Origin of the sequence: Pseudomonas sp. SB113 (assembly GCF_040754745.1) — a bacterium.
Taxonomy (GTDB): Bacteria; Pseudomonadota; Gammaproteobacteria; order Pseudomonadales; family Pseudomonadaceae; genus Aquipseudomonas; species Aquipseudomonas grimontii.
In genome coordinates, this window is record NZ_JBFMHW010000010.1 from 113,166 (window position 1) to 169,698 (window position 56,533).

50 protein-coding genes, 1 tRNA gene and 6 pseudogenes (2 of these 57 only partly in view) are annotated in these 56,533 nt (G+C 57.6%); 38 read left to right on the forward strand and 19 right to left on the reverse strand.

The genetic code is table 11. From position 1 onward, the window contains the following. The 3 genes from AB1462_RS15430 to AB1462_RS15440 form a co-directional block, all read right to left on the reverse strand. Nucleotides 1-343: the beginning of a hypothetical protein gene (locus AB1462_RS15430; RefSeq protein ID WP_259194301.1), read on the reverse strand. The gene continues 827 nt to the left of window position 1, outside the view; 343 of the gene's 1,170 nt are visible here — the first part of the coding sequence; its start codon is at nt 341-343; its stop codon lies beyond the left edge, outside the window. 14 nt (nt 344-357) lie between these two features. Further along, entirely contained in the window at nt 358-1,245 is an 888-nt protein-coding gene (locus tag AB1462_RS15435) for a nitrilase family protein (RefSeq protein ID WP_090402204.1), read from the reverse strand. A gap of 120 nt (nt 1,246-1,365) precedes the next feature. After that, nucleotides 1,366-3,315: an NAD(P)/FAD-dependent oxidoreductase gene (locus AB1462_RS15440; RefSeq protein WP_259194299.1), complete on the reverse strand. Its 1,950-nt coding sequence runs from the start codon at nt 3,313-3,315 to the stop codon at nt 1,366-1,368. Between the two features lie 209 nt (nt 3,316-3,524). On the opposite strand from AB1462_RS15440, the gene AB1462_RS15445 reads away from it, so the two are divergent. The 6 genes from AB1462_RS15445 to AB1462_RS15470 all read left to right on the forward strand — a co-directional run bounded on the left by AB1462_RS15445 (nt 3,525) and on the right by AB1462_RS15470 (nt 12,999). After that, nucleotides 3,525-3,869, forward strand: coding sequence for an FKBP-type peptidyl-prolyl cis-trans isomerase (locus tag AB1462_RS15445; RefSeq protein WP_090402208.1), 345 nt, complete (start codon nt 3,525-3,527; stop codon nt 3,867-3,869). 604 nt (nt 3,870-4,473) lie between these two features. Beyond that, on the forward strand, nt 4,474-7,179 hold the full coding sequence (mgtA, locus tag AB1462_RS15450; RefSeq protein WP_367247167.1) for a magnesium-translocating P-type ATPase: 2,706 nt from the start codon (nt 4,474-4,476) through the stop codon (nt 7,177-7,179). A gap of 16 nt (nt 7,180-7,195) precedes the next feature. Beyond that, the gene (locus tag AB1462_RS15455) at nt 7,196-7,912 is read left to right on the forward strand and encodes an MgtC/SapB family protein (protein WP_090402212.1); all 717 of its coding nucleotides are present in this window, start codon (nt 7,196-7,198) and stop codon (nt 7,910-7,912) included. Nucleotides 7,913-8,193: 281 nt separating this feature from the next. Then, the gene (locus AB1462_RS15460) at nt 8,194-8,823 is read left to right on the forward strand and encodes a response regulator transcription factor (RefSeq protein WP_090402214.1); all 630 of its coding nucleotides are present in this window, start codon (nt 8,194-8,196) and stop codon (nt 8,821-8,823) included. A gap of 1 nt (nt 8,824) precedes the next feature. Then, complete coding sequence (locus AB1462_RS15465; RefSeq protein ID WP_367247168.1) at nt 8,825-12,442, forward strand: transporter substrate-binding domain-containing protein; 3,618 nt, start codon at nt 8,825-8,827, stop codon at nt 12,440-12,442. Nucleotides 12,443-12,576: 134 nt separating this feature from the next. Further along, nucleotides 12,577-12,999 carry a chemotaxis protein CheY gene (locus AB1462_RS15470; RefSeq protein WP_259194296.1) on the forward strand — a complete coding sequence of 141 codons (423 nt, stop codon included), beginning with the start codon at nt 12,577-12,579 and terminating at the stop codon, nt 12,997-12,999. On the opposite strand, the gene dkgB is transcribed toward AB1462_RS15470, so the two are convergent. From dkgB to AB1462_RS15485, 3 genes are all read right to left on the reverse strand, one after another. Next, complete coding sequence (dkgB, locus tag AB1462_RS15475; protein ID WP_090402219.1) at nt 12,996-13,814, reverse strand: 2,5-didehydrogluconate reductase DkgB; 819 nt, start codon at nt 13,812-13,814, stop codon at nt 12,996-12,998. The genes AB1462_RS15470 and dkgB overlap by 4 nt on opposite strands. Nucleotides 13,815-13,985: 171 nt before the next feature. Continuing rightward, on the reverse strand, nt 13,986-15,062 hold the full coding sequence (locus AB1462_RS15480; RefSeq protein WP_367247170.1) for a 3-deoxy-7-phosphoheptulonate synthase: 1,077 nt from the start codon (nt 15,060-15,062) through the stop codon (nt 13,986-13,988). A 342-nt stretch (nt 15,063-15,404) separates the two neighbouring features. Next, complete coding sequence (locus tag AB1462_RS15485; RefSeq protein WP_315336567.1) at nt 15,405-15,539, reverse strand: hypothetical protein; 135 nt, start codon at nt 15,537-15,539, stop codon at nt 15,405-15,407. A gap of 147 nt (nt 15,540-15,686) precedes the next feature. On the opposite strand from AB1462_RS15485, the gene AB1462_RS15490 reads away from it, so the two are divergent. Then, nucleotides 15,687-16,436, forward strand: coding sequence for a carbon-nitrogen hydrolase family protein (locus AB1462_RS15490; protein ID WP_367247171.1), 750 nt, complete (start codon nt 15,687-15,689; stop codon nt 16,434-16,436). Beyond that, nucleotides 16,437-16,868, forward strand: a complete 432-nt coding sequence (locus tag AB1462_RS15495) for a GNAT family N-acetyltransferase (protein WP_090402223.1) — start codon at nt 16,437-16,439, stop codon at nt 16,866-16,868. It begins immediately after the preceding gene. Between the two features lie 35 nt (nt 16,869-16,903). Here the strand turns inward: AB1462_RS15495 and AB1462_RS15500 are convergent, their stop codons facing one another. Next, nucleotides 16,904-17,143 (reverse strand): DNA-binding protein, encoded by a 240-nt coding sequence (locus AB1462_RS15500; RefSeq protein WP_259194293.1) that lies wholly within the window; start codon nt 17,141-17,143, stop codon nt 16,904-16,906. A gap of 82 nt (nt 17,144-17,225) precedes the next feature. On the opposite strand from AB1462_RS15500, the gene AB1462_RS15505 reads away from it, so the two are divergent. The 7 genes and pseudogenes from AB1462_RS15505 to AB1462_RS15535 all read left to right on the forward strand — a co-directional run. Continuing rightward, nucleotides 17,226-17,591 (forward strand): helix-turn-helix domain-containing protein, encoded by a 366-nt coding sequence (locus AB1462_RS15505; protein WP_090402228.1) that lies wholly within the window; start codon nt 17,226-17,228, stop codon nt 17,589-17,591. A 151-nt stretch (nt 17,592-17,742) separates the two neighbouring features. Further along, nucleotides 17,743-18,384 (forward strand): UvrY/SirA/GacA family response regulator transcription factor, encoded by a 642-nt coding sequence (gene uvrY / locus AB1462_RS15510; protein ID WP_010566015.1) that lies wholly within the window; start codon nt 17,743-17,745, stop codon nt 18,382-18,384. A gap of 1 nt (nt 18,385) precedes the next feature. Continuing rightward, entirely contained in the window at nt 18,386-20,209 is a 1,824-nt protein-coding gene (gene uvrC / locus AB1462_RS15515) for an excinuclease ABC subunit UvrC (protein ID WP_090402231.1), read from the forward strand. A gap of 32 nt (nt 20,210-20,241) precedes the next feature. Beyond that, entirely contained in the window at nt 20,242-20,802 is a 561-nt protein-coding gene (gene pgsA, locus AB1462_RS15520) for a CDP-diacylglycerol--glycerol-3-phosphate 3-phosphatidyltransferase (protein WP_027603207.1), read from the forward strand. A 60-nt stretch (nt 20,803-20,862) separates the two neighbouring features. Continuing rightward, nucleotides 20,863-20,938, forward strand: a tRNA-Gly gene (locus AB1462_RS15525). A gap of 234 nt (nt 20,939-21,172) precedes the next feature. Further along, nucleotides 21,173-21,885, forward strand: a pseudogene (locus AB1462_RS15530) (tyrosine-type recombinase/integrase); the annotation flags it as partial. Then, nucleotides 21,878-22,331: pseudogene (locus AB1462_RS15535) on the forward strand (OmpP1/FadL family transporter); the annotation flags it as partial. The pseudogenes AB1462_RS15530 and AB1462_RS15535, both read left to right, overlap by 8 nt. A 67-nt stretch (nt 22,332-22,398) precedes the next feature. Here the strand turns inward: AB1462_RS15535 and AB1462_RS15540 are convergent. Together AB1462_RS15540 and AB1462_RS15545 are read right to left on the reverse strand one after the other, a co-directional pair. Further along, nucleotides 22,399-23,184, reverse strand: a complete 786-nt coding sequence (locus tag AB1462_RS15540; RefSeq protein ID WP_090402232.1) for an SDR family oxidoreductase — start codon at nt 23,182-23,184, stop codon at nt 22,399-22,401. A 65-nt stretch (nt 23,185-23,249) separates the two neighbouring features. Next, nucleotides 23,250-24,710, reverse strand: a complete 1,461-nt coding sequence (locus AB1462_RS15545; protein WP_367247172.1) for an efflux transporter outer membrane subunit — start codon at nt 24,708-24,710, stop codon at nt 23,250-23,252. Nucleotides 24,711-24,796: 86 nt separating this feature from the next. Here AB1462_RS15545 and AB1462_RS15550 point away from each other — a divergent pair, with 86 nt between their 5' ends. The 4 genes from AB1462_RS15550 (at nt 24,797) to fabF (ending at nt 31,022) form a co-directional block, all read left to right on the forward strand. Next, nucleotides 24,797-25,411 carry a TetR/AcrR family transcriptional regulator gene (locus AB1462_RS15550; protein ID WP_090402236.1) on the forward strand — a complete coding sequence of 205 codons (615 nt, stop codon included), beginning with the start codon at nt 24,797-24,799 and terminating at the stop codon, nt 25,409-25,411. A gap of 72 nt (nt 25,412-25,483) precedes the next feature. Then, nucleotides 25,484-26,596, forward strand: coding sequence for an efflux RND transporter periplasmic adaptor subunit (locus tag AB1462_RS15555; protein WP_367247174.1), 1,113 nt, complete (start codon nt 25,484-25,486; stop codon nt 26,594-26,596). After that, nucleotides 26,593-29,649, forward strand: a complete 3,057-nt coding sequence (locus AB1462_RS15560; RefSeq protein WP_090402240.1) for an efflux RND transporter permease subunit — start codon at nt 26,593-26,595, stop codon at nt 29,647-29,649. Before AB1462_RS15555 ends, AB1462_RS15560 begins: the two co-directional genes overlap by 4 nt. Nucleotides 29,650-29,729: 80 nt before the next feature. Beyond that, the gene (fabF, locus tag AB1462_RS15565) at nt 29,730-31,022 is read left to right on the forward strand and encodes a beta-ketoacyl-ACP synthase II (RefSeq protein ID WP_090402243.1); all 1,293 of its coding nucleotides are present in this window, start codon (nt 29,730-29,732) and stop codon (nt 31,020-31,022) included. A gap of 103 nt (nt 31,023-31,125) precedes the next feature. Here the strand turns inward: fabF and AB1462_RS15570 are convergent, their stop codons facing one another. Continuing rightward, nucleotides 31,126-32,148: an AraC family transcriptional regulator gene (locus AB1462_RS15570; RefSeq protein WP_367247176.1), complete on the reverse strand. Its 1,023-nt coding sequence runs from the start codon at nt 32,146-32,148 to the stop codon at nt 31,126-31,128. Nucleotides 32,149-32,291: 143 nt separating this feature from the next. Between AB1462_RS15570 and AB1462_RS15575 the strand changes: the two genes are divergently transcribed. Further along, entirely contained in the window at nt 32,292-33,191 is a 900-nt protein-coding gene (locus tag AB1462_RS15575) for a fatty acid desaturase (RefSeq protein ID WP_315336579.1), read from the forward strand. 50 nt (nt 33,192-33,241) lie between these two features. Here AB1462_RS15575 and AB1462_RS15580 read toward each other — a convergent pair whose 3' ends face one another. Both AB1462_RS15580 and AB1462_RS15585 read right to left on the reverse strand, forming a co-directional pair. Next, nucleotides 33,242-33,772, reverse strand: a complete 531-nt coding sequence (locus AB1462_RS15580) for a hypothetical protein (RefSeq protein WP_367247178.1) — start codon at nt 33,770-33,772, stop codon at nt 33,242-33,244. A 272-nt stretch (nt 33,773-34,044) separates the two neighbouring features. Then, nucleotides 34,045-35,153, reverse strand: a pseudogene (locus AB1462_RS15585) (aldo/keto reductase). Between the two features lie 189 nt (nt 35,154-35,342). Here AB1462_RS15585 and AB1462_RS15590 point away from each other — a divergent pair. Together AB1462_RS15590 and AB1462_RS15595 are read left to right on the forward strand one after the other, a co-directional pair. Further along, nucleotides 35,343-36,323 carry an AraC family transcriptional regulator gene (locus AB1462_RS15590; protein WP_259194231.1) on the forward strand — a complete coding sequence of 327 codons (981 nt, stop codon included), beginning with the start codon at nt 35,343-35,345 and terminating at the stop codon, nt 36,321-36,323. 310 nt (nt 36,324-36,633) lie between these two features. After that, nucleotides 36,634-37,287, forward strand: a pseudogene (locus tag AB1462_RS15595) (IS4 family transposase); the annotation flags it as partial. 74 nt (nt 37,288-37,361) lie between these two features. Here AB1462_RS15595 and AB1462_RS15600 read toward each other — a convergent pair. Further along, a pseudogene (locus AB1462_RS15600) lies at nt 37,362-37,711 on the reverse strand (type II toxin-antitoxin system RelE/ParE family toxin). Next, nucleotides 37,708-37,997 (reverse strand): annotated as a pseudogene (locus AB1462_RS15605) (type II toxin-antitoxin system ParD family antitoxin). The pseudogenes AB1462_RS15600 and AB1462_RS15605 overlap by 4 nt, the downstream one beginning before the upstream one ends. Before the next feature lie 592 nt (nt 37,998-38,589). Here AB1462_RS15605 and AB1462_RS15610 point away from each other — a divergent pair. The 5 genes from AB1462_RS15610 (at nt 38,590) to AB1462_RS15630 (ending at nt 42,871) form a co-directional block, all read left to right on the forward strand. Further along, nucleotides 38,590-40,290: a methyl-accepting chemotaxis protein gene (locus tag AB1462_RS15610; protein ID WP_367247180.1), complete on the forward strand. Its 1,701-nt coding sequence runs from the start codon at nt 38,590-38,592 to the stop codon at nt 40,288-40,290. A gap of 11 nt (nt 40,291-40,301) precedes the next feature. Beyond that, the gene (locus AB1462_RS15615; protein WP_367247182.1) at nt 40,302-40,613 is read left to right on the forward strand and encodes a hypothetical protein; all 312 of its coding nucleotides are present in this window, start codon (nt 40,302-40,304) and stop codon (nt 40,611-40,613) included. A 31-nt stretch (nt 40,614-40,644) separates the two neighbouring features. Then, nucleotides 40,645-41,088, forward strand: a complete 444-nt coding sequence (locus AB1462_RS15620; RefSeq protein ID WP_367247184.1) for a MarR family winged helix-turn-helix transcriptional regulator — start codon at nt 40,645-40,647, stop codon at nt 41,086-41,088. A gap of 20 nt (nt 41,089-41,108) precedes the next feature. Continuing rightward, complete coding sequence (locus AB1462_RS15625; RefSeq protein WP_367247270.1) at nt 41,109-41,873, forward strand: NADPH-dependent F420 reductase; 765 nt, start codon at nt 41,109-41,111, stop codon at nt 41,871-41,873. Between the two features lie 467 nt (nt 41,874-42,340). Then, nucleotides 42,341-42,871 carry a MarR family winged helix-turn-helix transcriptional regulator gene (locus AB1462_RS15630; protein ID WP_367247185.1) on the forward strand — a complete coding sequence of 177 codons (531 nt, stop codon included), beginning with the start codon at nt 42,341-42,343 and terminating at the stop codon, nt 42,869-42,871. 86 nt (nt 42,872-42,957) lie between these two features. Here the strand turns inward: AB1462_RS15630 and AB1462_RS15635 are convergent, their stop codons facing one another. After that, a complete protein-coding gene (locus AB1462_RS15635) occupies nt 42,958-43,707 on the reverse strand; it encodes an SDR family NAD(P)-dependent oxidoreductase (RefSeq protein ID WP_367247187.1) in 750 nt (249 codons plus the stop codon). A 108-nt stretch (nt 43,708-43,815) separates the two neighbouring features. Next, nucleotides 43,816-45,249 carry a short-chain fatty acyl-CoA regulator family protein gene (locus tag AB1462_RS15640; RefSeq protein WP_367247189.1) on the reverse strand — a complete coding sequence of 478 codons (1,434 nt, stop codon included), beginning with the start codon at nt 45,247-45,249 and terminating at the stop codon, nt 43,816-43,818. 133 nt (nt 45,250-45,382) lie between these two features. Between AB1462_RS15640 and AB1462_RS15645 the strand changes: the two genes are divergently transcribed. The 5 genes from AB1462_RS15645 to AB1462_RS15665 all read left to right on the forward strand — a co-directional run bounded on the left by AB1462_RS15645 (nt 45,383) and on the right by AB1462_RS15665 (nt 50,019). Next, on the forward strand, nt 45,383-46,489 hold the full coding sequence (locus tag AB1462_RS15645) for an LLM class flavin-dependent oxidoreductase (protein ID WP_367247190.1): 1,107 nt from the start codon (nt 45,383-45,385) through the stop codon (nt 46,487-46,489). Then, nucleotides 46,486-47,250: an acetoacetate decarboxylase family protein gene (locus AB1462_RS15650; RefSeq protein ID WP_367247191.1), complete on the forward strand. Its 765-nt coding sequence runs from the start codon at nt 46,486-46,488 to the stop codon at nt 47,248-47,250. The genes AB1462_RS15645 and AB1462_RS15650 overlap by 4 nt, the downstream gene beginning before the upstream one ends. Next, nucleotides 47,247-47,849, forward strand: coding sequence for an NADPH-dependent FMN reductase (locus AB1462_RS15655; protein ID WP_096480529.1), 603 nt, complete (start codon nt 47,247-47,249; stop codon nt 47,847-47,849). Before AB1462_RS15650 ends, AB1462_RS15655 begins: the two co-directional genes overlap by 4 nt. Continuing rightward, a complete protein-coding gene (locus AB1462_RS15660; protein WP_367247192.1) occupies nt 47,846-48,631 on the forward strand; it encodes an SDR family NAD(P)-dependent oxidoreductase in 786 nt (261 codons plus the stop codon). Before AB1462_RS15655 ends, AB1462_RS15660 begins: the two co-directional genes overlap by 4 nt. A gap of 68 nt (nt 48,632-48,699) precedes the next feature. Next, complete coding sequence (locus tag AB1462_RS15665) at nt 48,700-50,019, forward strand: coenzyme F420-0:L-glutamate ligase (RefSeq protein ID WP_367247194.1); 1,320 nt, start codon at nt 48,700-48,702, stop codon at nt 50,017-50,019. Between the two features lie 31 nt (nt 50,020-50,050). Here the strand turns inward: AB1462_RS15665 and AB1462_RS15670 are convergent, their stop codons facing one another. Then, nucleotides 50,051-50,401 carry a Rieske (2Fe-2S) protein gene (locus tag AB1462_RS15670; protein WP_367247195.1) on the reverse strand — a complete coding sequence of 117 codons (351 nt, stop codon included), beginning with the start codon at nt 50,399-50,401 and terminating at the stop codon, nt 50,051-50,053. 422 nt (nt 50,402-50,823) lie between these two features. Here AB1462_RS15670 and AB1462_RS15675 point away from each other — a divergent pair, with 422 nt between their 5' ends. The 6 genes from AB1462_RS15675 to AB1462_RS15700 all read left to right on the forward strand — a co-directional run bounded on the left by AB1462_RS15675 (nt 50,824) and on the right by AB1462_RS15700 (nt 55,733). Then, nucleotides 50,824-52,215, forward strand: coding sequence for an SRPBCC family protein (locus AB1462_RS15675; RefSeq protein WP_367247196.1), 1,392 nt, complete (start codon nt 50,824-50,826; stop codon nt 52,213-52,215). An 85-nt stretch (nt 52,216-52,300) separates the two neighbouring features. Further along, a complete protein-coding gene (locus AB1462_RS15680; RefSeq protein WP_367247197.1) occupies nt 52,301-53,290 on the forward strand; it encodes a thiamine pyrophosphate-dependent dehydrogenase E1 component subunit alpha in 990 nt (329 codons plus the stop codon). Beyond that, nucleotides 53,287-54,273, forward strand: a complete 987-nt coding sequence (locus AB1462_RS15685; protein ID WP_367247199.1) for an alpha-ketoacid dehydrogenase subunit beta — start codon at nt 53,287-53,289, stop codon at nt 54,271-54,273. Before AB1462_RS15680 ends, AB1462_RS15685 begins: the two co-directional genes overlap by 4 nt. A 37-nt stretch (nt 54,274-54,310) precedes the next feature. Then, nucleotides 54,311-54,559: a biotin/lipoyl-containing protein gene (locus tag AB1462_RS15690; protein WP_367247201.1), complete on the forward strand. Its 249-nt coding sequence runs from the start codon at nt 54,311-54,313 to the stop codon at nt 54,557-54,559. Further along, nucleotides 54,556-55,308 (forward strand): 2-oxo acid dehydrogenase subunit E2, encoded by a 753-nt coding sequence (locus AB1462_RS15695; RefSeq protein WP_367247203.1) that lies wholly within the window; start codon nt 54,556-54,558, stop codon nt 55,306-55,308. Before AB1462_RS15690 ends, AB1462_RS15695 begins: the two co-directional genes overlap by 4 nt. A 53-nt stretch (nt 55,309-55,361) precedes the next feature. Further along, nucleotides 55,362-55,733, forward strand: a complete 372-nt coding sequence (locus AB1462_RS15700; protein WP_367247205.1) for a VOC family protein — start codon at nt 55,362-55,364, stop codon at nt 55,731-55,733. Between the two features lie 28 nt (nt 55,734-55,761). Here AB1462_RS15700 and AB1462_RS15705 read toward each other — a convergent pair whose 3' ends face one another. After that, nucleotides 55,762-55,983 carry a hypothetical protein gene (locus AB1462_RS15705; protein ID WP_367247206.1) on the reverse strand — a complete coding sequence of 74 codons (222 nt, stop codon included), beginning with the start codon at nt 55,981-55,983 and terminating at the stop codon, nt 55,762-55,764. Continuing rightward, nucleotides 55,980-56,533 carry the 3' portion of a glucose 1-dehydrogenase gene (locus tag AB1462_RS15710; protein ID WP_367247208.1) on the reverse strand. It continues 193 nt past the right edge of the window, so only the last 554 of its 747 coding nucleotides appear in the window; its start codon lies beyond the right edge, outside the window — the gene reads right to left on this strand; it ends in the stop codon at nt 55,980-55,982. Before AB1462_RS15710 ends, AB1462_RS15705 begins: the two co-directional genes overlap by 4 nt.

Below are 56,533 nucleotides of genomic sequence, written 5' to 3' on the forward strand. Positions count from 1 at the left end.
TGGTCACCACCCAAGGCCACAATCCGGTGCCATAGCAAATGGAAAAGCCCTGCCAGGCTTTGCCGCGCTTGCTCGCCCACCAAGCCAGATAGGCACCACTCAATAGGCCCAGTGACGCGAGTTCATGCTTGTAGAAGGCAACTTCGCTGATGTCTCCCACTACCCACCGCAACCAGGCGGCGGGGTGGGGTAGGGCCGTCACCATCTCACTGTATCCTGGCCACGAACCACGATGACTGGATACAACCCAGACCGCGAGCAAGGTTGCGACCAGTCCCAGTGCAACCACTGTGATATCCACCCGTGAGCAGATTGGTGTTTTCTTGGTAAATAACCTTTCCATAATTTGCCCTCCTCTCAGCGAGGCAGGGCAGGGTGTTGGGAATACCCGAGCATCTGATCATAAAGATCATTGCGACGGTCCCGCTGCAGATCATTGAGGCTGTTCCAGATCGGCGCACTGCGGGCGCTGGTGATGTCAATGTCGGCGAACAGGATCTCCTGGCGATTGGCCGAAGCCACGGCGCCGATTGGCCAGCCATTTGTCCCTGCAATTAGGGAGCATCCGAGATAGCGGGCGTCTCGCTCTTCACCAATGCGGCTTGCGGCCGCGATAAATACGTTGTTCACATGTGCAGCTGTCATCGTCAGGTAAGACGCCATGCACTTTCCTGCCTCATCGAACAACGGTGGGGGTGTCCACACCCAATTGTTCACGCTGCAAATGATATCGGCGCCTTGCTGGCTCAAAATGCGCGGCACCTCCGGGAACCAGATGTCCCAGCAGATCAGCATGCCGATACGACCGATCGGCGTTTCAAACACTGGAAAGCCAGTATCCCCCGGGGTAAACCAGAGCTTTTCCAGGTTCCATAAATGGGCTTTGCGGTATTTGCCTATGAACCCGTTGGGGCCCAGCAACACGGCTGTGTTGAACAGCTGCATACCGTCGATTTCGCTAAGGCCAGCCACCAGATACACCTGGTGCTTGCAGGCAAAATCAATCCATTCCCGCACACTCGGTCCGCTCGGCACCGCCTCTGCATGATCAAACGCATCCTGGCGGCTGCTGAAGAAATATCCGCAGTTGGAAAGCTCCGGCAGCACGATCAGATTGGCGCCACCCTTTGCTGCTTCAGTCGCCAGTACCAGGCTTTGATGCAGGTTGTCGCTTCGGTTGGCTATACCGACCTGTGGATTGAACTGAATGACGGCGACGCGGGCAGGGCTGGTTGGTTCGCTCATGGGGTGACCTCTTATTGTTATGCAACCAGAGTTGGTTGGATGTTTATAAGAGGCGATAGAGTGTTTAAATAAAAGTCAGATGATTCCTATTGTGCTGTAGCTGATTTCTCCAAAGCTAATTTAATCTTCCAATTTGTACTCTGGATAGTCCCGCAGGCTAAAGCCACCATTGAAGTTCGCGTGGGTTTTGTGGCAGATGTTAATCGCTGTGTCGATAGCCCCTCTGAAGCAAGGCTCCGTCCAGCCGGCGTCTACAGAGAACGACTCACCACAAAGATATAGTCCAGATTTGTGAGAGAAGTCCCTGTTGTACTTCATCAAACCGACAGATTCGTAGTACGTGCCTGGGCGATAAAGCTTTGCGCAGCCAAGGGAATGTTTGTCATTCATCCAGCGTTGAACGATTGCTTGCTCGCGCCCTATGTAAGGAGAAATACGCTTATTGATGTTCGTTGACTTTAAAAGGATTCTGTCTAACTCTGTTATGCATTTATCGACAAGCTCTTTGTCGCTGAATATGGAGAGCTTTGTTGCGTCGTCTTCCCATGTATAACTTAATAGTATGCAGTCGTAGGTGTGGTTGTTGTTGTAGCTATAGGTGTAAACGTCATGTATGAAGCTGTCGGTTACGATGGCTTGAGGTATTATTTTGTTCTGTGATAGGAAGGACTTCTTGAGCGGTGCATATACTTTGCAACTGGTTTCCCAATGGGCTGTTTTGTAGGCCGCAATCGTTTCATGTGGAAGTATTTCTTGACTAAAGTCCTCAAGTAGGACTTGTGTTTCTATCAACCAGGAGGGGAGCGTCATTACAACGGAGTCAGCGTCAATAAAATTCTTTTCTGTCATTTCTGGAGGTGCGGCGTTCCAATCGTAGAAAACTCTTATTTTTCCATTTTCAAGTTTTCTCAGTTTTGTGACTGAGCTGTTGGTCAGTAAACCTGAGGCGCGTTTGATTAAATGTTCGTATAACGACTCCTGGGTCTCGTCTGGCTTTATGAAAAGTAGGGACTCGGCAAGAGCACCAAGCCCGATGTAGTTTGGTTTATTGAAGCGTAGTCCTCTCGAATCAATAGGGTCTGTAGCATTCAAATAAGGTGATGCCAAGGGGACGCCCTCGGAATCTAAGCGTCCGTGGATTAATTGCAAATGGCTACTGAAACCAAATATCGCCGTGCGTATCGGGTAAATCGAGCAGATATCATAAAATGCTCCCCAGCTACCATCACCAATCCCGATGGAGTAGAAAATAGCGGACTCCTGTGAGGTCATTCCCATTCCACCGAAATTGCCAGGGTCATTTTGGTGCCATCGATCTATAGCAGGCATCTTCACCAAGTCTCGAAATGAAGTTCCTTCGTATTGTTTTACTATAGAAGCCCACATAGCCTCCCAGCTTTCCGAGCCGTAGTGCTCGGAGACGTGCAGTGTCATGCGTTCGGAGAATACTTTCCACTTCGCGAAGACGGAGGCTAATGTTTTACCGGGTGGCGCTGTTTTTTCATCGGCATTTTTCCAGATAAGCATGGTTGGTTCATTACCACTGTCTATGCTTCCTTCTCGTAGGTATATTCCAGTTGAATGAACAGCGGGGCTGCCGGGGTTGGGGAAGTCTGAGTAGGTCAGTGAAAATGTGCTCGCGTAATAAGCCATCAATGAGTGGCCATCTTTTGGTTGCTCGCCTGATAGGTTGAAGAAAGGCATTCTCATTGCACCCATTTCAAAAGGGGGGCGGCCGATAGTGCTGGTATTATTGCTCCCAAGAGCTGTCAGGTGCCTTCCACCAATGCGTTTTGATTTTTCAATTAATGTAATATTTGTGAAGCCGCATCTATGCAATTCACGTGCAGTGGTTAACCCTGTAATGCCGGCACCAATAATGCAGATTTTATGTTCAGTGTCAGTCGCTTGGGCGATACCACCGTCTTGTTCTACCAAAGCACGATAGTCAAAGCACAGATCTGGAGGATTAGGGAATCTAGCTCTCCATTTGTTACTCGTAGAGCGTTTTTCTCGGCGATGCTGCTGGCCGATGTCTGCGGGGTAGTTGAAGTTGGAGCCGATGGTCATTTTTATGTTTCCTGCTTGGGGTAGTTGTCCCTTAATAGATTCAACGTAGCCATTGAGTGCGAAAATAAGCAGGGTGTGAATTCGGGCTAGGGCATGTCGTGTTTTTTTGTAGGTGGAGGGGAAGTCACGGGCTCGGCTGTCGCGAAACTTGCCAATCCCACACAGTTCTGAGAAAACCCACCCTTTAGTAAGCCTTCCACGAGCGTCCCATGAACAACAACGAACTCCAAATCACCGACACCCGCCCAGGCACCGGCAAAGCCGTGGTCAAGGGCGCACTGATCACCACCCAATACACCGGCACCCTGGAAGACGGCACGGTCTTCGACTCATCATGGGCGCGCGGCAAGCCGTTCCAGTGTGTGATCGGCACCGGGCGGGTGATCAAGGGCTGGGACCAGGGTTTGATGGGCATGCAGGTCGGTGGGGTGCGCACGTTGTTTGTGCCGGCGCACCTGGCGTATGGCGAACGGTCGATGGGCGCGCATATCAAGCCCAACAGCAATCTGTGCTTTGAGATTGAGTTGCTGGAAGTGCTGACGCGGGATGATTAATTTCGCAAAAACCTGGCCCACCACCTCGTACGTAGCAGCTGCCGAGCGCAAGCGAGGCTGCGTTCGCGGTGTGTCAGACGAACCGCTGACGCAGCCTCGCTTGCGCTCGGCAGCTGCTACGGGATTTGGCGAACCTGCCACCTCACATTCGAGCTTCGGCGGCTTCAAGAATGGGGTTCCTGAACCCTCCCTGAAGAATCTTCTTATTCACCATGCGGAAACTTTCCTACGGTTTACTCTCCTTACACCGGGGCGTAAGCTTCGCGCGTTTTCATCAATAGCGGAGACCCTCAGTGGGTACTTGTTCGAGTGACAGTTGTCGGCCGGTCTCGGTAACCGGCACAGACTTGGCAAGATAACGCGCATTTTTTTCGATGCCGTTGTCTCGCCACCTAGCGAGAAGCGGCATCCCGGCAGCGGCCAGTCCTGGCGCCTGTCCGATCCCTCTCATCGACGCTGACCAGCACCCGGTTTAACTCGGGATGCTACGGACGCGCCTGCCTTTTACGGCGGGCGGGCCGAGCTGACTGTGCCTTTGAAACGGGCGCGGTGAGACAGGCAGTACCTGCACGACGGTTTTTTCCTCGCGCAGGAGTAACACACCATGAACTTCACTCTGTTGAAAGAGTTCTTCGCCGGCTTCTTGCGGACCCGGCATATCGCCCGGCATTTCCGCCGTCTGGCGATGCTCGAAACCGTCACCGACGCCAGCGTCAGCCGCGAAGTGCCGCCCACCCTGGCGCAGACCCTGGTGGCCGCGGCCAACAGCAGTGGCGTGCAATTGCTGGGTACGCTGGGCAGTCATGTCGAAGGCTTGAACACCCAGGAAGCCGATGCGCTGCGCGTGCAATACGGCCTCAATGAAGTCGAGCACGAGCAGCCGCTGCCGTGGTGGGTGCACTTATGGCACTGCTACAAAAACCCGTTCAACCTGCTGTTGACGTTGCTGGCGGTGATCTCCTGGCTGACCGAAGACATGAAGGCCGCCACGGTGATTTTCTCCATGGTGGTGCTCTCGACCTTGTTGCGTTTTTGGCAGGAGGCCAAGTCCAACAAGGCTGCCGATGCCTTGAAAGCCATGGTGAGCAACACCGCCACTGTGCTGCGTCGGGATGATGCCAAACGCATCGAGTTGCCGATCAAACAGTTGGTGCCCGGCGACCTGATCGTGTTGTCGGCCGGGGACATGATACCCGCCGACTGCCGCGTGCTCGGCGCCAAGGATCTGTTCGTCAGCCAGGCGGCGATGACCGGTGAATCGATGCCGGTGGAGAAGTTTGCGCTGCAGCAGGACGCCAACACCCGCAACCCGTTGGACCTGGAAAACATCCTGTTCATGGGCACCAACGTGGTGTCCGGTGCGGCGACGGCGGTGATTCTGGCCACCGGCAACAGCACCTATTTCGGTGCGCTGGCCCAACGCGTAACCGCCACCGACCGCGCGACCACGTCGTTCCAGCATGGCGTCAACAAGGTCAGCTGGTTGTTGATCCGCTTTATGTTCGTGATGGCGCCGCTGGTGCTGTTCATCAACGGGTTCACCAAGGGCGACTGGACCGAAGCACTGCTGTTCGCGCTGTCGATTGCCGTGGGCCTGACCCCGGAAATGCTGCCGATGATTGTCACGTCCACGCTGGCCAAGGGCGCGGTGTTCCTGTCGCGTAAAAAGGTCATCGTCAAGCGCCTGGATGCGATCCAGAACTTTGGCGCGATGGATGTGCTGTGCACCGACAAGACCGGCACCCTGACCCAGGACAAGATTTTCCTGGCGCGCCATGTGGATGTGTGGGGCGAGGAGTCCGACGATGTGCTGGAGATGGCTTACCTCAACAGCTACTACCAGACCGGCCTGAAAAACCTGCTGGACGTGGCGGTGTTGGAGCATGTGGAGGTGCATCGCGAGCTGAAGGTCGGCACAGCGTTCCAAAAGGTGGATGAAATTCCGTTCGACTTCAACCGCCGCCGCATGTCGGTGGTGGTGGCCGAGCAGGGCCAACCGCATCTGCTGATCTGCAAAGGCGCGGTGGAGGAGATCCTCTCGGTGTGCAACAGCGTGCGCCATGGCGATGTTAATGAAGCGCTGACCGAAGACCTGCTGGCGCGCATTCGCCAGGTCACTGCCGCGTTCAACGAAGAAGGCCTGCGGGTAGTGGCCGTGGCCGCGCAACCGATGGCGCCGGGGCGTGACACTTACAGCCTGGCGGATGAAAACAACCTCACGCTGATCGGCTACGTCGCGTTCCTCGACCCGCCCAAGGAAAGTACCGCGCCGGCCCTCAAGGCACTGAAAGCCCATGGTGTGGCGGTCAAAGTGCTGACCGGCGACAACGAACTGGTCACCGCCAAAATCTGCCGCGAAGTGGGCCTGGAGCAACAGGGCCTGTTGATGGGCAACGACATCGAGGACATGACCGACGCCGAGCTGGCCAAGGCCGTGGAAACCACCAATGTGTTCGCCCGCCTGACGCCAAGCCACAAGGAACGCATCGTGCGCCTGCTCAAGGCCAACGGACATGTGGTGGGCTTTATGGGCGACGGCATCAACGACGCGCCGGCGCTGCGTACGGCAGACATTGGTATCTCGGTGGACAGCGCGGTGGACATCGCCAAGGAAGCCGCCGACATCATCCTCTTGGAGAAGAGCCTGATGATCCTGGAAGAGGGCGTGCTGGAAGGCCGGCGCACCTTCGCCAACATGCTCAAGTACATCAAGATGACGGCCAGCTCCAACTTCGGCAACGTGTTCTCGGTGTTGGTGGCCAGTGCGTTTATCCCGTTCCTGCCGATGCTGCCGATGCACTTGCTGGTGCAAAACCTGCTGTATGACATTTCGCAGATCGCGATTCCGTTCGATCACGTCGACGAGGAAATGCTTGCCAAACCACAACGTTGGCAGCCAGGAGATGTGGGCCGTTTCATGCTGTTTTTCGGGCCGATCAGTTCGATCTTTGACATCACCACGTTCGCACTCATGTGGTATGTCTTCGACGCCAACACCCCTGACCACCAGACGCTGTTCCAGTCCGGCTGGTTCGTGGTGGGGCTGCTGACCCAGACGCTGATCGTGCACATGATCCGCACCCCGAAAATCCCGTTCCTGCAAAGCCGCGCGGCGATGCCGTTGATGGTGATGACCGGCGTGATCATGGCCGTGGGGATTTTCCTGCCGATGGGGCCGCTGGCGCATTACTTCAAATTGCAGGCGCTGCCGTCGCTGTACTTTGTGTTCCTGCCGCTGATTTTGCTGGCGTATATGGCACTGACCCAGGCGGTGAAGGGCTACTACATCCGTAAGTTTGGCTGGCAATGAACAGGGACGATGACCCATGCAAGCAATCAACAACATCAACCTCAACTCCCTGATCGACACCCTGGTCAGCCTGACCGCCGCGTTTATCCTCGGTGGCCTGATCGGCTTCGAGCGCCAGTACCGCCAACGCACGGCGGGCCTGCGCACCAACGTACTGGTGGCGGTGGGAGCGGCGATTTTCGTCGACATGGCCAACCGCCTCGGCGGTGCGGAAGGCGCCGTCCGGGTGGTGGCGTATGTGGTGTCGGGCATCGGCTTTCTGGGGGCCGGCGTGATCATGCGTGAAGAAGGCAACGTCCGCGGTCTCAACACCGCCGCCACGCTCTGGGCGTCGGCGGCGGTGGGGGCATGCGCCGGTGCCGACCTGGTCCTCGAAGCGTTGCTGGGCACGCTGTTTGTGCTGGCGGCCAATACCCTGCTGCGGCCAATCGTCAATAACATCAATCGCCAGCCGCTGGATGTGGTGTCGGCGGAGGTCACCAACGTCCTGTATGTGATTGCCCGGCGCACCCAGCAAACCGCGGTATTGGCGTTGCTGGAAGCCGAACTGGCGCGTTGTAACTATCCGGCCAGCGATGTCGATGTGCGACCGTTCGGCACCGAGGAAGTTGAAATCGAAGCCACACTGGCGGCGACCTCGGTAGACGGTGACGAGTTGGACGCCCTGGTGGCGCGAATTTCCAACTCGACCCTGATAGTGCAGGCCTTCTGGAGTCCCAGCACCACCGAATAGATCCTGGAGGCCTGGCCTTGCCGCTCCGAGGAAAAGTCCTACATTTAGTCGAGATTATCCCTTCATTGGAAAAAACACCCGGTTGCTAAGGTTGCGCGCTTGCGCCTGTCCAGGAATCAAGGCGTGGCTTCACATGTTTACTGTGTTTTTCAAAAGGAGGGGCCTGTGCTGCCTGAGGTGTCGTACGGAGTAATCAGTACCGCTTGTCGGAACTGTTACTTTTCACAGGTAGTGGGGTCTCGCGTGATATGTAAGCGTACTGATCTTCCCAGGGGAGTCTTATGAGCAACAAAGCTTTAATCGTGGATGATCACCCTTTTATACGCGCCACCGTCAGGTACCTGTTGAGGAAGGAAGGTTTCGATACCATCTACGAAGCGGGTAACGGCGCCGACGCCATGCAGATTGCTCGCGAAGAACGTCCGGACCTGGTCATTCTCGACCTGGCGATGCCCAAGCTCGGTGGGTTGGAGGTGATCAGCCGGATCAAGGCGCTGGAGCTGCCCTGCCGGATCCTGGTGCTGACCTCGTATCTGGCGGTGTTCTTTTCCACTCGCTGCATGCGCGCGGGAGCGATGGGGTTTGTCGCCAAGACAGGTGAACTCGATGAGCTGCAAAAGGCGATCAGGGCGATCAGGTCCGGCTACAGTTGCTTCCCCAGCCTACCCACCAGTTCGGTGCGTCGCGACGATCTGCAGTCCACCGAGCAGGAGTTGGTGGAGGCGCTGTCTGACCGCGAATTGACCGTGCTGCAAAAGCTGGCCCTGGGCCTGGGCAACAAGGATATTGCCGAGGATATGCTGTTAAGCCACAAGACCATCAGTACCTACAAGACGCGGCTCAAGGAGAAGTTGCGCATGTCGTCGGTGGTGCATCTGTCCAAGTTTGCCCAGCGCAATCATCTGATCTGAAATGATCACCTCCCGGCTGTTGAAACGCGCGGCCATCTTGCTGATGGGGCTGTTGCCCTGGGCGGCGATGGCCTTGGAGGAACCTCACGTTTTGAGACTGCTGGGCCACTCCACCCTTGCAAACCCTTCGGTGGTGCTGGACGAAGCCGACTGGCGTTGGCTGCGCGAGCGGCGCACGCTGTCGATGGGTGTGTCTGCCCCCGATTACGCGCCCTTTGACCTGAGCAGCAACAACGACGAGCTTGAAGGCATTACGGCCGATTATGCGGCGCTGGTCGCCCGGGCGCTGAATATCACGATTGACGTGAGGCGTTATGGCAGCCGCGATGAGGTGATCAATGCCCTCAAGGCCGGCGCAGTGGATTTCGTGGGGTCGGCCAATGGGTTTGAGGCAGCCGACCCGGAGTTGGTACTGTCCCGTTCCTACGCCAATGACCAGCCCGTGCTGGTAACACGCGCGGGTGAGAGCCAGGCGCTGAAGGCCGACCTTGCGGGCAAGCGTCTGGCGATGCTCTACCACTACATGCAGCCCGATGCTGTCCAGGCCTTTTACCCCGATGCGCAGTTGCTCTTGTTTGCCTCGACCTTCGAAGCCATTGGTGCCGTTGCGTTCGGCCAGGCGGATGTGTACCTGGGCGACACCATCAGCACCCGCTATCTGATCAACAAGAACCACCTGAATAACGTGCGTATGGCGAATTTTTCCGCCTTGGAGGTCAACCCTTTCGGGTTCGCATTCACTCAGGGCAATACGCGCCTGTTGGGCATCATCAACGCTGCGCTGGCCGCCATTCCGGCTAACCAGCAGCTGGAAATCCTGCGCCGCTGGAGTGCCGGCGGCAGCGGATTCCTCGAGGCGGATCAACTGCGCTTGAGTCAAAGTGAGCAGCGCTGGCTGGAGAAGCACCCACGGGTGAAGGTGGCGGTGCTCGACAAATTCGTGCCGTTGTCGTTTTTCAACGAACAGGAGCAATTCGAAGGCTTGAGTGCCGAGGTACTGTCGCGCATCAGCTTGCGCACAGGCTTGAAGTTTGATGTAGAGCGGGGCAGTTCGCTGCCTCTGCAAATTGAGCAGGCCAGTGCCGGTCGTGTGGACATGCTGGCGGTCGTCACCCCGAGTGTCGAGCGGTCCGAAAAGATCCGTTTTACCCGGCCTTACCTATCCAACCCCTATGTCTTGGTGGTACGCGCCAGCGACGAGCATCTGGTGACCCTGGAAGATATGCCCGGTAAACGCCTGGCGATTATTCGCGGCAGCAGCCTGGCCGCGCAAATCAGCCACGACTATCCAAACATCGGGTTTGTCGACGTGGAGAACCCCGAGCAGGCCATGGAATTGGTGGCCAACGGCATTGTCGATGCGACTGCGGTTTCGCTGATCAGCGCGCGCTACATGATCGCGCGCAATTACCGTAAGCGCCTGCACATCACCAGCACCGTCGGGAGTGAGCCCGCACGCATTACCTTTGGGGTCAACCGCAGCGAACTGGAGTTGTACTCGATCCTCGACAAGGCGCTGTTGAGCATAACCCCTGAAGAAATGGACGAGCTGACCAACCATTGGCGCAGCGAGATCATCATTGAAGACAGCTACTGGAAACGTCATCGCAATATGATCATCCAGGGCTTTGGCCTGGCTGCGCTGCTGCTGCTGGTCACCCTGGGCTGGGTGTTCTACCTGCGTAACCTGATTCGCAAACGCGCCCAGGCCGAGCGGGCCTTGAGCGACCAGATGCGTTTCATGAGCGTGCTGATCGATGGCACGCCACACCCGATCTATGTGCGCGATCGCCTGGGTCGCCTGATGGCCTGCAATAACGCCTATCTCGATGTGTTCGGCTTCAAGTTGGAAGACGTGATCGGCAAGACTGTGGTGGAAACCGACACGGGTAACCCGCCCCAGGCCAAGTCGTTTCATGCCGATTATTTGCGTTTGATGGAGATGGGTGATCCGCAGATCCATGACCGCGTGCTCAAGGTGCCCGGTGGCGATGCGTTGACCATCTACCAGTGGATGCTCCCGTACCGCGATAGCAATGGCAGCGTCGTCGGCATGATTGCCGGCTGGGTGGATGTCAGCGAGCGCCAGCGTTTGTTGGGCCAGTTGCAGGAAGCCAAGGAGGAGGCCGACGCCGCTAACCGTGCCAAGACCACGTTTCTGGCGACCATGAGCCATGAGATCCGCACCCCCATGAACGCGGTGATCGGCATGATCGAACTGGCCCTGGAAAACGCCGAACAGGGCGTGGCCGATCGCGATGCGCTGGAAGTCGCATCAGTGGCGTCCCGGGGCATGCTGGAGTTGATCGGCGATATTCTCGACATTGCGCGGATCGAATCCGGCCACCTGTCCCTGAGCCTGGAGCCGGCCAATCTGCACGAACTGCTGGCCTCGGTGGCACGTGTGTTCGAGGGGCTGGCGCGGGACAAGGGCTTGGTGTTGCAGGTGGAGCTCGACCCATTGATCGACCGGCCGGTGTTAGTCGACCCGTTGCGCTTCAAGCAGGTGGTGTCGAATGTGTTGGGTAACGCGATCAAGTTCACCGCCGCCGGCCAGGTGCTCCTGGGTGCCCAGGCTGCGCCGGCCTTGGTCAACGACCAACTGAACCTGCGGTTGTGGGTGGAGGACACGGGGATTGGCATCAGCGCCGAAGATCAGCAGCGCTTGTTCAACCCCTTTATCCAAGGCAGCAATAACGAGCAGCCAGCGCGAAGCGGATCGGGCCTGGGGTTGGTGATCAGCCGTAACCTGTGCGAGATGATGGGTGGGCAATTGCGTTTGAGCAGTGTGCTGGGCAAGGGCACGCGGGTGGATGTGACGTTGGCGCTGGCACTGACCACAGCCGTGCCGCTCAGTGTCCCGGTGCCGCACATTCCGCCAGTACGCGGGTTGAACATTCTGGTGGTGGATGACTACCCGGCCAACCGTTTGTTGCTGGCGCGACAACTGAGTTTTCTGGGACATCGCATCACCTCGGCCGAGGATGGCGCCCAAGGATTTGCATTGTGGCAGGCTGGAGATTTTGATGGCGTGATCACCGATTGCAACATGCCTTTCAAGGACGGTTACACGTTGGCGCGTGATATTCGCGCACAGGAGCGCCAGTTGGGGCTGACGCCGTGCCTGTTACTCGGGTTCACCGCCAATGCCTTGCCGCAAGAAGCCGAACGCTGCCGCCAAGCAGGCATGGACGGTTGCCTGTTCAAGCCTACCGGGCTTGAGGACTTGCGCCTGGCTTTGGCATCACGGACCGCCGGCGTGCTAGTGGATGAAGTGGAAGTGGGGTTTGATTTAAGTTCACTGATCACGCTGACGCAGGGAGATAACGATGCCCTCAACGGGCTGTTGACGCCGTTACTCAGTAGCCTCGAAGAAGACCGTGGGCTGTTGCCGTGCCTGAAATCGCAGGCTGATTTCGCCAAGCTTCACGACCTGGCTCATCGCGTCAAAGGGGGCGCGCGCATGGTCAAGGCTCAGGTGTTGATCACTTGCTGCGAGACATTGGAAAGCGTGTGTGAACAGCATGACGGCGTTGCATTGGGCGCTGCGGTAGAGGCGATAGACGTGGCCATCGAACAGTTGCATCACAGCATTAGGCGTTACGGCAATCAGGCTTGACGGCCGGAGATGGCCATTCGGTTGATTTGGGAGAACTCCTACATGAAGGGGGAACATGCCTGATTTTGTCTTCGGGATATGTCTGGAAAATGGGCCTCGCTCACTGACGAGCGCTGCCTGCCCAGGGGTTTGCCATGCCGAACAAAGCACTGACCATCCTGATTGCTGATGAACAACACCTGCAACGGTTGTACATCGAAAAAATGCTCAATCAGTTGGGGTACCACCGGATCGTGCCGGTACAAACCTTCGAGGAAGTCCAGATACTCACCGCCATCCCCGCGGAACCCTTCGACGTGCTGATCATCAATGCGGGGCTGACGGCCCACGTCTGTGGGCCCCAGCCCCAGGTGAACCATATTCTGGTCTACGATCACCTGGATCTGGGTGCACCCCCCGGCGTAACCCCGGCGGTGCTGGTGCGGCTGCCCGGTGTGCCGGACAACGTCAATCTCGAACACTTCATGGACATTATCGACCCACCCGCGGCCACTGCCGGCCTGCGGGTATTGCCGTGGCTGCGCGAGTTATCCCGCGCACCGGTGGGCGGGGCTTAGTCCCACTTCGGCGCAATGCCCTTGGGGCTGGTCAAGCGCTGGCCCCGTTCCAGCCCGGCAATTTGTGCCATGTCAGCAGCGCTCAAGGTCAGTTGCAGGGCCTTGAGGTTGCTTTGCAGGTTGGCACGCTTGGTTGAGGATGGGATGACCGCATAACCCAATTGCATGGCCCAGGCCAAGGTCACTTGCGCCGGGGTAGCCTGATGGCGCTCGGCGATCTGCTGGATCACCGGGTCCTTGAGCGCTTCACCGTAGGCCAGGGTCATGTACGAGGTGATCTGGATGCCGTTGGCGGTTGCAAAATCCACAACCTGCTGGTTTTGCAGATAAGGGTGCAATTCGATCTGGTTGGTGGCGATGTGCTCGGCACCCACGGCTGCGATGGCCTGCTTCATCAGGGCGATGGTGAAGTTGGAAATACCGATCTGGCGCGTCAGGCCCAGGCGTTTGGCTTCCAGCAACTGCCCCATGAATTCGGCGACGGGCACTTGGTCTTCAGGTGATGGCCAGTGGATCAGGGTCAGGTCCAGGTAATCGGTCTTGAGCTTGCGCAGGCTTTCCTTGAGGCTTGGGATCAGCTGGCCTTCAGCAAAGTTGGCGATCCAGATCTTGCTGGTGATAAACAGTTCATCCCGCGGGATGCCGCTGTCGGCGATGGCCCGGCCGACGTCCGCTTCATTCTCGTAGATCTGCGCGGTGTCGATGACACGGTAGCCCAGTTCCAGGCCGGTGCTGACGGAATCGATCACCACCTGGCCTTGCAGGCGAAAGGTGCCGAGGCCGAAGGCGGGGACTTTTGGCGTGAGGGTAGACATCAGTAACTCCAATAGGGCTGTAGGCAATGGAGTTGAGTATCCCCTCGTCGTTCCTTCGGAAACACCGTCGAACCCGAAAAGGACTCTTGCCTGCACGTCACGAATGGCCAGTGTGCTTGACGCTGTCATGAGGCGCTGTACCTGCGGTAGCAGCGCCTTGATCAATCAGTCTTAAGCGCGCAGGCGCTCGGCCGCCGCACGCAACAACTGCTCGGTGGCGGTCCAGCCCAGGCAGCCGTCGGTCACTGACACCCCGTATTTCATCGACGGGCTCAACGGCTGAGAGCCTTCGAACAGATGGCTTTCGAGCATCATGCCGATCAGCGAGGTGTCACCCTGCAAGCGTTGCTCCAGCACGTCGTTGAACACGGCCGGTTGGCGCAGCGGGTCCTTGCCGCTGTTGGCATGGCTGCAGTCGACCATGATCCGGGGGGTGACCTTGGACTTGGCCAGGTCGTGTTTTACCCGCGCCACGCTCTGCGCATCGTAGTTCGGCCCGCGGTGACCGCCACGCAGTACCAGATGGGTGTCGGGGTTGCCAGGGGTCTGGATGATTGCCGGGTGGCCTTGGCTGTCGACGCCGAAGTGGCGGTGCGGGTGGGACGCCGAGCGCATGGCGTCACAGGCAATCGCGACGCCGCCATCGGTGCCGTTCTTGAAGCCCACGGGCATGCCCAGGCCGCTGGCCATCTCACGGTGGATCTGCGACTCCGTGGTGCGCGCGCCAATCGCCACCCAACTGAGCAGGTCATCGAAGTAGCCGGCGGCCATGGGTTGCAGCAGCTCAGTGGCAACCGGGAGGCCCAGGCGCAGCATTTCGCGCATCAACTCGCGGGACAGAGTCAGGCCGGCGGCCATGTCATCGCTGCCATCCAGGCGTGGATCATAGGCCAGGCCTTTCCAGCCGACAGTCGTGCGTGGTTTTTCGACGTAGGCGCGGATGACCAGCAGCATCTGGTCGCTGACTTCGAGGGCCAGCTTCTTCAGGTTGCGGGCGTATTCCATGGCCGATTCCGGGTCATGGATCGAGCACGGCCCCACAATGACCAGCAAGCGTGAATCTTCGCCATTGAGGATGGCGCGCACGGCTTGGCGATGGGCGTGGATCTGTTCGTTGAGGAACGGGCTGAGGGGCAACTGGTGCTTGAGCTCAAGTGAGCTGGGCAGGCGCTGGGTCAGGGCTTCATTGGCGCTGGTCAGGGCACTGTTCAAGGCAGAGAGGGGCAGAGCGGCGACGGAGGAGTTCATATTCAAGGCTTCCTGGGCAAGCGGCGGGCTATTCCCGCGCGCTTGGCCTACTGGGGTGTTCGACAATTCGCCGTATCGGCTACGTGTGTTGGTTTGCCACCAATAGGTGACCGATCGGAGGCGGCAGGCTGTCCCGAGCGGAGCTTGCTAAATCGCCATGCAGTGCACGTGTCGTAGCGGTAATAGGTGGCATAGTTCATGTCGTGATTCCTTTAAGTGTTCTTGATCAAGCTGAAAAGTTTGTGGAGACCTGAAAAAACAAAACCCCCGGTCGGGGAGCCGACCGGGGGTTAGATTTCTCTGGTAGGCGACCCCTTGAGTAGTGGGCGCCGATTTCAGGTATCAGGCGCGCCAGTGGCTAAACCAATACCCAAAATAAAAGCTGACCAGTGCGCTCGAACCGTTCACACGGGTAGCCGATACCGAGCGCTGGGCGCTGGCAGCAGGGCAAGCCTGGGTGTGGGTGAGTTGCAACATGGTGTGTCTCCAAATTTATGAGGGGAGCTTACTCGAGGCACGCAGGGAGATTCAATCAGTAATTTCTATTGCGGTGGAGTACTTACGGCTATGGGGTGAGTGCCGATATGCTGTTTGCACTTTGATACTGATTGCTTGGACGCGACCATGACTGCCTTCACCCTTGCTGCTGCTCAATCCATTTCCATCGCGGGCGATGTCCCAGCCAATATTGAACGGCACCGCGCATTTATGCGCACCGCGGCGGAACAGGGTGTGCAATTACTGGTATTCCCCGAGTTGTCGTTGACGGGGTATGAGCCGTCGCTGGCCGCTGAATTGGCGATTGTGCCAGAGGACAAGGTGCTGGCACCCCTGCGTGAGATGGCGCGGGAACTGCGACTGACGGCGGTGGTGGGGATGCCGATCCGAGTGACGCCAGAGGCGGGTGTGTTGATCGGTGCGCTGGTGCTGGGAGCGGACGGCTCCCTGGCGGTCTACACCAAGCAGCATCTGCATGCTGGCGAAGAGGCTGTGTTTGTCGCAGGGCAGGGCGGTGCAGCCCTTGAGTGGGGGGATGAGCGGATTGCGCTGGCGGTGTGCGCAGACTTTTCCCATGCCAGTCATCCCCGTGCTGCGGCGCGAGCGGGCGCTACGGTTTATGCCGCAGGAGTATTGATCAGTGAGGGCGGCTACGCCACGGACAGTGCGCTGCTCCAAGACTATGCCGCTGAACATGGCCTGCTGGTGTTGATGGCCAATCATGGTGGTCCTTCAGGTGGCTGGGCCTGCGCCGGTCGCAGTGCGATCTGGGCCGCCGATGGCAGTTTGCTTGCTGCTGTCCCTGGCGTGGGCGATGCGCTGCTGATTGCCCGTCGCGCTGGCCGGGGTTGGGCTAGCCGAGTGATGGCTCTCTAAATGGCATTTCACCTGCGCGCTGCAACGGACCAGGACCTTCCGTTTGCACGGAAGCTGACCCACGAGGCAATGGCCCGCTACTACGTTGAGTATGGGTTGTGGTGGTCCAACGAAGGCTTCGATACCGCCTGGGCCGGTCGGGAAAACTGGCTGATCTGCCGGGACGACAGTGTCTTCGGGTTTATCAGTCTGAGTCGCGACAGCCGTGCCCTCTATATTCGCGAGTTGCATATGCTGGAGGCGTGTCGCGGGTTAGGCGCGGGTTGCTGGGTGTTGGAGCAGATGGCGCTCAAGGCGCAGGCACTGGGACTGTTGCGCTTGACCGTATTCAAGACTAATCCGGCCAGAAGGCTCTATCAGCGCATGGGGCTCAGCATCGTTGGTGAAGACGACTGCTTCTGGCGTATGGAGCGTGTTTGTCGCTCAAGCTAAAACGTGCACCGGCTTCTTATAAGCGCATACTGGCTTCAGGAACTCATCTCCTGATCGTTGTTCAGGCTTCCCGCCTCGGCAAGGATAACCCCTTCTTTCATGCCCAAAAGGACCGCTACCTTATGGGCCTCCCCACGCCGTCCCTTTTTGCGCCCAGCGAGCACTTGATAGGTGGTTGCCGGATCAACGCCATGTTCCCGGGCGAACGCTTGAACTGACTTTCCTTGATGTTCCAGCCAGGCCTTGGCTTGTGCAGCGGTACGGATTCCGGGCATAGTTCAAAACCGTTCAAGTTTGTTTAATAAAGAGATGAGCGTGTCACCTCTTGGGGTGTGCCAAATAGGATCATACATCCAAATGAGTGGAATCGGTTCGCGTTTAAGGCAAGAAAGGGAGCGACTTGGCTTGTCGCAAAAAGTGTTTGGTGAAATAGGGGGCGTTGAAGCCAACGCACAAGGTAAATATGAAAGTGGAGGGCGTGCGCCTAAAGCGGATTACTTGTCTCGTGTCGCCCAAAGAGGTGTAGATGTGCTGTATGTCTTGACCGGCGCAGCCACGCCAATTCAACTGGAAAATCTGAGCCAGATCGAGGAGAAGGTCCTCGGGGACTACCGCGCAATGTTCGAGGAAGACCAGGCTGCAATCCGTCGCCTGACCTCCACCCTGGCCGAGCACTCGGTTGCGATTAACGGAAAAGCCAAGCCACAGCCCCAGGATTCCTGACGCTTTGCCCAGCAAATTTAGCCATCCGCTGCACGGCGAGTGGCTGTCGCTTAATCAAACTCTACATATATGACGCTTGCAGCTAGGTCTGCGCCTTGGTTTTTTGCTAAGGTGTTCAGCAACCTATAAGACTATTTCGCGAGGTGTCTGCTTGATTAGGGTGCTAGTAGTCGATGACCATGATCTCGTTCGTACAGGCATTACACGAATGCTGGCTGACATCGATGGCCTGCAAGTAGTCGGTCAGGCCGAGTCAGGTGAGGAGTCCCTGATCAAGGCCCGGGAGTTGAAACCCGATGTGGTGTTGATGGACGTCAAGATGCCTGGGATCGGCGGTCTTGGTGCGACGACCAAATTGCTGCGCAGCCATCCGGACATCAAGGTCGTGGTGGTGACGGTGTGCGAGGAAGACCCGTTTCCGACACGGCTGCTGCAGGCTGGCGCTGCCGGTTACCTCACCAAAGGTGCAGGCTTGGCGGAAATGGTCCAGGCCATTCGCCTGGTGTTTGCCGGCCAGCGCTATATCAGCCCGCAGATCGCCCAGCAATTGGCTATCAAGTCCTTCCAGCCCACCAGTGACTCGCCGTTTGATGCGCTGTCGGAGCGGGAAATCCAGATTGCCCTGATGATCGTCGGTTGCCAGAAGGTACAGGCGATCTCCGACAAGTTGTGCCTGTCACCCAAGACCGTCAACACCTACCGCTATCGTATTTTCGAGAAGCTCGCCATCAGCAGTGATGTTGAATTGACCCTGCTCGCGGTGCGCCACGGCATGGTGGACGCCAGCGCCTGACATGACCACACCGTTTGATCCGAGTGCCTTTCTCTCAACCTGCAGTGGCCGCCCAGGCGTGTACCGCATGTTCGACAGTGAGGCGCGCCTGCTTTACGTCGGCAAGGCCAAGAACCTGAAGAGTCGTCTGGCGAGCTATTTTCGCAAGACCGGTCTCGCGCCGAAAACCGCCGCCCTGGTGGCGCGTATCGCCCAGGTCGAAACCACCATCACCGCCAACGAAACCGAAGCGCTGCTGCTTGAGCAGACGCTGATCAAGGAATGGCGGCCGCCCTACAACATTCTGCTGCGTGACGATAAATCCTATCCCTATGTGTTTTTATCCGACGGCAGCTTCCCGCGCCTGAGCATTCACCGTGGGGCGAAGAAGGCGAAGGGCAAGTATTTCGGGCCTTATCCCAGCGCTGGGGCCATTCGTGAAAGCCTGAGCCTGCTGCAAAAGACCTTTTTTGTGCGCCAGTGCGAAGACAGCTTCTATAAGAACCGCACGCGGCCTTGTCTGCAGTATCAGATCAAACGTTGCAAGGCACCGTGTGTGGGCTTGGTCGAGCCGGCGGAGTACGCCGAGGATGTGCGTCATTCGGTGATGTTCCTTGAAGGACGCAGCAATGCGCTCACCGATGAACTCTCCACAGCCATGGAGCAGGCGGCCAGCACCCTGGATTTTGAGCGGGCTGCCGAGCTACGCGACCAGATCTCGCTGTTGCGCCGTGTCCAGGATCAGCAAAGCATGGAAGGCGGCACCGGCGACGTCGACGTGATCGCGGCCTTCGTCAATCCGGGCGGTGCCTGTGTGCACCTGATCAGCGTGCGCGGTGGGCGGGTGCTGGGCAGCAAGAACTTCTTTCCGCAGACCGGTATTGACGAGGAAGTCGCCGAAGTCATGGCCGCTTTCCTGGGCCAATACTACGTGAGCAGCCCCGAGCGCGACCTGCCGTCGGAGTTGATCGTCAATGTGGTGCACGAAGACTTCCCCACGTTGATCGAAGCGATCCACGAATTGCGCGGCCGCGAGCTGGACATCAGCCACCGCGTACGTGGCACCCGCGCGCGCTGGCAGCAACTGGCGGTGACCAACGCCGAGCAAGCCCTGAGCGCGCGCCTGGCTAACCGACAGCACGTCGCCGCACGCTTTGACGCCCTGGCCGAAGTCCTTAACCTGGAAGAGCCGCCTCAGCGCCTGGAGTGCTACGACATCAGCCACTCCAGTGGCGAGGCCACCGTGGCGTCCTGCGTGGTGTTCGGGCCGGAAGGGCCAATCAAGTCCGATTACCGGCGCTACAACATCGAAGGCGTCACTGCTGGTGATGACTATGCCGCCATGCACCAAGCCCTCACACGCCGCTTCAGCAAATTGAAGGACGGGGAGGGCAAGTTGCCGGACATCCTCCTGGTCGACGGCGGCAAGGGCCAGTTATCCATGGCCCGGGACGTGCTCAACGAGCTGGCGGTGCCTGACCTGATCCTGCTCGGCGTGGCCAAGGGCGCGACGCGCAAGGCGGGTTTCGAGACGTTGTACTTGAATGATGCCGCCCATGAGTTCACTTTGAAGGGCGACTCACCCGCGTTGCATTTGATTCAACAGATTCGCGACGAAGCCCACCGTTTCGCCATCACCGGCCACCGCGCCCGCCGTGGTAAAACCCGGCGAACCTCAACCCTGGAAGGGGTGGCAGGGGTAGGCCCGACGCGGCGTCGCGACTTGCTTAAACATTTTGGTGGCTTGCAGGAGCTGTCCCGTGCCAGCATTGACGAGATAGCCAAAGCACCGGGTATCAGTAAAAAGCTCGCTGAGCTGATTTATGCGAATCTGCATAGCGAATAGAATGCCTTTCCACCTCGTAGCCAGTTGTGCCGATGAATATCCCTAATCTGATCACCGTTCTACGCGTCCTGCTCATCCCGATTTTCATTTTGTTGTTCTATTTGCCGTACGAATGGAGTTATTTGGCTTCCAGTTCAGTGTTTGCCTTTGCGGCCGCCACCGACTGGCTCGACGGCTACCTGGCGCGCCGCCTCGAACAGAGCACACCGTTCGGCGCATTCCTCGACCCCGTGGCCGACAAGCTCATGGTGGCCGTCGCTTTGGTCCTGCTGGTGCAGGAACACGGCAACTTGTGGCTGACCCTGCCGGCAGCGGTCATCATCGGCCGCGAGATCGTCGTCTCGGCCCTGCGCGAATGGATGGCCGAAATCGGCGCCCGTGCCCACGTGGCCGTGTCCAATATGGGCAAATGGAAAACCGCCGCGCAAATGCTCGCGCTGGTCATCCTGCTGGCCAACCCATCGGACTTCTCGTTCTGGGTCCTCACTGGCTACGCCTTGCTGCTGATCGCAGCGGGCCTGACCCTGTGGTCGATGCTCCAATATCTGCGCGCTGCCTGGCCGCATCTGCGCACCACCGTTGAAAAGAAATAAAACTTTTTTGAATCAAGGGGTTGACGGGTGCTGAGGATTCTATAGAATGCGCATCACCAAGCGGGAATAGCTCAGTTGGTAGAGCACGACCTTGCCAAGGTCGGGGTCGCGAGTTCGAGTCTCGTTTCCCGCTCCAAATATTGCGCTACAGAGTTCCACTGAATTCTGTAATTGATTGAAATCAGGGCCTTTAGGCCCTTTTTTCGTTCCAGCGGGAACCACTGAAATCCAGCTCCATCCAGTGCGTTTAAGTCCGATTTAAGTCCCGAATGAGGATCTTGGATCTGGATGAGCACTGAATCGGTTTTTTGCTGGAGCAGCTTGGATAGCGAGACGAGCATCTGGCCCTGACTCTGTTCAGGAGCTCGCGATGGCACTCTCGGATACCACCGTTCGGCAAGCCCGAATCACCGGCAATGACTACACGATGGGCGACACGGATGGGCTTGCGCTCAACGTGACGGCGCGCGGCGGAAAAATCTGGCGTTTCAGGTACTACTGGGCGGGGGTGCAAAAGCGCATGTCTCTGGGTAGTTATCCGCAAATCAGCCTCAAAGAAGCCCGTGCCCGACGTGACGAGGCGCGCGCCTTGGTCGCCCAAGGGATCATCCCTATGAGCACCGTAAACAGCAGCGTCGTGCTGTTCTTTTTGCGGCAGAGCACACCTTCGAGGCCGTGTTCAATCAGTGGGTGGAGTTCCGCAGGCTGAGCCTGAAGGAAGGACGCCAGAGCACGCTCTCGCAGATCTTGAGAATCTTCAATAAAGACGTCCTGTCCACCCTGGGCGGGCGGTCCATCTACGATATCAATCGTCACGATCTGCTGGATTTACTGAGCAGGATCGAATAGCGCAAGGCCTTAACGACGGCGGAAAAATGCCGGACCTGGTTTAACCAATTGTTCCGCTATGCGCTGGTGAAAATTGAGGGGCTGGAACACAACCCAGCTTCAGACCTCGATGTGGTCGCACTTACCAAACCTCCCGTGACGCACAATCCGTTTCTCCGCATGGACGAGCTGCCGAGGTTGATGGCCGCGCTTCGAAACTACGGCGGTGCCGACCAAACTCGGCTTGGCTTTCAACGACACCGTGTCGATCGGTTTTGGGCCTACGATCAACCGCATCAGCGGTGAGATAACCGGCATGGTGCCCAACCCACTCAGCCCAGGTCGCAATGATGGAAAACTCAAAAGCAACGGTGACGATACGGCACTTGGTTTCAACGCCGGTATCCTGGTGCAGGCGACGGATCGAACCCGTCTGGGATTGACTTACCATTCCAAGGTCAGTTGCCACTTGGATGCCAAGACCAAGGTCACCAACGGCATTTCCTACAGGCGACCGGACAGTTATCAGCTTCGGTGCAGGCTGGACACCCGTGGACAATGTCACCGTTGATGTCGCTTATTCCTATCTGTGGGAAGAGAGCGTGCGGGTCAACGATGCGTCGGCAACCCGGGGAGCCTACAGCTCCAAGTACAAAAACAGTGCGAGTGGTTTTGGTACTTCCGTCAGCTATTGCTTCTGATCGAGTGCCGCTTGACCGGCCGGGAGTGTAGGCTGACTCCCGGCTTCCAGAGCACTTCGCCGTCCTTTCAGGCGCCCATGATGCGTGCCATGAGACCTTGGTGAAACCGACGCGGTGTGGCCCAGGTCAGGACGGTCATCGCCTTGTTGCCAAAGCCCGGCACGACACTCAAACGTCCGGCTTGCAGCGCTCGAATGCCAGCGCGGACTACGGGTTGTGGTTGCATCATGACCATTTTCAAGGCTGGCGTAATCGTTTGCCGGGCGCTTTGAGCAAACCCGGTATCCGACATCCCCGGACAAAGTGCCGTCACGATGACGCCGTCGCTTTTGAGTTCACGATGCAATGCGTCAGAGAAGCGCAGCACGTAAGCTTTAGCGGCAGAGTAAACGGCAAAATTCTTCACGCCTTGAAAAGACAGCAGGCTGGCGACCATCAGGATGTGTCCACGCTTGCGGGCTCGCATGTCTGCCGCGAAGACGTGAGTCAGGGCCGTCAGACTGGCGATATCCAGATCGATCATGGCCAGGGAACGGTCCAGAGGCTGATCCAGAAAAGGCCCTTGCAACCCATGTCCCGCATTGTTGATGAGCACGTCGACCACTATTCGCCGCTCGCTCAGCCGCTTATGCAGTTCGATGACCGCGGGGATCGACGACAGGTCTACTTGCTCGACGATCACCTCAACGGCGAACTGTTCGCGCAACTGCGCTGATAACGCTTCGAGCTTATCCAGTCTGCGTGCTACCAGGACCAGCGATTTCCCCTGCGCGGCATATTGTCGGGCAAATTCCTCGCCAAATCCGCTTGAAGCGCCTGTGATGAGTACCCAGGAGTGTTCGTTTGGTTTCATATCGCTGATCTCGGGTTGTTGAGCCAATAGGGTAGGGGGATGAAGAACTGCCTGGGCTGATCAACTCAGCGACTCGCCACCGGTTTGGTTTCCGGCGGTTGCCAGCCACCCCCCAGGGCCCTGAATGCCGCAACCGCCGCCCGTGCCGATTCCGTTCGCGCCTGCGCCCGGGCATCGGAGGCCTGTAGCAGCGTTTCGTCGGCATTCAGGACATCGATCAGGCTGGCGGTGCCTTTCTGATAGGCAATGAACGACGATTGCCGAGCCTGGGTCAGCGAAGCTTCACCCAGGGTGAGGGTAGTGGTCTGGGTCTCTCGATTCACCAGTGCCGAGAATGCGTTCTCGACGTCCTCGGTGGCGCGCAGCACAGACTGGCGGTAAGCGGCCAGGGCCTCGGCTTCCTGCCCCTTTGCTTGATCGATTTGCGCGTTGATGCGGCCAAAGTCGAAGAGTCTCCAGCGCAGACCCAGTGCGCCCGCTGATTGGCTGGCGCCCCCGGTGAAAAGATTACCGGCGGATACGGCTGTGGCGCTGCCCAGCAATGCGCTGAGGGAGAATTTCGGGTAGTACTCAGCAACGGCCTCCCCGATGCGTGCATTGGAGGCCGCCAGGCGGCGCTCCGCCACGATGAGATCCGGCCGGCGGCGCAGCAGATCGGCCGGTGTTCCCGTAGCCTTGATCTGCGGCGCGAGAGGAATCCTCCCCGCACTTGCCAGTTGTGTGCGATGGGTGCCGGGCGGCTTGCCGAGCATAATATCCAGTGCGTTCATCGCGGCATCCAGGCCGGTCTGCAGAACGGGCACTGTGGCTTGGACCTGTGCCAAGGCTCCTTCGGTCTGGCGAACCTGATAGCTAGCGGCGAGGCCCTTGCTGTAGAGCAGTTGGACCTTCTCCAGCAGTTCCTGCTGCGTTTTGACCTGTTGGTTCGCAATGTCCAGCCGCGCCTGCAGTCCGCGAACAGTGATGTAGATGTCGGCGGTCTGCGCCGCAACAGCCAGGCGTGTGGCTGCGGCACCTGCTTCAGAAGCCTGGTACTCGGCCAGTGCCGCCTCGCGTCCACGGCGCAGACCGCCAAAGAGGTCGACCTCCCAGCTGGCATCGAGGTTGAGCTCGTAGGCACTTCCGTAGCGATCATAGCCAGGCGTTGAATTCAGCACCTGGCCGAGTGGGGTCTCGACTGACTGGTAGGAGCGCGCGGCTTGGCCGCTGATATTGCCCGAGGGCAGCAAAGCGGCATTGGCCGCACCCAGTCCCGCCCGAGCCTGCGCGACTCGCGCCGACGCCTGCGCCAGGTCCATATTCTGCTCAAGCGCCTTGGCGACGAATTCAGTTAGCGCTGGATCATCAAAGCCTTCCCACCAGTCCACGAGACTGGCTGGCACCGCCGCGGGTCGCTGTTCGACAAAGGGTTGACCCAGGAAGCGGTCCGAAAGCGGAGCGTCCGGACGGTGATAGTCCGGACCAACCGCGCAGCCGGCCATCAGGCTGGCGCTCACCAAAAGAGCTACGGGGCGGAAGGAAGGCATTGAGGTTCCTTGAATCGAAAAGGATTTGTGACTACATTACATGATGGTCACTCGTTGTCAATTGACGCTCATGAGCGAAGTTAAAAATGACTGAACACATACAGGCACTCCATTTGCGTGGTCCTTCGGAGCACAGCGTCCGCGATCAGATCGTTGAGTCGGCAACCGGGCACTTCGGGCGTTACGGTTATGGAAAAACCACGGTGTCCAATCTCGCCAAATCCATCGGTTTCTCCAAGGCCTATATCTACAAGTTCTTCGATTCCAAGCAGGCGATCGGCGAGGTGATCTGCGCGAACCGACTCGCCACTGTCATGGAGATCGTCGATGCTATGGTTTCGGATGCGCCGACGGCCTCCGGGAAGCTAAGGAGCTTATTTCGTGGGCTGATAGAGGCTGGCAGTGATCTGTTCTTCTATGATCGAAAGCTCTACGACATTGCCGCGGTTGCCGCGCGGGAGCGGTGGCCGTCGGTGAGGCTCCATGAGGAGCGCTTACGGGAAGTCATCACGCAAATCATTCTGGCGGGGCGAGAGGAGGGGGAATTCGAGCGAAAAACGCCGCTTGATGAGGTGGTTGGCGCCATCTATTTAGTCACGTGTCCTTACATCAATCCGGGCCAGCTGCAATACAATCTGGACGGGATGCGAGAGGCGTCGATGCATTTGACCGCGTTGATATTGCGCAGTTTGGCGCCATGAAGTGACTATTGACAATAATGGTCACCGGTCTGAGAATGTGACTTCTGTCCTATTTATAAGTAAAGGGAACCTATGCGCCGGCTTCGACCTGTCCCCCTCGCCGCTTGCTTGTTGCCTCTCATCTTGACGGCGTGTGGCGACTCTTCCACCGCTAAAGATCCGCGCACCCTTGCCCCCTTGGTGAGGATCTCTGAAGTTCAGGATTCGTCCGGTCTCTCGCGTTCTTTCACCGGCGTCGTGGCGGCTCGCGTCCAGAGTGACCTGGGTTTTCGAGTGTCGGGCAAGGTGCTTGAGCGTCTGGTCGATACCGGTCAGACCGTTAAGCGTGGTCAGCCGCTCATGCGTCTCGACCCCATTGACTTAGGGTTGCAAGCACGAGCGCAGCAAGAAGCTGTCGCTGCCGCCAAAGCCCGAGCCAAACAAACCGCGGATGACGAGGTTCGCTATCGCGACCTGGTTGCCGCCGGTGCCATTTCCGCCTCGGGCTACGACCAAATCAAAGCCGCAGCCGATACCGCGAAGGCGCAACTGAGTGCCGCGCAAGCCCAGGCTGACGTGGCCCGTAATGCGTCGGGCTATGCCGTGTTGCTCGCGGACGCCGACGGTGTTGTGATGGAGACGCTCGCCGAGCCAGGGCAGGTGGTCAGCCCCGGGCAAATCGTAATTCGACTGGCGCGGGCCGGGCAGCGCGAAGCCATCGTGCAGTTGCCAGAAACCTTGCGTCCGGCCGCAGGGTCCACCGCGCAGGCGACGCTTTATGGCAACACCTCGGCTGCTGTCACTGCGAAGCTGAGACTGCTCTCGGATTCGGCTGACCGTGTGACGCGCACCTTTGAGGCTCGGTATGTATTGGCAGGTGGGCTGGCCAATGCGCCGTTGGGTTCGACCGTCACCCTTCGGATCGCCGAAGACTCCGCGCAAGGGCCGGTCCTGCAAGTTCCGATCGCTGCCCTCTATGACCCGGGCAAGGGACCCGGTGTATGGGTCATTGCCGGCGAACCGGCGAAAGTCAGCTGGCGACCTGTTCAGGTACTGGGCTTGAGCGACGACGCCGCCCGAGTTGCAGGTGAGCTCAAGGTCGGCGAGCGCATTGTCGCGCTGGGCGCGCATCTGCTGCGCGATGGTGAGGAAGTGCGGCTGATGACCGAGCCGGTTGATGTGAAGGTTGCCGGGAGCCGTCAATGAGCCTCAATTTATCGGCGCTCGCGGTTCGCGAGCGCTCTATTACGGTGTTCCTGATCTTCCTGATTGCCGTCGCCGGTACCTTGGCGTTCTTCCAGTTGGGGCGTGCCGAGGACCCGCCGTTCACGGTCAAGCAGTTGACCGTCATCACGGCATGGCCGGGCGCGACCGCCCAAGAGATGCAGGACCAGGTCGCCGAGCCGCTTGAAAAGCGCCTGCAAGAACTGAAATGGTACGACCGCACGGAAACCTACACCCGTCCAGGTCTGGCTTTCACCATGGTGTCGCTGGTCGATCGCACGCCACCTTCGCAAGTGCAGGAGGAGTTCTATCAGGCGCGCAAAAAACTCGACGATGAGGCCACCCGGCTGCCGGCGGGCGTCATCGGGCCGATGGTGAACGACGAGTTTGCCGATGTGACATTCGCGCTGTTCGCCCTGAAAGCCAAAGGCGAACCGCAGCGTCTGCTGGTACGTGATGCTGAGTCGTTGCGCCAACGCCTGTTGCACGTGGCGGGGGTGAAGAAGGTCAACATCATCGGTGAGCAGGCCGAGCGCATTTTTGTGTCGTTCTCCCATGATCGCTTGGCCACCTTGGGCGTCTCGCCCCAGGAGATCTTCGCCGCGCTAAACGGCCAGAATCTGCTCACGCCTGCTGGCTCTATCGAAACCAACGGTCCGCAGGTTGTCCTGCGGGTGGACGGCGCCTTCGATAAATTGGCGAAAATTCGCGATACACCGCTTGCGGTCCAGGGGCGCACGCTGAAGCTCTCGGACGTCGCGACAGTCGAGCGCGGCTATGAAGACCCCGCTACTTTCCTGGTGCGCAATAACGGCGAAGAGGCCCTGCTGCTAGGGGTCATAATGCGCGAGGGCTGGAACGGCCTGGACCTGGGCAAGGCACTGGACGCCGAGACGACCAGGATCAATGAAGGCATGCCACTGGGCATGACGCTGACCAAGGTCACCGATCAAGCCGTGAACATTGATTCGGCCGTCGGCGAGTTCATGGTCAAGTTTTTTGTCGCGTTGCTGGTTGTAATGCTCGTTTGCTTTCTCAGCATGGGCTGGCGTGTAGGCGTTGTGGTCGCAGCCGCCGTACCGTTGACACTGGCGATAGTGTTTGTGGTGATGGCGGCCACTGGAAAGAACTTTGACCGCATCACCCTGGGTTCGCTGATCCTGGCGCTCGGACTGTTGGTGGACGACGCGATCATCGCGATCGAAATGATGGTGGTGAAGATGGAGGAGGGCTACGACCGGATCAAAGCCTCCGCCTATGCCTGGAGCCACACCGCTGCGCCAATGCTGTCCGGTACGCTGGTGACGGCGATTGGCTTCATGCCCAACGGCTTTGCGCAGTCGACCGCCGGTGAATACACCAGCAACATGTTCTGGATCGTCGGCATCGCCCTGATTGCCTCCTGGGTGGTGGCGGTGGCCTTCACGCCATACCTGGGGGTGAAGATGTTGCCGGACATCAAGCCGGTCGAGGGCGGTCACGCGGCCATCTACAACACTCGTCATTACAACCGCTTCCGCCGGATTCTGACCCGCGTCATCGCGCGCAAATGGTGGGTAGTCGGCACCGTGGTCGCGACATTTGTCGTGGCGATTCTCGGCATGGGCCTGGTCAAGAAGCAATTCTTCCCGACCTCAGACCGTCCCGAGGTGATGGTCGAGGTGCAGATGCCCTATGGAACCTCCATCGAGCAGACCAGCGCCGCCACTGCCAAGGTGGAGGCCTGGTTGCAAAAGCAGGATGAGGCGAAAATCGTCACCGCCTATATCGGTCAAGGTGCGCCGCGCTTCTACCTGGCGATGGCGCCGGAGCTCCCTGACCCGTCCTTCGCCAAGATTGTGGTGCTGACCGACAGCCAGGAAGCCCGTGAGACCCTCAAGTTCCGTCTTCGCGAAGCAGTCGCCGAAGGGCTCGCCCCGCAGGCTCGGGTGCGGGTGACTCAACTGGTGTTTGGTCCGTATTCGCCATTCCCCGTGGCCTACCGGGTCATGGGCCCCGACCCGTCAACGTTGCGCGAGATCGCCGGCCGGGTACAAGACGTCATGCAAGCGAGCCCGATGATGCGGACCGTCAATACCGACTGGGGACCACTGACGCCGACGCTGCATTTCAGCCTGGATCAAGATCGCTTGCAGGCGGTGGGCCTGACCTCTAATTCCGTCGCCCAGCAGTTGCAGTTCCTGCTCACGGGGGTGCCGATTACGGCGGTTCGCGAGGACATCCGTTCGGTGCAGGTGGTCGGCCGCGCTGCGGGTGATATTCGGCTCGATCCCGCCAAGATAGAAGGCTTTACCCTGGTGGGCGCGACGGGGCAGCGTGTTCCGCTGTCCCAGGTCGGCGAGGTTGATGTGCGCATGGAGGACCCGATCCTGCGGCGGCGTGATCGCACGCCGACCATTACCGTGCGCGGCGACATTGCCGAAGACTTGCAGCCGCCAGACGTATCGAGCGCGATCATCAAGCAATTGCAGCCGATCATCGACAGCCTTCCTGACGGGTACCGGATCGAGCAGGCCGGGGCCATCGAGGAGTCGGGCAAGGCCGGCCAGGCGATCGTGCCGCTGCTGCCGATCATGGTTGCCCTGACGCTGCTGATCATCATCGTGCAGGTGCGTTCGATCTCGGCCATGATGATGGTGTTCTTCACTGCGCCACTGGGATTGATTGGCGTGGTGCCAACCCTGCTGATCTTCCACCAGCCTTTTGGGATCAACGCCCTGGTCGGCCTGATCGCACTCTCGGGCATCTTGATGCGCAACACGTTGATCCTGATCGGGCAGATCCATCACAACGCGCAAGAAGGGCTGGATCCGTTCCACGCGGTCATCGAAGCCACGGTACAGCGGGCCCGCCCCGTGCTGCTGACGGCGCTGGCGGCCATCCTGGCGTTCATCCCCCTGACACACTCGGTCTTCTGGGGGACGCTGGCCTACACGCTGATCGGCGGCACGTTCGTCGGCACTATCATGACGCTGGTGTTCCTGCCAGCGATGTATTCCATCTGGTTCAAGATCCGTCCTGACCATCCTGCTTAAACTGAAACAGCGAGGCTGGTGTAAGCAAACGAGCACTGACTGCTTCTATTGCGCGTCGACTGAGAAATGAAGAGGTTCTTATGAGTACTGCCGAAGGTCAAAAGCGAATTGTTGTCACGGGCGTAGGTATTGTTGGCCCCCTGGGCTGCGGCGTTGAAGAAGTCTGGCAGCGGTTGCTGGCCGGACGCTCCGGCATTCGTATCCTGCCTGGCGATATCACCGAGGGTACCGGTGTGGCGGTGGGCGGCCAGGTGCCGTCGCTGGAGGAAGACGCCAGCGCCGGTTATGACCCGGAGCGCGTCATTTCGGTCAAGGATCGCAAGAAAATGGATCGCTTCATCGAGTTCGCCCTGGTAGCCGCCGACGAAGCTCTGGCCCAGGCCAACTGGCATCCGACTGAAGCGGCCGACCAGGAGCGGACCGCCACGATTATCTCGTCGGGCGTGGGTGGCTTTGGCGCGATTGCCGATGCCGTACGCACCACCGACGCCCGCGGCCCGCGACGCTTGTCACCGTTCACGGCACCGGCCTTTCTGGCCAACATGGCGGCGGGGAATATTTCCATCCGCCACGGTTTCAAGGGGCCGCTCGGCGCGCCGGTAACCGCCTGCGCAGCTGGGGTGCAGGCCATCGGCGATGCGGCCAGGTTGATCAGGTGCGGTGAGGCTGATATCGCCTTGTGCGGTGGTACCGAAGCGGCAATCGACCGTGTCACCCTAGGTTGCTTCGCGGCGGCTCGCGCGCTGTCCACGGGATTTGCCGAGCGCCCGCAGGAAGCGTCGCGTCCCTTCGACCGTGATCGCGACGGTTTTGTCATGGCCGAGGGCGCCGGCGTGCTGGTGATCGAATCGCTGGAGCATGCCCTGGCACGCGGGGCCAAGCCCTTGGCGGAACTGGTCGGCTACGGCACCAGTGCCGATGCCTACCACCTGACGGCAGGCCCTGAAGACGGTAATGGCGCGCGGCGTGCCATGGAGCAAGCGCTGCGCCAAGCCGCTGTCAGCCCTGCCGACGTGCAGCACATCAATGCCCACGCGACCTCCACCCAGGTCGGCGATAGCGGAGAACTGGCCGCCATTCGCTCGGTGTTCGGCACTGACTCCGGTGTGGCGATCACCTCTACCAAATCCGCTACCGGGCACCTGCTGGGCGCGGCCGGGGGCATTGAAGCCATCTTCGCGGTGCTGGCGCTGCGTGACCAGGTCGTACCGCCCACGCTGAACCTGCATCATCCCGATGAGGCCGCAGACGGGCTTGATCTGGTTGCCCTGAATGCCCGGAAGATGCCGATCACCCACGCGCTCTCAAATGGATTCGGGTTCGGCGGCGTCAACGCCAGTGTCCTATTCCGCCGCTGGGATGCTAAACACTGAGTGTAAAACTCAAGTGACCGGCTTATGGCTGACGGTCGGTTGTTTTTGCACGATAGACCGTCATGCAAGCCGACCGCTAGAGTTAGGAGTTCCTGATTTGCGCTCACCGCTTTGAGACTTTCCGATACTCGTTCGGTGACTGTCCAAACCAGCGTCGGAACGCACGCGCAAAGGCTGTAGAATCAGCGTAGCCAAGCTGAAACGCTAGATCCTCCTGCTTCATCTCAGTATTTTCCAACAGTTGCCCAGCAAGTTGTTTACGCTCCGCCTCGACGAGTTTGCGGAAGGTAGTGCCTTCCTCTGTCAGCCTGCGATGCAGGCTGCGCGGGGCCATCGCCAGCTGATTCGCAACCTCTTCGAGGGAGGCTGCCAGCCCCGTTGCCCCCAAGAGAAATTGTCGGACCTGGCCGGTGACGCCGCCGACTTGCCGTCTCTGCAGTTGCGTGCGGCACTGATCTTCCAACAGTCGGACCAGATGTAGGTCGTACATCGGCAGAGGCAACTCCGCATCTTGCCGACGCAGCACGATGGCGTTGCGCGAACATCCATAGTGTGGCGCGATGCCGCTGAGTGCTTCGATCCGGTCCGCGTGCGCCGGCGGCCTGCCCTGAAATTCGAGCCGCAGCACATGCAATCCCGACAACGCCAGCTCGTCGAACAGACGAATGCCTGTCGCCATATCTCGCTCCAACAGGAACTGCCGCAGGTGGTGCGGGATCGCCGAGGCGTCGACGCTAGTGCCATATTCGTGCTGGTCGCAGAATATCTCCAATCGGCAGTACGCCGTGCTGAGCGGCAGATAGCGCAGCGCGCACTGAACGGCCTCGCGCACATTGCGACTGGTTCGCAGCGCAAATCCCCAGATGCCGAAAGTCGCAACGTTGTATCGCAGGCCGAGCTCGAAGCCCAGTGCGGGAACGTCCGGCAAAGCGAGCATCAGGTTTTCAATCAGACGCATCTCCTGCTCGCGTGTGATCAGGGCGTCCGCGTCCCGCAGCTGCGCTTCGGTGATGCCGGTACCCAGCAGGCACGTCTGTGCATGGACGCCGTAGCGCGCGGCGAAGTTCACCATCACCTGACTGATGGCGACGGGGTGCTTAAAGCTCGCGTGCTTTGGTATGCCCATGCCGGAATCTTCTGAAACAACGGTGTGATACGGCCTGGCCAGAAATGCATGGCGAAAGGCCCCCCATGTCCTACTAAGGCTACACGACTACCCGCTAAGGTTGCGCAAACACCAAACAATAAGAACGTCCCGGGAGGACGACCATGGATCTGGATCTCAACGCGCTGAATAAGAAGGCCGTCGCCACGGCACGCGAATACACCGCTGAACTGGCCTGGCCGACGATGGCACTGGTGTTACTGGTGTGGACATCGCTTATTGGGGACTTTTACCTGTTTGCGACAGGCCAGTTGTCGCTGACAACTGCAACGCTGATCTACGCCGTCGTTACATACATGTCCTATACACCTCTGCATGAGGCCGTGCATGGAAACATTCACGGTGATCATAATCGACTGCAGTGGCTCAATGATCTTTGTGGGTACCTGGTCGCGCCTTTGATGATAGTGCCGTTCTCTACTCACAAGGTCGAGCATTTCACCCATCATCGCTACACCAACCAGCCGGACAAGGATCCGGACTACGTCGTTAACGGCATGAGCGGTGGATTGCTCGCCTTCCTGGTTTGCGGATTTCGTTTTCTGTGGGTCCAGAACACCTTCTTGTTCCGCGATTATTGGCCGACCGCTCCACGGCGGGTAAAGGCGGCGTACATTGCTGAAGTGCTGTTCGCGATCGGCTGGCGGGTTGCGCTCATTACGCTCATTGAGCGAGAGCATACCTGGGCTCTGCTGTTGTTCGGCTACTTGGCCGGTGGATATTTCGTCGCGTACTGGTTCGCCTATCGCCCCCACGTGCCGTACAAGGACTCCTCTCGTTACCGGAACACCAACAGTCTGATCATGCCCGGATGGATGAAACCGTTGGAGTGGTTCTGGCTCGGGCAGAACCTGCACTCCGTTCACCACCTATTCCCGCGGGTGCCGTTCTATCACTACCACGCACTGCATCGCCGTATCGAGCCGATCATGCGTGCCCACGGAACACCTATGATCGGTATCTTCAATCGACGCAATGTCGAAGCCGCGCGGCGTCCTGAGTAGCAGGGGGGACCCAAGCTTCGAAAATATCAATGTCCAGAATGGTCCTTATTTTAAATCGGAGGGCTGAGCGAAGGCGATCTTCTTGATCCCGCGGCAGAGTTTAACCAAAGCAGGATTGCGGCGAGAGAGGCGGCTATTATCAGCGTAAGCCACATGATGACCAATAGGGTGAATGTGACGCTGTTGTTTAACTCACGAAAAATGCCGAAGGCAAAAGCTGTGTACCAAGACACACCCGAAGCCGCACCTGCTGCAAGAAATAAGGCAGCTCTCCTGCGGGAAACCCCAAAGAGCAGGAGGCGACTCAAGTCGGGTAGTGTTTCTGGTAACACAAACGCGCGGATGATGACTCCATTGATGGTCAGGACGATCACCACGATTACATTCGCCCAGAGTCTAGGGTTTTCAAATTTTTCCGGTGACTCCATCGCGTAAAGGGCAAGGAAACCAAGACCTGAGAGCCACAAGAATAGGCATAGTCCAAGAGTGATCGCGTCGCTGATGAAGTGAAAAGTGCGTCCGATTTCAACCGGGAGGCTACCTCTACGCAGCCAACGCAAAATCCAGAGGGAGACGTTCATGTTTTCATTGATGACGACCTTAGGCTAGCGTTCTCGTTTGAACGCGTACGCAGTTTATTTGCTGGAGAATAAGGTCCTTGAATTCCCGACGTTGTAGATATAAGTGATCGCCGCGACAGAAATTTAAAGCGTGTCCCGGTAAGTTGCTAATAAAGCGGCTGCTGCTTGCATCGTTGCTGCACCCAGGAGGATAAGTTCGAAACCAGCCACGGGATAAATGAGGCTGAAGACTATAGCGTTACATCAGCAGGTAGCCCGGGCGTGGACCCTGCTCATGAGGGAACCGGTGCTTGAGCATCGATCAAGCCTTGGTTCTTCAGCTCTTCCCAAAAAGGCTACCGGAATACCGACCTTCATCGCCTGTACATTGGAAACGATTTGCCCCGGCGAACGCGCCCCCGGAATAATCGCGGACACTTGCGGATGTGCTGCTGCGAACTGCAAGGCGGCAGTATGAATATCGATGCCATGTCGACTGGCAACGGCCATGATTCGCGCCCGCTTCTCTACCGCACCGGCAGGTAGATCCAGACTGAAGTTATATCGGCTACGGCCTCCCAGAACCCCATCATTCAGTGGTGTTCCCACCACGACACTGTTGCCCTTGCTTTTCAGCGACGCAAAGGTGCTGCGCAACGCATCGGCGTGGTCGAGGAGGGAATACTGGCAGGCAAGCAATGCGATGTTGGGCATCGGGTCATTGCTGGTCAGTACCTGAACCATGGCGTTCGGTGTATTGACGCCTAAGGCCCATGCCTTGATGAGAACTTCATCACGCATCTTTTCTAGCTCAACCATCACCCCTGTGCGCGCGATTCGATACGAGGCAGTCCCTGACGCTGCAGACTGTCTTCCACGGAGCCTCGCACGCCTGCCGCGGTGTAGTCATAGTTGAAGGGCGCAGGCGACTTCCAGATCGCATGGTCCGCACGCGGGCCACCCGCGGCCGTCAATACGCGGCCGACCTTGGTGGAGGTCACATAGTCGTCTGGATCTTTGTCATGAAGAAAGCGGCCCAGACGATACTCACTCAAGCCAAACCCGCAGAACGGCGATATGTCGTAAAGCCTTACACCCGCCCCCCAAGCAGTCGCAGAATCAAACCCGCCTGCACGTCGTCGATTAGCGCAAAGATATTGCCGATCTGCGTCCCGCCCATGCCAAAGCGTTGAGGGGTCATGTATCTCATTGTCTGCGAGGGGGAATTGAGGGGCAGGTCTGCGCGTACGAGCCGCCCTCGCGTAGGCATCACGCGTCCGCGCTCTGTCAGCGAAGAGGGCGCAGGGGCTGTAGCCGCCGAACTTGCGACACTCAGTGCTGGCAGCAAAGCGGCTGCAACAGCGCCAGTCGCCGAATAGGTAAGAAAATCTCGTCTATCCATCCAATCTTCCTTTAGCGACTGAGGTTTCAGGGGGGGCATCGAAGCCGGTATTCGTACGAGAAGTTAGACCAACGAGGGTCGGCCGGATGACCCTAATGCGCCATATTTTTTGCACAATCCTGCCGGTGCACTTGTGCTGGTCACATACTCTCAGCAGACTCGAACATTCCGTAAATAGGGGTGCATGTGATGACGAGCGGTTCCTTTTCGCAGTTCCGTATCAGCCATGCGCATTCCCCGAGCGTGCGCGAACCCACTCAGCCCAACGAGCGCCTCCAGGCACTCAGACGGCTTATCGAAAAAGTCACTCTGCAGATTGGCTTGGCCGAGGCTTGCACGACGTCGATTCCTGGCTTGGCTTTTTATCGAGTGGCCGAACTAGGTACGCCCAAGTACTGCATTTATGAGCCCTGCGTGGCCATCATTCTGCAGGGCGCGAAGGAGATCACGTTCGGCGAGGAAGCCTGTAAGTTCGAGCAAGGGGCGTTTTTCGTCACTTCGGTCGATATACCCACACTGGCTCGCGTTAACGCGGCTAGCGAGCAAACTCCTTATTTATCCATTGTGTTGAAGCTCGATTTTTCCATGCTCAACGAGGTGATCCTGACCCTGGAACCGCTAAAGCAGGAAACGGCTACTGAGGCACGGGGCTTCGTATCCGGTATGGTGACGAGTGAGCTACTCGATGCGTTCGCTCGACTCTCCACGCTGATCGAACGGCCGCTTGAAGCAGGTTTGATGTCGGGCCTTATCAAGCGGGAGATATACGGTAGGCTGCTGCTCAGTGAAGCGGGGCATTTGTTGCGCAGCGTCACTCGCGATGGTTACCGGGACAAGGGCATTGTGAGAGCCATTGAATGGCTAAAATATCATTACGACAAGCCGCTGCACGTGGCCGAGCTCGCCGAACGATCAGGAATGGCCAGCTCTACCCTGCATCACCGGTTTCGAAAGCTGACAGGCACCAGCCCCATTCAGTATCAAAAATCGCTACGGCTGCAAGCCGCGCGCAGCCTGATGTTGACCGAGCGTGTAGACGTGAACACCGCCGCGTTGCGGGTCGGCTATGAAAGCGTCGCCCAGTTCAGCCGCGAATATGCCCGACGTTTCGGAGCCCCACCCTCGAGAGACATCAAGCACGCACGGGAAAATGGTGGTCGGCTCGACTAACCGCGCCGCCGAGGAAGTCTTTTCTTGCTGCGGAAAGAAGAAATTCTTTAATTTCAATGATTCGTCCACCAAGTGCGAGTCTCGTTTCCCGCTTTAAATTGTTTTTCTATAGGCTTCCATTGAAGTATGTAGAAACCCAAGAAAGAGGCTTAGGCCTAATGCCGATCAGTTAAAGCTCGTTGCTTGACCTTTGGTCGCAAAAAATCAAAATCCGATGCCTGAATAGGCATCGGATTTTTTTATGCGTCTGGCTCGAACACTGGAACTGACCCACAACTTCGTATCGACTCCCAATTCCCTCTAAGGATTTGGGCAACGTCCGCTGGTCGCGCCCAGCGCCGTAGTCCAGGCCCGTCAGCGGCTGGGCAGCGAGGCCGTACGACAAGTCTTCGATTTGACTCAAAAAAGCTGGCATGAAGCGGCCGGCTATCCCACTTGGGCCGGGTTGCGCTTGCTGGGTGTCGATGGCGTCGTCTGGCGAACGCCCGATACACCCGAAAACCGTGCGCGTTACGACTCTGCCAGCAACCAGCATGGCGATACCGGCTTTCCTCAAGTACGCATGGTCTGCCAAATGGAGCTGACCAGTCATTTGTTGATCGGCAGTGCATTTGACGGCTATCGCAGTAACGAGATGAAGCTGGCAGAGCAACTGATCGAGACCACGCCGGATCATTCGCTGACGCTGTTTTACCGCGGTTTCTACTCTTTGGGGTTGTTGCACCAATGGCAGCAGGCCGGCACCGAGCGGCATTGGCTGATGCCGTTACGCAAAGGGGCGCAGTACGAAGTCATTCAGCGTTTGGGCCGTCAGGATGTGGTGGTCTCATTAAGCACTTCGCCGAAGGCTCGCAAGCAATGGCCTGGATTGCCAGAGCGCCTGACCGCAAGGCTCCTGAGCAAAACCGTCAAGGGTAAGGTCTGTCAGATTTTGACCTCGATGGCCGATCCGCTGCGTTTCCCATCCGTTGCGATGTCGAGGGGCGCGCGTTACCTGCGCTGGTCAGGGTCAGCTAAGCTGTTGGGCCAGGTCGGTGATCAGTCATCAGGCAAGTGCAACTGCACTTCCATGGTGTCATGAAGGAGTCCGACCTCGAACACCTCGTCGTTTGCCACGCGATAGAACTCGATATGGCGTGGGCTTTTGACCGTTCCATGAATTTTTTTGGCTTGCTGACGTGAAGAGTTGAGGTGATAGCTGCGAAGATCCGGTGCAAGCTCATCACGGTCGTGGCTGCCGATGCAATATGGCGTGTCGGCAATCGCTTGCAGCGCCGCGAGGGTCAGTGCCTGGTAACGCTGGCGTGCTTGATCGCCGACTGCGTCTGGGACACTCTGAGAATGGCTGACGATGTCGCGTTGGTAATCCGATACTGCGACTTACTCAGTATTTCTCACTGGGTGGGCGGGCGGCCTCCAAGCTCAAACCCTCGAGGTAGTGCTCTAGATTCCCTTCGCTCAACTGCGTGAAGCGTCCGTGCTCAAGGTCCATGATGCCGATCGATTTGGCCTGACGCACGGCCTCAATTTTGGCGGCGTCTTCGGTAACACGCTGTTCCAATAAACGCAAACCTTCTCGTATCACTTCGCTGGCATTCTGATAGCGGCCAGACTGAACCAAGTCATGGATAACTTGTTCTTGGTGAGGGGAAGCACAACGTTTCGAGTCACCATAATGAGCCCCAGCTTTCGGTAAGCAGGTTCTTCGATTATTGGCATGTTATGCCATTTTGTCCGCGAACAAATAGTTTGGGATTTGTATCTGACAACCCGCTTCGTACCTGGTAATCCTTCGTGGCGAACAGCGCCTGCTGACCCGGACTGTAAGTGCACAATGTCCGAAACGCTTGTGGCAGGCGGATGTCGGGGGCAGCTTGATCGGTGGCGGCCTTGGGCAATCAGGCCAAGCACTGCTTGATGTGTCCGGCGTTTTCACCGATCGCATAAAGCGCACGGCGGATATTATCGCCAACACCGCCGCACCCAGGATTTCAACTCTTAAGGACACGCCCCATCTCGAATAAGAATACTGTAAAGGCGATAATTATAGTATTCATGCGTATATTTTATCTGAGGTGTTGCTTGTTTTTGACCTCTAAAAAATGAGCGATGATGGCCTTAAACATTATAAATATGGCCATTCATGGCATTCTTAGGTGTTTTCGTGATGGGTTGTGATAATTTCGAAAGGTGAAAGTATTTGTAGATATGTTATGCATGAATACGATATTGTTTGACTCGCCGTCCGATCAAGCTTGAGAGCGTCATGCATAGCATTTCAATAAAAATAAGACTGACCCTTCTGGCCGTGATTTCCCTGGTCGGCATCGGTGTGGCGGGAGGCGTTGGTATCCTGGGTGTCGGACACCTCGCCGCCGCACTCGACGATATCCAGCAACGCAGCATGCCTGCGGTGATACTGGTAACTGAGTTGCGAATGGCGCAGCTGAAATCCGTGCTCATCTCGCGCGAAGGAGGAACTTGGAGTCTTGAGCCATACGAGGCCATGGCTAATAAAGCTGATGCGGTTGCGGAGGCGAATAGTCTATTTACCTCCATCCTGGAGCGTCGAGACAAGGCAGACCAAATTGCTAATCAGGCGTATGTCGCTTATGACGCATTACCAAAATCAGACGCCGAAACGCTGCAATGGCAGAAGGTCAAAGCCGAGGTTGTTGCATTTCACGAGGTTTATGACGAATTGCATGCAGTGACCAAGGAACTGAGCACTGCCGTTGATTGGAGTGTGGTACGCAACGGTGTGCAGCGTTTTCAGGACCTTCAATTTTCGCTGGGTAACTTTCTCGAAAAGCTTGAGGTCGAAATCGAAGCGTTGAGGGGTACCGCTGGCGCGCACGCTGCGCAGGTGGCTATTGATGCTGAAGTGACCCGGCGGAGTGCTTTCAGTTATTTAGCTGCGATTTGCGGTTTAACGGCCCTGGTGCTGTCGCTTCTGACCTTTCTCATTGTGCGTAGTGTCACGTCCTCCTTGACGAGCTTGCGTCGGGTGATCGTGTCCGTGGCACAGACCAACGACTTTCGAGAGCGCGTCAAGGTGTTAGGGCGAGATGAGCTTGGGCAAACCGCACTCGCTTTCAATGGTTTGCTCGGGGGGGTGCAAGAGGCATTACTGCGCGTGCTTGAAAGTGCAACGGCAATCGCCAAGGCTGCGGACGAAACGTACTCGGCGTCCACTCAGGTCTCTGTCGCATCGGCTCGGCAAAGTGCGGCTGCGACAGCGATGGGCGCGGCCATTGGCGAAGTGACGGCGAGCATTAGTAGCGTGTCGGCGAGCGCTCAGGCTGTCCTGGGCCGCTCGGAGCTGGCTTGTACCATAGCAGTACAAGGAGCCCAGGCCATGACATTGGTTGCCAATGAGATGGACCAGGTCAATCTGGCTGTCACCCAGGCTAGCGTTTCGATTGATGACGTGAATGGCCAATCTGCGCAAATCGCCAAGGTCACATATGTCATTCGGGACGTTGCAGAGCAGACCAATTTATTGGCGCTCAATGCGGCGATCGAGGCTGCGCGGGCCGGCGAGCAGGGGCGAGGTTTTGCGGTTGTCGCCGATGAAGTTCGGCAGTTGGCCGAACGTACCGCTCAATCGACTGTAGAGATTCGGCAAATGGTTGAAACGATGCAGGCGGCAGTGAACGGGTCGGCATCGGAGATGAGCTTTATAGTCGATAAGGTTCAGTCCGGGAAACATCTTTCCGCTACGGCCGCCGAGCATATCCTCGTTGTAGAGCAGCATTCCCAGTACGTTAGCGATGGAATCACGAGTATCACATCGGCCTTGCTCGAACAAAGTGTGGTTGCTCGCGGGATTGCCCAGGATGTCCAGTTGGTGGCGCAAATGAGTCAGGAGAACAGTGGAATCGCCATGGAGACTACGCGTGTTTCGCAAACGCTTCAGGCCTCTGCCGTGGCTTTGCAGGACGCAGTCACTCGGTTCAAAGTCTGAGGGATAGAGCCTTGATCATTGAGAATTTTTTTGTTGTGAAGTGGACCTCTTCTCAAGAGCGGCGCAAATACCCTTGGAAGAGTGTGCAGATACGGCGCCACACGAACTGGAGCTACGCTTTACTGCTCCGGCGACCCAACAACTACGCCCCGATGTGCGAGAAACCATTCGCACCGGCTGGTCTGGAGCAGAGCCTGATCGATATTTGCGAGACTTTGAGCATGCTGACGGCTGCGGTGCTGTTCAGCTTTTTTAGCTCAATCGTGGCTGCTAGATCACTACGTATTACCCTGACATCGATAGCCGGCTATGATATTGTCTAGCGAACTAGATAATATCGAGCTATAGAAACCGATGCCTGCTAAAAAAACTGCACTGCACCGTCGAGTCGGAGCCCAATTGTCCTTTGCTTTGTACGGTGCTGCCAATCGGATGATTCGTCTTCACAAGCCTCTGCTGGAGCCGCTGGGGCTTACATTTCCCCAGTATCTGGCGATGCTGGAGCTCTTCAGTGAAGCGCCCCGGACAGTGGGCGATCTGGGCTCCAAACTGGCTATGGACACTGGGACAATCACGCCGTTACTCAAGCGTCTTGAGGTGGCGGGCATGGTTACTCGCACCCGCGACAAAAACGATGAGCGTCGAGTGCTGATTGACCTTACAGACGCAGGAGAAGCCTTGCGCGAGGAGCTATGGGCTGTCACCGACAAGATTAAAACTGCCTGTCAGCTTACTGACGACGGGCTGGAATCACTTCGTGACACGCTTAATGCTTTCGCGCGTCCTGCTGACGAGTGAACGGCGTGCCATCTCAACCCGTGGAAGAGGATAGCAACATGAAAGTCGGAATTATCGGTGCCGGCAACATAGGCGCAACCATCGCTCGTAAGCTTGCCGCGGCTGGCCATGAGATCAAGCTCGCCAATTCAAAGGGACCGGAATCTTTACAAGGGCTCGCCCGTGATATTGGTGCTACTGCTGTCAGCAAAGAGGACGCCGTTGTGGGGGTCGACGCCGTCATTTTGTCGATTCCTTTCGCTGCCTACCAAGACATGACAAGCCTTTTTAGCAAAGTGCCAGCAGCTGTAGTGGTGATCGATACGTCCAACTATTATCCGTTTCGAGATGGTGTCATAGACAAAGTAGTCAATGGAACACCCGAAAGCGTCTGGTCTGGCGGACAGATTGCTCGTCCGGTAGTGAAAGCGTGGAATGCATTGCTGGCTGAAACCCTGGTTAGCAAAGGGGAGCCAACCGCCGCACCGTCACGCCTGGCTATTCCTGTCGCAGGTGACGATGCCAAATCCAAGGCGATCGCGATGACGCTGGTCGAAGCGACAGGTTTTGATGCGGTGGATGCTGGCAGTTTGGGCGAGTCTTGGCGCCAGCAGCCTGGGACGCCGGCCTATTGCACGGAATTGAAGACCAATGAACTGCAGCAAGCACTCGAAGCAGCGGACAAAGCACGTGCGCCCAAAAATCGAGACGCTTTGATGGATGAGTTCATGTCCGCAACCAGCGCACTGACCCATGAACATATCGTGACTCGAAATCGAGCCGTTACGGCTGCTAATTCGCTCTAGCTTCACATACCACTCGTCCCTGCGAATCAGCGCATAACACCTGCCGGAGAAGTATTCCTTCTTAGGGGGTTATGCGCTTTCTCACCAGCTAAGATCATACGTTGTTAGCGCCATGGATTGATCTGCTGGCAGGTCAGGGGCGCTGTTCTTCTTGTTTGCGAAGGCCGCTCCGGCGGAGCGAGCCTTTCCGACCCCATCGATAAATTCGCACCATCCCCGCTTCTTTCAAGCCTGCTCGTTCGAGCAATGTTGATATCCCTCGGGAGCGCTCCTGCCTGGGATTCCCACTCGGAATTTTCCGACCCTGGCGGACGCTTGCTTCCATTTGGCAGTTCTGGGGTTCGATATCTGCACAAAGTAAGATGATAGCGTATAGTAATTATTGGTTATATTTTTTATTTGATGTTTAGATTGCATATATGTATCTGATCTATAAGTCTTTTTAATAAATTTATAATGGTATGCTAATGAATGAATCTACGGAATATTCGGTTGGAGTGATCAGGCGTTCTCGAAAAGCAAAGACAAGTACTGGCCTGGGCGAGGAGAGGAGCTGGGACCAACGACTTGGTTTTCTTATGCACGATGCTTCCCGGTTGCGACGTATCGTTTTCGATAATTTCGTAAAACCGCTGGGCCTCACTCGCTCGCAATGGTGGGTCCTGGCTCATCTTTCGCGTCACGACGGCATGATCCAGAGTGATCTCGCGCAGACGCTTGAGTTGGGTAAAGCTGCGTTGGGTGGGCTTATTGACCGTCTGGAAGCGTCCGGCTTCATTGAACGACGTCCAGACACAAATGATCGGCGAGTAAGGCGTGTGTACCTTGCGAGCAAGGGCAATCAGATAGTTAAAGAAATGCGTTTGCTCAGCCATGACATGAATGAAGAAATTTTACAGGGACTGGACCATGATCAAAGGTTGTTGCTTTCTGATTTTCTGAGCCGATTGAAACGCAACCTGGTCAATATCAAGCGTGATAAAGGAATTGAAGGTTGACGCAGGAAGGCCCCGCCATTGCCCAGCGTGGGGCTAGGGCGGAGGCCTCATGGGCGTTGTCGTAGCTCGGACCTGAACTGCAGGCGTTACTTTGAACGCCAGCCCCCATCGACACGTAGAACGGTACCTGTAATGAAGCTCGCCGCATCCGAGGCGAGAAAAAGTACGGGTTCGGCTATTTCCTCGGGTTGGGCGAATCTTCCTAGTGGCGTAACGGCCCTCACCATGGTTTCGACTTCGGCAAAGTTGGACATCTCGCTGAATATATTAGTCAGCACGCCGCCTGGCGCAATTCCATTGACCCTGACGCCGTCAATCGCAGCTTCGCAAGCAAGCTGGTTGACCAAGCCAGCGACACCATATTTTGAGGCTGTGTAGGAAGCGCCACCTGCCATTGCACCAAGACTTGCCACGGATGCAGTAAACACCATATTGCCCTTTGTTTTGGCCAAATGAGGCAGTGCGGCACGGGCGCCGTAGAAGCAACCCGAGAGGTTGACGCCGATGATTTTTTCCCACAGCGCATCGGTCGTTTCAATGCAGGGAATGCCCGTATCAATGACAGCAGCATTGCTGAAGTAAACGTCCAGATGGCCGAAGGCTGCTAGTGTTGAATCTACTAAAGCGTTTACGCTGTTCGCGTCACTTACGTCTACGTAGATGAAGTGCGCAAGCTGTGCTTTGGCATGAATGAGAGCCACGGTTTCTTTCGCGGTTTCTTCGTTGATATCCGCGACCACGACTTTGGCACCTTCGCGAGCGAAAGCGATTGCGGTAGCGCGGCCGATGCCGGAGCCCCCACCTGTCACAATGACGGTCTTATCCTTGAATTTCATTATTATTTTCCTATCTGTTGTTAGATCAGGTTGGGCAACCCGTTCGCCCAAAACATGCCATATAGTACGCATCAATACCATAATATCGGCAGCGTTTTGTGTTTTGATCTATTGCCTATAAGGCACGACGTAGCGCAGGTTCTCGTTCACCCGCAATTTCTGTCCAAGGGGAGGGAAGGCGCGCTGAATACAGTTTTTTCGATCGCAAACTTTGCAACCTGGGCCGATTGGAGTAGCTGCATCGGGATCATCAAGGCTGAGGCCTTTGGAATACACGGTGCGCGCCGCATGGCGAAGATCGCAGCCCAAGCCAATGGCGAAACTGCGTGCCGGGGCGTTATAGCCTCCAGATTGCTGAAGTACAGCCCTGGCAATCCATAGGTAGCTGCGGCCGTCTGGAGTTTGCGCGACCTGTGTCAACGTGCGTCGGGGCTGGCTGAAGGCTTCGTAAACGTTCCACAGTGGGCAGGTGCCACCGGTGCGAGAAAAGTGAAAGTCGGTGGCCGACTGACTTTTTGAGACGTTTCCCGCGCGGTCGACGCGAACGAAAAAGAAGGGGATGCCTCGCTGATCCGGCCGCTGCAATGTTGAGAGACGATGACAAACCGTTTCAAAGCTGACGTCGAAGCGCTGGGCCAGTAGTTCAACGTCGTAGCGTAGCGCTTCGGCTGCATTAAGGAAGGCTGTGTACGGCAGCAGCAGCGCTCCGGCAAAGTAACCAGCCAGACCCATTCGACCGAGGGCGCGCGCATCGTCGCTGCTGAATTGCCCGTCATCGGCCAGTTGATGGATCAGCTCTCCGGCTTCAAGGAACGCCAGTTGCGTCGCCAGATGAAACGCCAGTCGGCGGGCGGGCATCCTTGCGGGAACACGCAGGGTGCGAGTCTGCGGGTCATAGTCGCGCAAAGCCTCGTTGCCCTCGGCACTATGGTCCGGAACCGGCACCAATCTTACACCGTGTGCCTTTGCCAGACGTTGGTTCAACCCCGTGGCGATGCGAGTGGACAGGTCAAGGCTGCTGTCAGCGCAGGAGTTGTCCAGTTGCCAGTCGTGATGAAGCGATTCTGCCAATGCGTCAAGTTCGACGACATGGTTGCGGCGGCCATAGAAATAATCGCGTACTTCTTCGTAGGGCGGCACCGTCGAGCCGACGGCGGCATCGTGCGCAAGCTCACCGAGGCGTTCTTCAGCCGACTGGCAGCGCCGGTGCAATTGCAGCAGCGCCTTTCCGATAGCTGGCATCTGTTGCGCCAGCGCCTGGATTTCGGTGTCGACGATGCTGCCTGCGCCCGGCAATGTCGCCAGCGTTTCGCGTAGTTCTGCGCTCAGACGCATTTCGTCGCTTTCCGAGAATAGTTGAACATCCATATCAAAAACTTGTTTCAGTCGCAGCAGGACTGCCACGGTTAGCGGACGCTGGTCATGTTCCAACTGGCTGAGGTAGCTCGGCGACAGCTGGAGCGCATCGGCCATGCCTGCTTGTGTTAGGCCACGCTGTTCACGCAACGTGCGGAGGCGGATGCCCATAAAAGTCTTGCGCATGTAATCTCTCCTTTTCTTCGCAAGATTTACATTTGCAAAGAATTTCTTGGATTTTCATCACAATGTTAGCCATGGCAAATTTACAACGTTAAGCATACATTATGTAGGCATATCAAACCGGAGGAGAAGCGCCATGCAATTTGGGATGTTCCACGAGCTATCCACGCCGCGGCCGTTTTCGCCGCAGCGACAACGGTCGGTCTACGAGAACGCCATCGAGCAGTCGGTCGTCGGCGAAGAGTCGGGCTTCGACTTCACTTGGTGCGTAGAGCATCACTTCCTGGAGGAGTACAGTCATTCGAGTTGCCCTGACCAGTTCCTGATGGCTGTTGCGCGAGCAACCACGAAGATGCGTCTGGGCTTCGGCATCGCCACTTCGGTGCCGGCCATGCACTCGGCGGTGCGTTGGGCCGAGAAGGCGGCGTTTCTCGATGTGATGTCTGGCGGTCGTGTCGAGTTTGGAACCGGTCGCTCATCGACCTGGAATGAGCTCGGTGGCTTTGGTGCGGTGGTCGACGACACCAAAAAGGCTTGGGATGAATATGTCCGGACAATCCCAAAAATGTGGACGCAAGAACGTGTCAGTATCAACGGTCAAGTGGTCAACATGCCGGAGCGTATGGTGCTGCCTAAGCCATGGCAGCAGCCTCATCCACCCATGTGGGTGGCAGTCACTGCGCCAGGAACGGAAATTGACGCCGCTGCGCGCGGGCTAGGTGCGCTGATTCTCAGCCATACCGACATCAACCGTGCCTTACCTAGACTCAAGGCGTACCGCGAACGCATCAAGACCTGCGAACCAGTCGGTGCTTTCGTTAACAACAAAATTGCCGTGGTTAATTGGCTGTATTGCCATCCCGACGGCGATTATGCCCGCGCCCGTGGTGAAGAACTGCTTGCTTCGTTCAGCTATACCGCGGCGCAAACGGTAGAAATTTCGGAAGGCTATCCCTCAGGGAATTACTCGAATCTCGGTTTATTGGGGTCGCTGCGTGCCGATCCAGACGCACCTAGCGACAAGAAAAAATTCGCTAACGGCCTGTGCTTCGGCTCGCCCGAGGAAATCACGGAGACACTGATTGGTTGGCAAGATGCTGGCGTCGACCAGGTGGTGTTTTTGATGCAATCGCGTGAGCTCATCCCGCAGGCAGACCTGCTCGAAAGCATCCGTCTGTTTGGTCGTGAAGTGATTCCGCGCCTGGCCGAGCACCGGGCCAAAGCCAAAGGAGAATCGGTATGAACAACGATCTGTTTGGACATGCCGACACTATAGTGTTGGGCCAAGGCGTTCGCGCAGATGCGGTACTGGATGGTGATATCTCGTTCGGTAGTGCGCAAATCTATTACAGCCTGTTTGAGTTTCCAGTGGCTCAGGCGCTGGCCCTGTTACCGGCCAGTGTGCACCCCTGCATACCGGGTGTTGTAGGCGTGACATTCTGGAATGTTATCGAGGGGCCGCTGGGTCCATTCGAGGTAGCGCTGGTGGGGGTGGCTTGTCGTACCGGCATTAAGCCGCGACATTTAATTCATGCCGCTTTCGCCAGTACACCGCAGGCAGTGAATTGGTTGCGTGACCATTTCGGATTTCCGGCGCGCCTGGCGGATGTGCGGTTGCGAGAGAGTCATGACCGAATCCTCGGCAGCGTGGTTGAAAATGGCGTGAACGTGCTGGAAGTAGAGACCCAGGCGTTGCTGCCAATCGTCGGCGGCAACTCCTTCATCAAGGTCTCGCCGCCGATCGCGGTAGTAACCGGCGCCAATGGTCCAGAGCTGCAACAGTTTGAAGCCAGTTACGATTTCAAGCGCGTATTGCGTGGTGTGCCGCGGATCACCGCCTGGCAGCCGAATGCACTGAATCGCCCGCAACTGCAGGTGCCAACGCACGTCATATCGGGTGCTCACGCACTGGTTGACTTCACCGTTCACCCGCCGCGCTACCGCATGAGCCTTAACCAGGCGATTGAGATTGTCGGCGTGCGCAAGCTGGAGGTGCCGGTATGAAAAGCCCTCTTATAGTCGGCCTCGGTGGTACGACACGTGATGGTTCAAGCAGCGAGCGAGCGATGCAGACCTGCTTGCAGCAAGCGGAAGCACTGGGTGCGCGGACACGCTTTTTCGGTGGTGCTGACCTGCGCTTGCCGATGTACGACCCGACGGATCCTGAGCGCACCGATGCGGCGCGTGAGTTGGTCGAGGCGCTTCGTGAGTGTGATGGCGTGATCATTGCGTCGCCTGGCTACCATGGTTCGGTTTCCGGTTTGGTCAAGAACGCCCTGGACTACACCGAAGATCTACGTGATGACCGTCGCGTTTACCTGGATGCCCGGCCGGTTGGTTTGATCACCTGCGCTCTGGGCGACCAGGCCACAGGTTCGACGCTGTCGGCCCTTCGCGCAATCGTACATGCACTCCGTGGCTGGCCGACATCGCTGGGTGTGACGATTAACACGTCGCGCAAGGTGTTTGATGCGCAAGGCGAATGTGTAGATGACGGCGTGCGAGGGATGCTGAAGCTGCTCGCGCGACAGGTGGTTGAAGCATCGCAGCGCTCAATGGCACCGTTGCCGGCACGTCTGCCGGGCGAGGAGAAAAAAGCATGACTCAACAAAGCGAAGTGGGTGCGCGGCAGGGTGTTGCGCTGGTGATCGGTGGTAGCGGTGGGATTGGCCAGGCAATCTGTCGACGGCTAGCCGAGGCTGGCAATGATGTGGCGCTGACCTATCGCAATGGTGCCGATCGTGCGCAAGTTGCAGTCGCTGCGGTGCAGGCCCTTGATCGTCGTGCCAGCGCTCATGCGCTGGACCTGTGTGATGTAGAGCAGGTGCAGCGTGTTGTAGACGAGATCGAATTGGCTTATGGCGGTATTCATACCGTGGTTTACGCCTCGGGTCCCAAGTTGACTCATGATGGCTTCAAACCCATTGCCTCGGTCTTGCCTGATGAATGGCGGCGTATCGTAGAAGCCGATGTGATCGGCTACTTCAATCTGCTTCATGCCTGCCTGCCGGCGTTGCGTCGTACACAAGGTGCGGTGGTCGCATTGACTACGGCCGGTACGCGTCGCTATCCATCCGGGGACATCCTTTCGGCCGGGCCAAAGGCAGCAGTGGAGTTGCTTACGCGTGGTGTGGCGCGGGAAGAGGGGCGTTATGGTATCCGTGCCAACTGCGTGGGAGTCGGCTGGATCGACGCCGGGCAGGGACGTGAGATGAAAGAGATCGATGGACAGGCGCCGTTCATGGAGCGCTTTATCAAGGCGACCCCGCTACGACGCCTTGGTACCGCTGAAGAGGTCGCAGATGCAGTTCAGTATCTCGCTTCTGACGATGCGCGCTATGTCACGGGCAACCTGATCTGCGTAGACGGTGGTGGTTGTGTTTGACTAGCTAAGGGGCGTGCAGTGGAGTAATCGGCTGCGCGCCGTCAGCCTGCATAATTTGGAACTGGCGGATGAGCACATCAATTTACGCGGGCAGCCGTTGCATCGAGATAGCTGCCCTATCCGGTCTGCCAGAGGTCCGGCCTGGCGACGATATCGCTGCGCTCATCGCTGAGGCTGTTCGCTCCCATGACGCTGGCTTGTGCGATGGCGATATCCTGGTCGTGACCTCGAAAATCGTCAGCAAGGCCGAAGGGCGAGTGCGTACCGATGAAAGCCGCGCCGCGGCCATTATTGAAGAAACGGCACGGGTAGTTGCGCGGCGTGGCGATGTTGTAATTGCGCAAACCCATCATGGCTTCGTCATGGCGGCAGCGGGGGTGGATGCCTCCAATACCGAGCGGGGCACGGTGCTGATGTTGCCGCTCGACCCTGACGCCTCCGCTGCGCGAATTCGACAAGGGGTACGGGATCGGCTCGGGATTAATGTGGGAGTCATCCTTTCCGATACTTTCGGTCGCCCTTGGCGTATTGGCCAAACGGATCTTGCCATTGGTGTAGCGGGGGTATGGCCCACACTGGACTACAAGGGAATGGATGACAGCTACGGTAACCCATTGCAGGTCACCCATATTGCGCTCAGCGACGAGATCGCCGCGGCTGGCGATTTGGTCAAAGGCAAGCTTACCGGTACACCCATTGCAGTGGTGCGTGGGCTCGCGCAATACACCGTGAACTGTGAGGGGCGTGGCGTGGCAGAGTTGGTGCGCGCTCCCGAGGAAGATATGTTCCGATACGGTTCGCGGGACGTGGTGTTTGCCCGTCGAACAATTAAATCATTCTCCGCTCAACCTGTTGACCCAGAAAAAGTCGCGCGTGCTGTGATTGCAGCGACCGCCGCGCCAGCACCGCACGAAAGATTGCCTTGGCGATTCGTTCTGCTTGAATCAGCACAATGGCGGCGAGTATTGGTCGATAGTCTGGATGAGGCTATGAGCTCCAACCTGCGCAGCGATAGCATGTCCGACGCGTCAATTGCCAAGCGCATCCAGCATGACGATGTGCTGCGCAATGCGCCGTATCTGGTTGTGCCTTGCATGGTCGTGGAGGACGCGCTTGCTTATCGGGATGAGCGTCGCGCCGCCACCGAGCGGGAAGTGTTCGTCATGTCCATGGGAGCCGGCGTTCAAAACTTTCTGATCCAACTGGCCGTTGAGGGACTTGGCTCGGCGTGGGTGACGTCTACGATGTTTTGCAGTGATAGGGTTCGTGAGTTGCTCGATTTGCCGCCAGGCTGGGAGCCAATGGGGGCCGTTGCCATCGGGCACCCCTCAACCGTGCCTAGTGAGCATGAAACCCGTCAGGCGACGGATTTTATTTTGCGGCGTTAACCGAGTTGCGTATGCCATTAATGCGTCCCCGTTATCTGCGAAATATCAAAGCTGGTAGATCGTCACAAGGGGCTGTGGTGGTGTCAAACAGCATTCGTCCGTTTTCGATTTTCACCGCCACGCGCTGAAGTGGGGCGACGGCAGGACCTCTTACCGCCGCGCCACTTCGGACATCGAAGCACGCGCCGTGGAACGGGCAATGGATTTGTCCAGCTATTAATCGGCCCTCATCCAGTGGCTTGGCCAAGTGTGTACATTGGTTGCGGTACGCGTACGGCACACCTTCAGCCCAGCAAAGCAGTATCTCTTCCCCACCAACAACCTGTCGTGACATACGGGTCGCGGACAAGGCGATCGCACTGTCGTGGTCGATCCAAGGCATCTTGCAGCTCCTGAGCGGTAATGCGATAGATTCCAATATCCTTGCCTTGGCGGCAAAATATTGTCCATAAAGTATGCTACCAAATATTGTTATTCGATTGCGACCTTGGGCTATTACAAGGGTGTTTCTTGGTCCTTTCAAGCGATTATCCGCTTCATACGAGATGCCTAAAGGCTGAAGATGCCCAGAAAAAGAAGAGCATTCGCTAGCATCAGGGTCGTTGCTCGTTCAATTTAGGTATGCTAGCTTACTATTGTTCTTTACGGCTACCAATGGAGTGCGCTTTTCAAACCGCACGAGCCTCGAAACGCTCGACATCAGGCCGATAGGTTTGTGTCGGTGACGCAGCGCAACGCGAGTTTTCAATAAGCATGAGCTCCCAATGAAACGGCCATTCGATATGGCAACCTAGGAAGAGCGATATGAGCACAACTTTCGATTCCCGGATCGGTTTCGTCAATTACCCCTCCGATGAAGCGGGCGAGGCTGGCCGCAAAGCGCCTCACGTCGATCTGGGAACGCAGCAGCCTGATCCACGGCGCTACTACGACCGCGATGAAGCTCAGCGTGAATGGGATCGCATGTGGATGAAGAGCTGGGCTTTCGCGGGCCTTACTCAGGATCTACAAGAGATTGGGGACTACTTCCGTTACGATCTCGGTAAGGAGTCTTTCATCGTGGTCCGCGCCGCGCCGGGAGACGATGGCCTTAAGGCTTACTACAACGTTTGCCCTCACCGAGGCAACCGTCTGGTGCGCAGCGACTTTGGCCACATGGATCCGAACAAAGGCTTTCAATGCGACTTCCATGGCTGGAAGTTCTCGGTAGACGGATGTAACACCGAAATCCGCGACGAGTTGATCTTTCGCAGCGGCGTGATAGCCGACCGCCCCGGCTTAACTGAAGTGAGCTGTGGTGTTTGGAATAGCCTGGTCTTCGTCAACCCCGACCCTTCGCCGACTAAAACACTGCTTGAGCATTTGGATGTTATTCCCGACCACTGTCGCAACTACGATTTCAGTCAGTTCCGGGTTTTCCGAGATGTAAACGTTTGCTGGGACGCCAACTGGAAAACGGCCCTCGAAGCGTTCATCGAGTTCTATCATGCCGACGACGTGCACCCCGAACTGCTGTCCTTGACCGCTACGCGTGACTGCCAGTATGACGTGTACCGGAACGGCATCAGCCGCATGATCATCGAGGTTGGGAACTCGAATTCTCGCGCCGAAGACACATCGATCGTGACCGAGGGAATGAAAAGCCTGGTAGCGATCTATGGTGGCGATCCGGATAAATTCGCCCATCTCAAGGGCTGGGAGTACAAGCAGGCACTTATCGAGGCAAAACGCGCATGGGGCAAGAAGCACGGCTATGCGTTCTTTGACCGGCTAAGCGATCCGCAAATCAGTGATGACTGGAACTACTTCGTGTTCCCCAACATCACGATCAATATTTTCGCCGACAGCCTGTTGATCCAGGCTTTTCGCCCGCACCCAACGGATCCGAGCAAGAGCTACTACAACGCGATCACGCTGTGCTTGCCTGTGGCAGATGAGCAGACCCCCGTGTTTGATCTCAACGAATTCAACTTCGGCCCCAAGGGTTGGAAGGGGGACGAGCGTCCCGCGCGATTGGTACCGACGGATTTAACCGCGGCAAGCATCGGCTATGTGCTGGCCCAGGACGCGTTGCGGGTGCCGGAGGTCCAGAAGGGGATCGAATCAGCCGCGTTTAAAGGTTCTCGGCTGTCGGAAAGCGAGATCCGCATTCGTCACTATCTGTCCGAAATCGACGCATACCTTGGGCGAGGCTAGACAGGCGTTCTGCATCAGGCCGTATGCCACCCAATGACGGTGTGGCCGGTTATCCCACAATCCGTTGGAGCATGAGGAAATCAGTATGAGCGCTGTCCGCCCCCAACCCGACCACCGAACACTCGTCGAGATCTATCGTCGCATGACATTGATCAAGCAGAACGACGAACGTTTCCGCTCGATAATCAAATCTGGAAAGTTGGTGATGCCGTATTACTCGCCCCGTGGCCAGGAGGTCATCCCATCGGCACTGGTGGCGCATCTGACGGATAGCGATTATCTGTGCACCATCTACCGCGGTATTCACGACATGCTCGCCAAAGGTGTGCCCAGCAAGCTGTTGTGGGCTGAATTGGCTGGTCGTGCCACGGGGACTTGCAAAGGCAAGGGCGGACCGATGCATGTGACCCATCCGGCCAGCGGCGTCATGGTCACCACCGGTATCGTCGGCAGTACCATGCCGATAGCTAACGGCCTTGCGTTGGCAGCTCAGATTCGTGGCGAGAAGCGTGTCGCGATCGCGATGTTTGGCGATGGTGCGAGCAACATTGGTGCGTTCCATGAGTCGCTGAACCTGGCGTCCGTGTGGAAACTGCCGGTGGTTTTCATCTGCCAGAACAATCGTTTCGCCGAGCACACGCCGTATGCCCTGGGCACCTCCATTGAACGCGTCGCTGATCGTGGCGCTTCATACTCAATGCCATCGATCCACGTCGACGGCAACGATCCGATCGCCATGTGGCAGGCCGCGGGCGAGGCCGTCGCACGTGCGCGTAACGGCGACGGCCCTACGCTCATAGAGGCGATGACCTTCCGTTTCCATGGGCATATTTTCGGCGATGCCGATGCTTACATGGATCCGGCGGAGAAAGCGGAGGCAATGAAGCAGGATCCGGTTCCTCTATTTCGCGCGTGGCTGATCGAACAGGGGCATGCCGGCGAAGATGAGCTTGCAGCACTTGAGGCCACCATCGATAAAGAAATTGGCGAGGCGGTCGAGTTCGCCTTGACCAGTCCGTACCCGGATGTCGCGGAACTTCGCCGGGACGTTTTCGCCCAGGAGATCGAAGCATGAGCGCTACCAAATTGAACATGATCGAAGCGATTAACCTCGCGCTGGATGACGCGATGACCGAAGACTCCGAGGTCATTGTGTTCGGTGAGGACGTTGCTGACCGCCAGGAAGGCGGTGTCATGGGTGTTACCAAAGGGCTCTCGAGTAAGCACGGTGATCTGAGAGTGCGGTCGACCCCTATCGCCGAGCAGGCGATTATCGGAGCAGCGATTGGCGCGTCGCTTGTTGGCATGAAGCCAGTTGTCGAGATCATGTTGATGAACTTCACCACCGTGGCGATGGACATGATCGTCAACCATGCGGCGAAGCTGCGCTTCATGTCGGGCGGCCAGACCCATGTTCCGATCACCATCCGCACCATGACCGGTGCGGGCTTTGGTGTGGGCGGTCAGCACTCCGATTTCCTCGAAGCGTGGTTTGCCCATACGGCTGGTATCAAGGTGGTTGCGCCGTCAACGCCGGCCGATGCCTATGGCTTGATGTTGTCGTGTATCGAGGACGAGGATCCGTGCCTGTTCATCGAGAACATGACGATGTACTGGACGCCCGGTCCTGTGCCCGAACGCGGTATACGAATTCCGTTGGGCAAGGCCAATATCGTGCGTGAAGGCAGTGACGTCACGGTTATCGCGTACAGCCGGCAGGTGGTGGATGCCTGTACTGCAGCCGAGAACCTCGCCAAGGAAGGTATCTCGGTCGAGGTCATCGACCTGCGCACCATCGCACCGTTCGATATCGAGACGGTGCTTGCCTCTGTTACGAAGACCAAGCGTGCGGTGGTCGTGCATGAAGCCGTCAAACCCTTTGGCGTGGGCGCCGAGATTTCGTCGCGTATTCATGAGGAGCTGTTCAGCCAGCTCAAGGCTCCCGTCCAGCGGGTTGCCTCTGCGTTTTGTCCGGTGCCGTTCAGTAAACCGCTCGAGACTGCTTTTGTCCCTGGCGTTCCGCAAATTGAGGCAGCGATCCGCAAGACGCTTGACTGACTCTATTCCTGATCACTTTTGTGAAGGTAGCTGATAAATGATTATTGAAGTTTTGTTCCCGAAGATCGGTTTCTCGATGGAGGAGGGCAAGCTCCTCGAATGGCTCGTCGCCGATGGTTCGAGTGTCCAGGAGGGGCAGCCACTTTACGCGCTTGAGAGCGACAAATCGGTGCAGGAGATCGAGTCTCCGGCCAGTGGAACCTTGAGGATAAGCGCCGTTGCCGGCGAGGACTATAAAGTGGGTGACACATTGGCCACGATCGACGCTTCGGAAGTGTTGTCATGAGCGCGGCGTCCGGGTTATCGCTGAATCTGCCAGCCTGGCCGGAGGTGGATTATTCCGCATTCGGCGAGGTCGAGGCGGTGCCGTTGTCGCGTATCCAGAAACTGACCGCGGGTTATCTGTCGCGCAATTGGGTCGCAATTCCGCAAGTAACCCACCACGACGATGCGGACATCACCGCTTTGGACGACTGCCGTACGCGTCTGGCGAGTGAGACGGGCAGGCGAGTTTCCCCGGTGGCGTTCGTGGTCAAGGCACTGGTTGAAGGGTTGCGCGTGTTCCCACGTTTCAACGCATCGCTCGATGCAAGCGGTCAGACGCTCGTTCTCAAAAAATACTTTCATGTCGGTATCGCCGTGGATACCCCGGCAGGCTTGCTGGTGGCGGTGATCCGCGACTGTGACAAGAAGAGCGTCGTGCAGATCGCTGACGAGATTGCCGATGTCTCGACGCGCGCGCGGGAAAAGGGGCTGCCGATGGCTGATATGGTCGGCGGCTGCATGACTGTGAGCTCGCTCGGGCATATTGGCGGGACGGCCTTCTCGCCGATCATCAATGCTCCTGAGGTAGCCATCCTGGGCGTGAGCAAAGCCCAGTTGAAGCCCCAGCGTACTGAAAATGGCATTGACTGGCGGATGATGCTCCCGTTGTCGCTGACGTACGACCATCGAGTAATCAACGGTGCTGACGCGGCCCGTTTCGTGGTCCATGTCGCCGCTGCGCTTGCACAACCCGATACGCTGGTTGAGTAGTGTGAATCCTCGTTGAAAATATCTGCCGGATCCACGGCTTTAAGGATGGACACATGATATTGAGCTACGCAACTGTCGGTTCGAACAATCTTGAAAAGTCGATTCCGTTCTTTACCCGGCTCCTCGCGAAAGGGGGCGTCGGCAAACTCGCCGATCATCCGCGCGGCGGGGTGCTTTTCGGCAAAGATGGCAAGATAGTGTTGGGGGTGCTTACACCATTCGATCGCCAGGTTGCCTCGTCTGGCAACGGGGCGATGGTTGCTCTGGAGCTGCCCAGTCGAGGTGCAGTTGATGAATTCCATGCTCAAGCGCTTGCGCTGGGCGGCACCGATGAAGGGGCGCCGGGTGAGCGCGGTCCTGGCTTTTATATGTCTTATTTTCGGGATCTGGACGGCAATAAATTCTGTGCTTGCCACCTGGGTTGAGCCGGATAGAAATACGGCGTGTGGTTGATCACGCGCCGTAGTCTGGCTCGCGCATCAGCTTGATCGGACTGTAGTCTTCGGCGCCGGTGTTCTCGATCAGCGCGCCGACAGGACCACACGCGACTTCAGTCGCCGCAACGACTAACTGCCATTCCCAGTTGTTCGTAACGTTATGAGGCAAGTCGTCGGACCGGGCATCCATTGTGTCCCCAGTCGGCTTGCCTTCGTTGGTCGCGGCGACGTTCGTCATTGACAGCTAATCCCGCCGTCGACAATGAATTCGGCGCCGGTGGAGAACGATGACTCATCGCTGGCAAGCCACAGTACGATGCTGGCTACCTCGTCAGGCGTGCCTGCCCGAGCCAATGGCGTCCCGGCAATGAATTGCGCGACGATTGCCTCTGATTCGGGTGTCGGCTGCGTCATCGGTGTCATGATTAGCCCCGGGTGTACCGAGTTCACGCGGATATTTCGTGGCGCCAGCTCGACGGCTGCCGCCTTAGTCATGCCGCGCACTGCAAACTTTGACGCGGTGTACGCCAGGGCGTAGCCAGCTCCGATGAGACCGGCAACCGATGAGATATTGATGATTGAGCCGCTGCCGGCCAGCACCATCGATGGGATTACCGTCTTCATGCCCAGAAACACTGAAACCTGGTTGACGTCAATGACCCGCCGATACTCTGATTCAAGCATCGTTTCGATTGGGCTGTAGGCGACGATGCCGGCGTTGTTGACGAGCACCGAAACCGGGCCGAAAGCGTCCTCAGTCGCGTTGATGACCTGCTGCCATTCTTGCT

Excerpts from the sequence above, each read along its gene's own strand:
- AB1462_RS15500 (WP_259194293.1), bottom strand. The coding sequence starts at position 17,143 with ATGCCCGGAATCCGTACCGCTGCACAAGCCAAGGCCTGGCTGGAACAT.
- AB1462_RS15550 (WP_090402236.1), top strand. The coding sequence starts at position 24,797 with ATGACTGAACACATACAGGCACTCCATTTGCGTGGTCCTTCGGAGCAC.
- AB1462_RS15640 (WP_367247189.1), bottom strand. The coding sequence starts at position 45,249 with ATGCGCAAGACTTTTATGGGCATCCGCCTCCGCACGTTGCGTGAACAG.
- AB1462_RS15685 (WP_367247199.1), top strand. The coding sequence starts at position 53,287 with ATGAGCGCTACCAAATTGAACATGATCGAAGCGATTAACCTCGCGCTG.
- AB1462_RS15540 (WP_090402232.1), bottom strand. The coding sequence starts at position 23,184 with ATGAAACCAAACGAACACTCCTGGGTACTCATCACAGGCGCTTCAAGC.
- AB1462_RS15575 (WP_315336579.1), top strand. The coding sequence starts at position 32,292 with ATGGATCTGGATCTCAACGCGCTGAATAAGAAGGCCGTCGCCACGGCA.
- AB1462_RS15440 (WP_259194299.1), bottom strand. The coding sequence starts at position 3,315 with ATGACCATCGGCTCCAACTTCAACTACCCCGCAGACATCGGCCAGCAG.
- AB1462_RS15465 (WP_367247168.1), top strand. The coding sequence starts at position 8,825 with ATGATCACCTCCCGGCTGTTGAAACGCGCGGCCATCTTGCTGATGGGG.
- AB1462_RS15580 (WP_367247178.1), bottom strand. The coding sequence starts at position 33,772 with ATGAACGTCTCCCTCTGGATTTTGCGTTGGCTGCGTAGAGGTAGCCTC.
- AB1462_RS15460 (WP_090402214.1), top strand. The coding sequence starts at position 8,194 with ATGAGCAACAAAGCTTTAATCGTGGATGATCACCCTTTTATACGCGCC.
- AB1462_RS15695 (WP_367247203.1), top strand. The coding sequence starts at position 54,556 with ATGAGCGCGGCGTCCGGGTTATCGCTGAATCTGCCAGCCTGGCCGGAG.
- AB1462_RS15700 (WP_367247205.1), top strand. The coding sequence starts at position 55,362 with ATGATATTGAGCTACGCAACTGTCGGTTCGAACAATCTTGAAAAGTCG.
- AB1462_RS15655 (WP_096480529.1), top strand. The coding sequence starts at position 47,247 with ATGAAAAGCCCTCTTATAGTCGGCCTCGGTGGTACGACACGTGATGGT.
- AB1462_RS15610 (WP_367247180.1), top strand. The coding sequence starts at position 38,590 with ATGCATAGCATTTCAATAAAAATAAGACTGACCCTTCTGGCCGTGATT.
- AB1462_RS15490 (WP_367247171.1), top strand. The coding sequence starts at position 15,687 with ATGACTGCCTTCACCCTTGCTGCTGCTCAATCCATTTCCATCGCGGGC.
- AB1462_RS15485 (WP_315336567.1), bottom strand. The coding sequence starts at position 15,539 with ATGTTGCAACTCACCCACACCCAGGCTTGCCCTGCTGCCAGCGCCCAG.
- AB1462_RS15620 (WP_367247184.1), top strand. The coding sequence starts at position 40,645 with ATGCCTGCTAAAAAAACTGCACTGCACCGTCGAGTCGGAGCCCAATTG.
- AB1462_RS15560 (WP_090402240.1), top strand. The coding sequence starts at position 26,593 with ATGAGCCTCAATTTATCGGCGCTCGCGGTTCGCGAGCGCTCTATTACG.
- AB1462_RS15570 (WP_367247176.1), bottom strand. The coding sequence starts at position 32,148 with ATGGGCATACCAAAGCACGCGAGCTTTAAGCACCCCGTCGCCATCAGT.
- AB1462_RS15590 (WP_259194231.1), top strand. The coding sequence starts at position 35,343 with ATGACGAGCGGTTCCTTTTCGCAGTTCCGTATCAGCCATGCGCATTCC.
- AB1462_RS15670 (WP_367247195.1), bottom strand. The coding sequence starts at position 50,401 with ATGCCTTGGATCGACCACGACAGTGCGATCGCCTTGTCCGCGACCCGT.
- AB1462_RS15675 (WP_367247196.1), top strand. The coding sequence starts at position 50,824 with ATGAGCACAACTTTCGATTCCCGGATCGGTTTCGTCAATTACCCCTCC.
- pgsA (WP_027603207.1), top strand. The coding sequence starts at position 20,242 with ATGAATATCCCTAATCTGATCACCGTTCTACGCGTCCTGCTCATCCCG.
- AB1462_RS15705 (WP_367247206.1), bottom strand. The coding sequence starts at position 55,983 with ATGACGAACGTCGCCGCGACCAACGAAGGCAAGCCGACTGGGGACACA.
- AB1462_RS15470 (WP_259194296.1), top strand. The coding sequence starts at position 12,577 with ATGCCGAACAAAGCACTGACCATCCTGATTGCTGATGAACAACACCTG.
- AB1462_RS15455 (WP_090402212.1), top strand. The coding sequence starts at position 7,196 with ATGCAAGCAATCAACAACATCAACCTCAACTCCCTGATCGACACCCTG.
- AB1462_RS15665 (WP_367247194.1), top strand. The coding sequence starts at position 48,700 with ATGAGCACATCAATTTACGCGGGCAGCCGTTGCATCGAGATAGCTGCC.
- AB1462_RS15660 (WP_367247192.1), top strand. The coding sequence starts at position 47,846 with ATGACTCAACAAAGCGAAGTGGGTGCGCGGCAGGGTGTTGCGCTGGTG.
- fabF (WP_090402243.1), top strand. The coding sequence starts at position 29,730 with ATGAGTACTGCCGAAGGTCAAAAGCGAATTGTTGTCACGGGCGTAGGT.
- AB1462_RS15630 (WP_367247185.1), top strand. The coding sequence starts at position 42,341 with ATGAATGAATCTACGGAATATTCGGTTGGAGTGATCAGGCGTTCTCGA.
- mgtA (WP_367247167.1), top strand. The coding sequence starts at position 4,474 with ATGAACTTCACTCTGTTGAAAGAGTTCTTCGCCGGCTTCTTGCGGACC.
- AB1462_RS15505 (WP_090402228.1), top strand. The coding sequence starts at position 17,226 with ATGAGTGGAATCGGTTCGCGTTTAAGGCAAGAAAGGGAGCGACTTGGC.
- AB1462_RS15635 (WP_367247187.1), bottom strand. The coding sequence starts at position 43,707 with ATGAAATTCAAGGATAAGACCGTCATTGTGACAGGTGGGGGCTCCGGC.
- AB1462_RS15545 (WP_367247172.1), bottom strand. The coding sequence starts at position 24,710 with ATGCCTTCCTTCCGCCCCGTAGCTCTTTTGGTGAGCGCCAGCCTGATG.
- AB1462_RS15480 (WP_367247170.1), bottom strand. The coding sequence starts at position 15,062 with ATGAACTCCTCCGTCGCCGCTCTGCCCCTCTCTGCCTTGAACAGTGCC.
- AB1462_RS15495 (WP_090402223.1), top strand. The coding sequence starts at position 16,437 with ATGGCATTTCACCTGCGCGCTGCAACGGACCAGGACCTTCCGTTTGCA.
- AB1462_RS15555 (WP_367247174.1), top strand. The coding sequence starts at position 25,484 with ATGCGCCGGCTTCGACCTGTCCCCCTCGCCGCTTGCTTGTTGCCTCTC.
- AB1462_RS15690 (WP_367247201.1), top strand. The coding sequence starts at position 54,311 with ATGATTATTGAAGTTTTGTTCCCGAAGATCGGTTTCTCGATGGAGGAG.
- AB1462_RS15645 (WP_367247190.1), top strand. The coding sequence starts at position 45,383 with ATGCAATTTGGGATGTTCCACGAGCTATCCACGCCGCGGCCGTTTTCG.
- dkgB (WP_090402219.1), bottom strand. The coding sequence starts at position 13,814 with ATGTCTACCCTCACGCCAAAAGTCCCCGCCTTCGGCCTCGGCACCTTT.
- AB1462_RS15435 (WP_090402204.1), bottom strand. The coding sequence starts at position 1,245 with ATGAGCGAACCAACCAGCCCTGCCCGCGTCGCCGTCATTCAGTTCAAT.
- AB1462_RS15445 (WP_090402208.1), top strand. The coding sequence starts at position 3,525 with ATGAACAACAACGAACTCCAAATCACCGACACCCGCCCAGGCACCGGC.
- uvrC (WP_090402231.1), top strand. The coding sequence starts at position 18,386 with ATGACCACACCGTTTGATCCGAGTGCCTTTCTCTCAACCTGCAGTGGC.
- AB1462_RS15680 (WP_367247197.1), top strand. The coding sequence starts at position 52,301 with ATGAGCGCTGTCCGCCCCCAACCCGACCACCGAACACTCGTCGAGATC.
- AB1462_RS15650 (WP_367247191.1), top strand. The coding sequence starts at position 46,486 with ATGAACAACGATCTGTTTGGACATGCCGACACTATAGTGTTGGGCCAA.